Here is a 57,671-nt window from a genome sequence, read left to right as displayed (position 1 = left end):
AGAGTCTGTAATACTCAATTTGCTGGCATTCACCATTGCACTTCTGATTGTGGTAATTGGCATCAGCCAGTTCAATGGACTTACTAATTCAAAACTAAGCCTCACCTTTCTTGCTGAAGGAAGCTTTTGGGGCATATCTGCACTTTTGATTTTCTCGGGCTCCATTCTTGCTGGCTTGTACCCAGCCTTTGTGCTATCCTCCTACCAGCCTTCGAAGGTGTTGAAAGGAAAAATGACCGGAAACAAGGCTGGTATTTATCTTCGTAAGGTATTGGTTGTATTTCAGTTTGCTTCCTCTGTTTGCCTCATCGCCGGCACGCTCATCGTGTATCAGCAGCTCAAATACATGAACAACCTTGACCTCGGCTTCGATATGACGGAAACCCTGGTAGTGAAAGGGCCCGGTGTGTTTACAGCAGACTCACTCTACAGACCAACTTTGCAGACTTTCAGAAATGAGCTCTTGCAAAACCCGGAGATAAGAGCCTTCGCCTCAGGCACCAATGTGCCTGGTGATGAGATATTCTGGGCGAATGGCATCCGACGAGCCGAAGAGCCAAGGGAGTCGAACAAAGCCATCTACATTGCCGGCGTCGACTATGACTACTTTCCCGCCTACGATATCGAAGTGGTAGCGGGGCGCAACTATGGCCGGACGTTTACGACAGACACCGGTGCAGTCATCCTCAATGAGTCGGGTGCAAAATACCTGGGGTTCCAATCGGCCGAGGAAGCCATCAATAAAAAAGTTTTCTGGGGTAGAGGAGAAAAAACTATTATCGGTGTCGTGGAAGACTACAACCAAATGTCAGCCAAGATTGGTGTGACGCCATTATTGTTCCCGCTGATCACCGGAAGAAGCAGCTTCTTCACTATCAAATTAGACAAAACGGCGGGCAAAGACCTCAAGCAGGTTTTTGAGAAAGTAGAGACCTCCTACGCAAAGCTTTTCCCCGGCAATCCGTTTGACTATTTCTTTCTCGACGACTTCTTTAATCGCCAGTACAATTCCGAGAAGAAATTCAGCAGGGTGTTTACACTGTTTGCAGGCTTTGCTATCATCGTCGCCTGCCTCGGCTTGTTTGGGTTGTCGTCGTTCAACGCTGTCCAAAAAACCAAGGAGATTGGCATCCGGAAAGCCATTGGAGCCGATGTTGCCCACATCGTAATGCTGCTTTCGAAGGAGTTTGTATACCTGGTGCTTTTCGCCAACCTGATTGCCTGGCCTGCAACCTGGTTCGTAATGAATACCTGGCTGGATAACTTCGCCTACCGGATCGCCATCACACCACTTGTGTTTGCGGTTGCAGGCCTGTTGGTTTTGGTCATCGCCGTGCTCACTGTTGGTTACAAAACCATGGCGACGGCCAAGTCCGATCCTGTGAAGGCGTTGAGATATGAATAAATTCGCTTAGGGAACAATCTCGTGAGGGATTGAGTTAATTTGAAGCCTGATTGAGACACGTCAATCAGGCTTTTTTTTATGAACTACATGCGACGTTTCCTTTCAATACTAAAATACACAGGCCTGACACTGGCTGCTATTCTTTTGCTGGTGTTTGTTGGCGGCTTTCTTTTCACCAGCCTTAGCCCCCAGTTTGGCGGCTCTCCAACAGAGGCGCAAGTCGCTTCTTACGAAAAGTCGGGGCATTTTGAAGAGGGTTTGTTCGTTAACAACACCCCCACTTCCATGGAAATGGACTGGGCTACGATCAAAACCCTGCTACGGGACTACCTTGTTGGCGTGCCTAACCTTGCACCGGAAAATTTGCTACCCGTGCTCAAAGTCGATTCACTTAGCATTGTGAACCGGCCCGACACGCTTACCAGGCTCACCTGGTTTGGTCACTCAGCTTTTCTTTTAGAAATAGAAGGCAAAAACATATTGCTGGACCCTATGTTTGGCGACAGCCCTTCTCCTATTTCGTGGCTGGGCTCGCATCGGTTTACCGAGGGGCTACCCATAGAAATCGAACAGCTTCCGGCTATCGATGCTGTCTTCTTTTCCCATGACCATTACGACCACCTCGATTACGAATCGGTGATGCGATTAAAGGGCAAAGTGAAAGACTTTTACGTGCCGTTGGGTGTGGGCGCTCACCTGGCAGCCTGGGGTGTAGCCGAAGACAAAATACATGAGATGAATTGGTGGGAGGAAACTACACATGAGAATCTCCAAATTGTCTGCACACCGGCAAGGCATTTCTCCGGCAGGGGCATTACCAATCGTTTTTCAACGCTTTGGAGCTCCTGGGTAATCAAAGGACAGCACGCCAACATCTATTTCAGTGGCGATAGCGGCTACGGCCCACATTTTAAAGAAATTGGTCAAAAGTACGGCCCGTTTGATGCGGCCCTTATGGAGTGCGGGCAGTACGACCTGCGCTGGCACAATATTCACATGCTGCCAGAAGAAACTGCCCAGGGTGCCATTGACTTAAATGCAAAAGTTGTGATGCCCATCCACTGGGGGGCATTTGTGCTGGCGCTTCATGCATGGAAAGATCCTATTGACCGGGTGACAAAAGAGGCTGCTGCATTGGGGATGCCTATCGCTACACCAAAAATTGGCGAAAGACTGATGGTGGGCCAGCCAGACTTCCCGATGGAAAGATGGTGGGACTCGCTAAAATGATTTTGCCTTATTTTTTGAACACGCCATCATACCCGCTGCCCATATAGGCACCCCATTTAATTTCCTTGTTAACAGGCAGGGTGGTAGTCAGTCGGACTACTTCCATCCCATCGAAGGTGTAAGTGTGTTCTGTGTTTGTAGCATGGCAGTAAACGATGTCGATATTGCCATCGCCATCCAGGTCTCCCACCCAGGGGGTTGACGAAAGATTATGTCCGTCGGTATGAACATCGAGATCAATGACTTCACCCGTGGTGAAATCGATCACCGCCAGCATATTGTAGAAGTACTTCTTCATCAGACCATTTTCCAGGCTCTCGGCCTGATAGTTCACAATCACCAGTGCATCATCAACACCATCGAGGGTAAAGTCGGCAATCACAGGCGTGGTGGTTTGATAAAGCCCAAGGGAATCCAAAAACTCAACCGCTCCATTGGCGCCATTCACCATGAATTGCTTGGTCCAGTCGAGGTTGGGCCAGGAACCCTGAGCAAACGACAAGAAAAAGTCGGCGGTCTTATCGGTGTTGAAGTACCCGACTGAAATCGAGCTATAAGCTTCAGTATTATCCATTTGCACCTGCCAAATCTTCTGATGCGTTTTTCCGTCAAAAGCCAGAAATCTTCCATCCACCGCATTGGCAACAATATCCGGCCTGCCGTCGTCGTTCACATCTACCCAGGCAGCCGGAGCTATAAACCCCTTATTGGCACTGCTATCGAGCTTAATGGCGGCCGTTAAATCGCCTTTCATTACCTGAGAGAGGGTACCCAACCACAGGTTTCCCCCAATGGTTTCGCCCCCTGTTCCAAAAATGATTTCTCTGTCATTGCTTCCTGCCATCGGCAAAGTAGCCACCGACATGTATATTTCCTTTCTATCAGGCATCGGCGCCTTGCCCAGAACTTCCCCAGTGAGCGTGTTGAGCACTACCAAATGCCCTGCTGGTCTGTTTGGGTCGTAAGGCTCTGCCATCACATCCCCGCCATTGGAAATCAAGATATCCTCCACACCATCTCCATTTTGGTCTGGCACAAACTGTGGATTGTAAAAATTGAACCACTGCTTTTGCTTCCGCTCTTTGGCCAGATCCGGGTCGTTGAAATGCCAGATCACTTCACCGGTTTTGCCATCTACAGCCTGTAACTCCGCTGACCTCCCATTGATGAACACATCCATCACACCATCGCCGGTGATGTCTTTCAGGCTGGCTGAGCCAAACACCTGATCAATAGCCGACACATTCCAAAGCATGTCGCCGGTTCGCCCGTCCAGTGCAAAAACGGCCGAATCGCAGGCTTTGAATTCCTCCCTGCCCGCCCCGAGAATAATATCTTTGATGCCATCTCCATTGAGGTCAGCTACTCTGGGCGACGAAAAAGTCCCGATTCCGGGTAGACGTTTTGTCCATGAGTCTTGCGCCAGCAACTGACCGGCTATGCTAATGCATACCAGCATAAAAAGTGTAAACCGAAAAGCCATCCGATGCTATTGATTTTAATCCTTTGAAAGATAGATCAAAAGCGCATGAAGTTCAAAAAGGGTTACCCTACCGGGGAGTCACCGGTTGCGTCCAGGCCGTTTCAAAATCACCCTCTTTGAAAGGATTTTCTTTATACTTGTCGGATACTACTTTGGCCCTGACGAACACTATGTCTTCAGTCAGTTCAAATTCAGCAGCCATTCCTTTTTTCTCCATCAGCACTGAAGACATCTCTTCCCCGTTCTTCACACCAATGAACTGTATCGTATAGGCAACACCTTCCTCTGCAGCCACGTCCACTTTAAGCTTATTTGCTTCCCGGACAATTCCGTTCAAAGTCACGCCGGTCGATCCATAAAAGTCGCCTGCTTCCATGGCTTCAATCAAAGATGCAGGTCGGAGTGAGTCGGCCTGCACCATCACCCAGCCCCGGCCGCTGTTGCTATAGGCATCGCCTAACATATGATAATTATGGCTATCGTCGGTTGCCACACCATACATGAGGGGCTTACCGGCGGTCAGGTAGGCAATATTGATGCGGTCCCACATCTCCTCCATACCAATATGGGTGGAATCGCCGTAGTTGCTCACCATGGGATGCCCATTGAACACCTCGAAGAATCGCTCACCGTTGAGTGAGATCATGTCGTCTAGCGTAATAGCAAAATAGAAATTGGGATGGTTGACGTGAATGATCATTGGCTGGCCGGTGGTCTGTCGTTGTGCCGCTACTGCGTCGATGCTTTTTTGCAGCACATCCGATACACTACTCCCTTCCTGTGCCCCAATTAACTCTTTGACGTTGGTAACGTTCAGGTGTAGAGGTTTTCCCTCGAAACTGTTCGTAATTTCCTCTGAATGTATGATGAGGAATTTGTCCTTTTCGGCAAAAAGTGGCACGTATTCCTGAAAAGTTTTCAGCTTCACACTTACCCGGCCTGTGTCCTCCTTATACTCCACCCAGTCCTCTCCATATTTTTCAAGATAAGTGTAAAAAGCGTCTTTATACACCCCGCCCCTCGGCACCAGCTTCCACTTTTCACCAGCCGCCAATGTGTTGTGGTCAGAAAGGCCAACAAAGTCATAGCCGTGGTCCTTGTACCAACCCATGATCATTTCAGGAAATTCGTCACCATCACTCCAATAGCTATGGGTGTGTAAATTTCCCTTGTACCATTGCCTTTCAACCTTAGCTGTTTTCGGCGTGCCACACGACCAGAGAAGCAGCAAAAAGACCGATAGAATACCTAATCTTTTCATTTTCTAAAATTTTGATTTTATCAATTCACCAAACGAGTGTTTCAAAAAGAAAGCAAATATGACAATAACTCATCCAATAGATGCGTCTTTCGGTAGCTTTTATCAGTCATTTCGTGCTCAGGTCACACGCCAAACTTGCCAAAGAATCAAACAACTAATTCTTTGAAAAATATAATTTAAATAACTGAGCCGATTCCGTCATTTAGTTGCATCACCTATACAATTTGGCCTCAAAAGTTGAAATATGAAAAGAAATTGCATAATATACGTTAGCATTCAATAACCTTATAAGTAGAACCACTATTAACCTAACCTGTTTATGTCCAATTTATTGGACATATTTTACCTTAGAGCATGTCACTTAAATCCACCCTACCAGCAGAAATCTACAATCGGATTGAAGAAATCCAGTCCATGATATTCGAAATTGCCAACGGCAATTACAACTTCCGACTTCAGCGCTCAGCCGAAAACAACGAGCTTGATGGCCTTATAGGGGGCATCAATATGCTGGGAGAAGAAATTAAGGCATCCACAGTATCCAGAAACTACCTCCAAAACATCTACAGGGGGGTTATCGATCTGTTGATCATTTTAAAGAAAGACTTCACTATTGAGACGGTCAATCACCAGGTGTTAAGCTCTCTTGGATACACCAAAGACCAGCTTGTTGACCAGCCATTCAGCAAGCTACTCGGCCCCAACTATCAGGACAGCCTGGATCGGATTGAGAAAGATTTGAAGGAAAATAACATCTCGGTGAATTTGGAACTTAATTTCCTCACATCGGGCAACGTTGCAGTTACACATGCCGTTTCATTTTCGCTCCTTTCAGGGAGCGATGACCTCGACACCAGCATTTTGGTCACTGCCAAGGACGTTACCGCATTTAAGGAAACTGAGGAACGGCTTAAGCGCCAAAATGAAGCGTTGAAAGAAATTGCCTGGATACAATCGCACAAGGTGCGGGGGCCGGTTGCGTCTATTAAAGGGCTCATGATGCTGATTGATTTGGATCAAAACTCGCTTGAAGAAAACCGACAAGTTTTTAAGAACATGCAGCTAACCATCGAACAGCTTGATGCCATTATTCATGAAATCGTCAGCAAAACGGGGAACCTCTTCGAGGAGGAGGACTCTCCGCAGTAACATAAGTGACTCCAAAAACTGATTAGTGCGCTGGGTTCGCCTCCAAAACTTCCACGCAGCGTTATTCCAAAGGATTGCTTTGCTGCTGCCGAATGCGTCTGCCAGACCCACAATCTTGATCGCTAATTATCAACAGGCAGGCAGTGCACATTAATACAAGCCGACTATCTTGAACTCCTCTGCCTAAATTCATACCTTGATAAAAGCTCCTGCCACCAAACCAAACAGCCGTTGAGTTGTTAAATGCTTGAGTTTCACAGGTACTTGCAAAAACGACCTGATATGAAGGCTTTGATAGTTACATCGCTATTTTTTCTTTTTCAAGGAAAGATCGTGGGCCAGTCGAATTGGCCTTACCGTGTCCCCGCAGGTGTCAAAGTGGAAAGCATAGTACCATTCGACGAACTCTATCTGTTTCCAGCTTTCCGAAAGTGCTCCATTTTCTATGTGGATGGCAACACCTCATTGGCCATGGCCAACTATAGTCTGCTATATCAAAAAATGGTATTGATCAGCGTGAAAAAAGATACCACTTTCTTGAAAAACGACTATCTGGTTCAAAAATATGACTTTGGAGGCACGGTCATTCTTAACGACTATAAATATGGCCTTGTAGAAGCACAGAACGACTCGTTGTTCCCAAAGCTTGCCAGAAAAGACTTTGTCCATTTAATTCCTGTAGATGAAGGCACCTTTGATGGATACTCCAATTTTGTCGATCCCTCCACAACCAACATCGTACTAAGGAGAGTAGGAAACGACACCGACAGAGTGCTGGAAGACCAGTTTGCCCGGAGCAACATCATCGTGGAAAAGAAGGTGGCATTCTTCTTAATAGACCGTAACCAAAGAGTATTCCCAGCCAGCGGAAAGTACATCTACCGGATACTGCCCCGCCACAAGAACACCATCCGTGATTTTATTAAAGCGGAGTCTATTGACTTCAAAAGTGAAGCCGGTCTTCACAAGCTATTGGATTTTTGTCGAAAACTGTAGCGGTTTTTTCTCTCAGACTCAAAAAAAACTAGTCCTACTAAACTCAATCCACTATCACTACAACGACCACACCTTTGTTCCTTTTTCATAAGGCTGGCAGGCTACGTATTTGCCGGGAATCGGCTGGTACCTCAATATCCGTTCACCCAGCTCCTCAGTGTTAAGGTAACTGGAAACAGTCATAGCTTTGACCTTCTTGAAAACAGCATTGACCTCCTTCTTAGCCATGTCGGTGCCCCACACCGATATGCCATAAGACTCTGGTGTATCGTACTTGGCAAGAAACGCATTTCTCTCTTCCTGACTACATTTCACAAAGGTCTTGCCCTGCATGGTTTCGCATTCTTTCAGGAACCCGTCAAGGTCTGACTTGAATTGTTCCTGATCGGTGGGTGAGAATACCGCCGAGATAAAGGCGTCCATGGTCTGAGCCACCTTCATGTCCCTGGCACCCGGCGTACTGGTCTTTGGCAAAATAGTCTCTGTTAGCTCGTCTAATGCTGCTGCTTGCTCAGGGGTGAGCGCCAGAGGCTGCCAGCCCAGCTCAGGGGCGGACTCGCAGCTATTTAAAATCGATAAAATGGCAGGGGCCGAAAGGGTGTACCCCATACTCAGGGCCATTCTTCTGATTACTTCTCTTCTTTCCATGGCTTAGAGATTTTTCTTTTTTAGTTGTTCAGCAGCATAGTTAGCGGCTCTGGCTGTAAGAGCCATATATGTGAGTGAAGGGTTCTGGCAAGCTGAAGAAGTCATGGCGGATCCATCAGTCACGAAAACATTCGGAGCGCCATGCACCTGATTCCATTTATTGAGTACCGACGTTTTCGGATCATTTCCCATTCTTGCGGTGCCCATTTCGTGAATCCCCAGTCCCATAGCTGCCGGTGAGTCGTACGTTTCTACTTTCTTGAAGCCGCTCGCTTCCAGCATTTCGGCAGCCGAATCAGCCATGTCTTTTCTCATGGCCATTTCATTTTCCCTGAACTCAGCGTCGACTGTAAGGGTCGGTAAACCGTACGGATCCTTTTTGTCAAAATTGAGCCACATGCGGTTGTCCTGATGAGGCAGGCATTCACCGAAGCCCACCAACGCCATTTGCCATGGCCCGGGCTCCATCAAACCGTCTTTGAATTCGGCACCGAAACCAGGCACGCTGCCGCCTCTGCCTGCCCCCGCCCGTTCTGCTCCACCCTGATACCCAAAGCCCCTTACGTAATCATTCCTTTTGGTTTCTTCATTAATATTCCTGAATCGTGGGATGTAAATACCATTAGGGCGGCGGCCTTCGTAATACTTATCAGCAAAGCCTTCGAAATCACCTATGGCACCCACCCTATAGTGATGATCCATAAGGTTGCGCCCGAGCTGATCACTTTCGTTGCCAAGCCCCGTTGGATAGCTGTCAGAAGTAGAGTTTAGAAGAATAAACGTGGAGGCCATGGTGGAGGCATTCAGGAAGATCACTTTCGCAAAATACTCGGTGGTGGCTTTTGACTCAGCATCAATCACCCGCACGCCGGTAGCTTTTCCCGTCTTATCATCGTAAATAATAGAATGCACAACTGCATTCGATATCATGGTCAGGTTGCCTGTCTTTTCTGCATCAGGCAGTGTGGATGATACACTACTGAAGTATCCCGAAAAAGGACAGCCTCTGGAGCAACGATTGCGGTATTGGCACGGCCCACGGCCATTATGCTCCTGGGTAAGGTTGGTAACACGACCAATGGTCAGGTACCTGTTTTTGAAATTACTTTCTATTTGTTGTTTGGTATGCTGCTCCACGCAGTTGAGCTCCATTGGTGGCAGAAACTGCCCGTCTGGCAAGTGAGGAAGCCCCATAGCCTCGCCGCTGATCCCCACATATTTTTCTACATAGTCGTACCAGGGTGCAATGTCTTTATAGCGAATTGGCCAGTCGACGCCGATGCCCTCTTTGGCGTTAGCTTCAAAATCCAGGTCGCTCCACCGGTAAGTCTGGCGACCCCAGGTGAGGGAGCGGCCTCCGGTTTGGTAGCCCCTGATCCAGTCGAAACGCTTGACCTCATCGTATGGGTTCTCTTTATCGTTTACAAAGAAATGTTTGGTGTCCTGCCCTATCCACCCTGTGCGACTTTGTACTTTTCTTTCCTGAGCTTCCTCATAACTTAGCACACCATTATTGGGCATATCCCAGGAGTCCTGATGAGCCGTGGGATATTCTCCGTGTTTTACTGACCTTCCCCGCTCCAGCACAAGGGTTTTTAGTCCCTTTTCGCAAAGCTCTTTGGCGGCCCAACCACCGCTTATTCCTGACCCTACAACAATGGCATCGTATTGATGGGTGCTATTCTGATCCTGCATGGTATCAATGTAGTTTAAGTAACAGTATTTCCCTTTCGGGGAAAAGGTTCAATATAGCCATTCTGCAATAAAGAGAACAAGAAAGCGCCCAACAATCTGTCAAGTTTTGAACTAGTCTGAATTGCCTCTTTGATGCGTTATCAGGCGATTTGCGGAGCAACTTGATCCGGTCTGCGATTAGCAACCGGCTGCCTCAAAACAAGCCTTTTACAACTATTCACCATCAATCATGCTCTTCAATTAAGCCAGCGCCTCTGACGGCACATAAGCACTTTCATGCATTAATAACTTCAAATACAGGATATGCGGTTCCTCCTTCTCTGTATCATAGCCCTCTCCATCGGCGGTTGTACACCAAATCAACCTGAAAAAGTAGTGACGGATGATGGTGTCACTATCGACTACCAAATCCATGGACAAGGAGATACTACCCTTTTGTTTCTGCACGGCTGGAGCATTAACAAAAGCTACTGGGCCAATCAAGTAAGCGCCTTTTCCCCTGCCTATAAGGTAGTGGTGATAGACCATGCAGGCCATGGGGGCTCAAGCGGCCAGCACAAAGAATGGACGCCACAGCGACTGGGGAAAGATGTAGCCCAAACCATTGAGCAGCTAAGTCTTGACCATGTAATTATCATAGGCCATTCTATGAGTGGCGACATTATGCTCGAAACGCAAGCCCTCGTGCCTGATAATGTGATTGGGCTGATTGGCGTTGATAACTTTAAAGAAGTGGGGCAAGCAATGACTGAGGAGCAGGTCTCGCAAATGAAGGAGTTTCTTGACTACTTTTCACTCCACTATTCCGAGGTAGCTGATCAATATGTAAGAAATGGTCTGTTTGTAGAAAACTCCCCTCCTGAAGCCGTAGAGCGAGTTGTTAAAGATGTACTGCAAATGGACTCGGTCGTGTCGGTGGACATCATCGAACAACTGGTTTGGTACCAGGCCAGGGAAGCTGATCTGTTAAGAAACCTACGTTGTAAGCTGTATTTACTCAACAGTAGTTTCAGCCCAACCGACACAACCGGGCTTGCAAGGACTTGCCTGTCGGGTTTCCAAATTATCGACATTGGCCCAACCGGACATTACCCAATGATTGAAGACACTGAAAGGTTTAACCACGGGCTAAGGGAAGCACTATATCAAATCGCCATGCACTAGGCATCAGTAGAACACGCTGCCAGTTTTCGCCATCTGCTCTCATCTTTTTTATTAATCTCAACTATTGACTATATTAAGGGAGATTGCCGTTGCCGGCATATCAAATCGCTCTCAACGGCCTCCTTTTATTGGAAAGACAATCACAATCTGGACTCTTTTCTAATAAATTTTGATATTCATTAGATTTAATTCAAATGAAGTCATAATTTATTGCGAGATATTTAACACACACCCTGATTGACTATATAAAGCTCATTTGCGAGCACCCGAAACGGGCTGACCTGCAGACTCAGGCAAGCCTTCCTTCGTGCCCTCTGGCGGGGAAGTATTGTTGCCGGATGATTCATTGCAAAGTCAATAGAAAGGATTGACCCGAACAATGGCTGCTTCACAAATGTTTTAAAGAAAGGTATCGACTAAAATTAAGCACAGGCTTCATGCAACACACCAACATTTTCGAGTCTTACCACATCGGCGAGGGTACTTTTGATGAAATGTACCAGGGCAAGGAGGTAAGATCAGCCTATCAGGGAATTTTTAATTTTCTTAAGAGTAACAGTCCCGAAGACCTCACCATGAAGGAGGAGCTATCCAAGCGTCTCTTTATGAGCCAGGGCATCACTTTTACGGTGTATTCCAGCGGCGAGGGCATAGAAAAAATCTTTCCTTTCGATATTATCCCAAGAATCATCACGGCTGACGAGTGGGATTTTGTTGAGAGGGGCATCAGGCAGCGGCTCAAAGCGCTCAACCTGTTCCTGAAAGACATCTATTCTCATCAGTTCATCCTGAAGGACGGCATAGTGCCCACCGACATTATTTATTCCTGTCCTCATTTTATTCGTGAAATGCATGGACTGAAAGTACCTCACGATATCTATGTGCATATATCAGGCATTGACATTATCCGTGGCGGCGACGGTACTTTCTATGTGCTGGAAGATAATTTGCGCACACCGTCCGGCGTGTCGTACATGATCGAAAACAGGGAAATTACCAAGCGGATCTTTCCTGACGTGCTACGCCGCAACTCGGTAAGGTCAGTGACGCAGTATCCCACATTGCTACATAAAAACCTCAAGTCACTCTCACCCCGGCAGGTGGCTAACCCCACAGTTGTATTGCTTACGCCCGGCATGTTCAACTCTGCTTACTTTGAGCATACGACTCTGGCCCGCCTCATGGGCATTGAGTTGGTGGAGGGGCGTGACCTTGTGGTAGAAAACCATAAGGTTTTCATGAAAACAACCTATGGCCTGCAGCAGGTTGATGTTATTTACCGCAGGGTGGACGATGATTTTCTTGACCCACTTGTTTTCAACAAAGAAAGTGTGCTTGGCGTGGCAGGCATTATGTCGGCATACAGAAAAGGCAATGTGGCCATTGTGAACGCAGTAGGCAACGGCGTAGCCGACGACAAAGCCATTTACACCTTTGTGCCTGACATGATCAAGTACTACCTCAACGAGGAACCCATTCTCAGCAACGTGCCGACCTATCACTGCGCAGATCCTGAACAACTGGAGCATGTTTTCAACAACATCACCTCTATGGTAATCAAAAAGACCAATGGCTCAGGTGGCTATGATATGCTGATGGGTAACTCCGCTACAGAAAAGGAAATTGAGGACTATAAAAAAGCGGTTCTGAAAGACCCAAGACAGTTTATCTCCCAGCCTATTATTAGTCTGTCCACATCTCCGTGCTACATCAATGGCAAGTTAACGCCCAGGCGGGTAGATTTACGCCCGTTTGCATTGTACGGCCCTGATGGCATCGAAATTGTGCCCGGAGGCCTCACCAGAGTAGCTTTGAAAGAGGGTTCCATGGTGGTAAACTCCTCGCAGGGTGGTGGCAGCAAGGACACCTGGGTATTGGCTTAATAGTGAAATTGACAACAGACTTTAGAAGATAAATATATGCTTAGCAGAGTAGCAGACTCACTTTTCTGGATGGCACGTTATATGGAGCGCTCCGACGGCATCCTTCGCATGCTTAAGGTGAATTACAACTCGTCGCAGGACAACCTGAGCGATTTTAGCTGGCAGCCTGTGCTGAAGGTGTTCACCTATCTGGAGGGGCCCGCCATTATTGAGCTGGCCAACGAAAGCAGCGAGGTGTTGCGTTACATGATTCTTGACAAGGAAAATGATAACTCGGTACAAAACATAGTGATCCACGCCCGGGAGAATGCCCGCTCGGTCCAGGACAATGTCACTATAGAAGTGTGGCAATGCCTGAACGACTTCTACCACCTCATCAGGGACGAACGCCACATCAACAGCCTGGCGCAAGGCGATGCTATTTCGGTGATTGACCTGATGGTGAAGCAATGCCTGGTATATTATGGCACTGTGGACATTACCATGTCGAGAGGCAGTGGCTACTGTTTCATGTCGCTGGGTAAGTTTTTGGAAAGAGCGTTGCAATCAATTGATATACTCGATGTGAAGCTTGGCAGCATGTCGGCGGAAGACATGCAAGCATACGACACTCTCTACTGGAAGTACCTGCTGATGTCGGTGTCGGGGTATAAGCTTTACCTAAAAAACTATCAGTCAGGCTTCGAAGCCCGCAATGTGGTTCATCAAATTGTTCTGAATACACATTTTCCAAGATCTGTCATCTACTCGCTGGATCACCTGCATCGCAACTTCGAGCAACTCAGTGCCTACCTTGACAAAGCAAGCTTTGATGAGCTCAATTTCGAAATAGGTAAACTGCGCAGCAAGGTTCGCTACTCTACGCTCAACGACATTGAGGCCATGGGACTGCATACATACCTGGCAGATATCAAAAAGGACTTGTCGGACATCAGCAGCAAGTTGAACCAGTATTGTTTTGCTTATAGTTAGAGGGAGATGGAGATGGAAGACCGAAGATGGAAGAGCGAAGATAGAAGACAGTAGAAAGCCTGCGGGATCGAAGCGGAGTCAAATATCAAATCTGAAATCTCAAATCACCAACCTCCTGTCCTTTCATCTCAAATTTGTAACTTCCAATCTGTAATTGTCAAATCCGAATTTCAAATTAGCAATTCCTTTATGCCCAAGTTCAACATCCGCCACCTGACCAAATACACCTACACCACCTCGGCGACGAACAGTGCCAACGAGATCATGCTCTATCCCATCCAGGACGATCATCAGGAAGTTCTCCAGCATCAGGTGATCATTACCGGTAACCCGGACGTGTATGTGCACAAAGATTATTATGGCAACAACGTGGGCTCTTTTGCATTTGCCGACCCTCACCTTCAGCTTCTGATCGACTCTATTCTGGAGGTTGAGACAAAGAAAGCACCGGAAGTTGCCGACGAAAGCCCCGCCGATGAGCAGTGGAAGCACCTTTACAACATATCGAACCATGTGCCTTACATTGATTTTCTCAGGCAGGAAAACTTTCAGGCGATTCCTGAAGTAATGACACTGATTGAATCTATCAAGAAACAAAATGCCACTCCTCTCCAGGCCGCACTTAACCTTAGCGAGTATGTGTTTAACCACTTCGCCTATATCAAAGGAGTAACCACTGTGGAAACTACACTCGATGAGATTTGGAAGCTGAAGTCAGGTGTTTGCCAGGATTTTGCGCACATGCTGCTTGTGATGTTGCGCCAGCTCTTTATTCCGGCCCGCTATGTGAGTGGCTATGTGTGTCCCAATAAAAATGGCATGCGGGGCGAGGGCGCTACCCATGCCTGGGTGGAAGCCTACATCCCCGACCATGGCTGGGTGGGCATAGACCCGACCAATAACTGCCTCGTCAACGACCTGCACGTGCGCCTGGCCATAGGCCGCAGCTTTGTTGATTGCTCACCAGTGAAAGGCACCTACAAAGGTGCAGCCGACCATACCCTTGAAGTAGCCGTGTCGGTAGAATATGAGGGAGGGCCAAAAGTAAACCAGGACCTGGCCCTTGAAGAAATAGCCAAAGCCACCGCTACGCCCGACGTGAATTCTTTCCAAAGGTACCAACAGATACAGCAGCAGCAGTAGCCCTCTTGCGCCAGAGGCGTAGAAGTGGGAAGATGGAAGACGGGAGACAGAAGCCGGAAGACAGGAGCCTGCCCGACTACTGGCGGGACCGAAGCAGGCGTCGGTACGGCAGCACTGGCAGCCGTCAGACGCCCAGAAGGCTTAAAAGGAGGCAGAAGTCGGAAACAGAAGACCGGAGCAGGCGTCGGCAGGATAGCATTAACCTGATGCATAGGGCTTTACCCAATGCACAGGTATTGCGCCATTTCAGGGGTTGGGTAGCTGCGAGCCTTGAAAGGGCGCAATTCGAGGATGATGGCGGTGAAGCCCCATCCTAAAAGAAAGACAGGAGACCGCAGCAGGCATCCGCACTCCAACCCCCTCATCCTTTCACTCATTTTTCGTAAATTACAAGGGTAACAAGGTAATCCGATCCAATACGCTTATGGTACTCCGTCGTCATTTTCTCAAAAAAACAGCCGCCGGGTTGGTAGCCATCCCGGCCATACTTCCAATGCTCAGCTGCGAAACCAAAGCTGAAAGCGCCGTCGCTGAAGCAGACTACAATTGCGTACTCACGCCACAGCAAACCTCAGGCCCCTTCTATTTCGATACAAAACTAAAACGGAGCGATATCACAGAAGCCAGACCAGGCCTTCCTCTTGCCTTCAAAGTGCGGGTGGTAAATGTGCAGAACTGCTCTCCAATAGCCAACGCCATCGTCGACATCTGGCATTCTGATAAAGACGGCCTATACTCAGGCTACCCCCGCCAGGGGGAAAAGCGAATCGACACCAGTGGTGAAACCTTCTGCCGTGGCCACCAGCAGACAAATGCCGACGGAGTGGCCTCCTTTCTTACGATGTTTCCCGGGTGGTACCCGGGTCGGGCGCCTCATATTCACTTTAAAGTATACATGCCAGGCAATAGCTTTGTCACCTCACAAATGTATCCGCCCTGGGAAATCGCTAAAGAGGTCTACAACTCACCTCTCTACGCCGCCCGGGGACAAAGCCCCACGACCTACACCAGCGACGGCGTACTCCGCTCCTCCGATCTGAGCAAGCTTACCCTTTCATTGGAAAAAGAAGGAGAAGGATTCAAAGGGACGTTTGTGGTCGGGGTAAAAGTGTAGAGACGGAAGTTGGAGGACAGGAGACCGAAGTCCGGAGTAGGCGTCGCTGCTATAGCGCTGGCCTTCTGCGATGGCAGTCGTCAGACGCCCGAAAGGCTTAAAGGGATTTCTAATCAGAAATTTCAAATACCTTCAATCCGTAACCTCCAAATCCGTACTTTCGCATCCTCAATTCTTCAAATACTCAGATCTGCAACCCTTCGCCCATGTCCTCCAATAACAACATCTTCGCTTTCTGGTCCTGGTTTGAAGACAACCTTGGCCGAATCCGCACTGTGCTGCTCGACCCCTCCCACCCCGATCGGGAATATGTCGTCAGCTCTCTTGACCAACACATCCTGGCCATTGGCACCTTCACATGGGACATCGAGAAAGGCATGCACCGTCCCTGGAGCCTGACCATTTCGCCCAATGGCGACCCCGAGCTACTGGAGCAAACCAAAGCCATTGTGGAGCAGGCACCCGAGCTCGCCGACTGGGAGTTTTACCCAGCACACCAACCAAAGAAGCAAGACTTTGCCTTCACAGTGTATGACGAGGAAATGAACCAGCAGGCTGTGGATGCCAATCCCTGGCACTATGTGCTGATACCGGCGAGTGGCAGGCAGCACACCCTGCTCATAGAGGCAGGCAACTGCCCACATCTCGACGACAATACCCTTTATGCTGCTGTCAACCACCTGGTGACCTGCCTGCTGGGTGAGGAAACCAAAATCCACCGAATTGCCGACATTGAAATTGTAGACGAGCTCGACGAAGAACACCACAAAGCAGCGAAACCTATTGTGCAGCTGGGTTTGGGGATTGGCTAGAATATTTCAATACACCTTGAGAGCCCACTCCAGAAATGCCTGATTGAGACCCCGGCTGGTAGCCAGGCATCACGCCCCTGCTGAGTTTGGTACGACAAAAAACGTCGCTGCCCTTTTCACAGCCTCACCACAAATACTACAGGATAAATAACCATTGATGCTAGCACTTCGGTCGGATACACCGTCATACCTGCGCAGGCAGGTATCTCTGACTAAAGCCGCAACCTTCTTCCCGGTAGCATTAACAGTTTCCCCAAAAGTACCTAATCAAGTCCCTGGCTGATAACCAGGCTGCTATCTCCGACCATCACATGGCTTGGCTTGCAATAAAAAATACCTGTCAATTTTTCGGTTGCCAGGCTACGGTGAGCGCATGTTCTTTGTACAAAAAACAACAGAAACATGAAAACCATCTTCTTTTCAAGCCTCCTGATCTTCCTCGCCCATACTGGTAGCGCCCAGCGGCTGACCGCCAACTTTTTTGCCCGCACCCCCCAGCTCGTTAACTACAATTTCAAGTCCACTCAATGGTCGTACACCCCACTAGTTTCGGCTGGCATGGGCCTCAGCAAAGGGCCGGTATTTTTGGAACTAGCCTCTTTCATCAACAGTAGCAACGTAGTCGGCTACTATACCTTTTTTGGTGGTATTGTAAGCAAACGCCAGCTTGACAACGCCACAGCTATCACCACAAGCTGTTTTGGCGAAGTCACTCACATTCCAGCCGCATCGGCCGAGAGTGTACCCCTCTGGATCGAAACGAGTGGAGTATGTTTCACAGCCAGCCAGCAGATAGGCAACATCAATATTGGTTTTCCGGTATGCGTTGGCATGGCCTACTCCGGTCAGGCGTTCAGCTTGAATACCAGAATCATGCTGAATGTATCAATGCAATTGCCCCATAAAAACAGACAAAAGACTGGTTCTATAAACTAAGCTTGGCAAGCGATTGCGAATTTGTACATTACTCCCATAATCTTCTTTTTTGTTCGCTGCCCTGGATAAATTCAAACAATGAAGCTCAGTAGAAAAATCATGTACCAGGCCATTCTGGATAAAGACACCTCTTTTGAGGGTATCTTCTTTACGGCAGTAAAAACCACCGGCATCTTTTGCCGTCCCTCCTGCACGGCACGAAAACCCAAATCGGACAATGTAGAATTCTTTAGCACGTCAAAAGAATGTTTGCACCGGGGCTACCGTCCATGCAAAGTATGCAAGCCTCTGCACCACCTCAACGAAATGCCCATTGAAATGAACGCCCTGATAGAAGAGCTGGAAGCCAACCCGGGCAGACGGCTCAAAGATGGCGACTTGCTAGAGCGTGGGCTGGAGCCCCATACTGTCAGGCGCTGGTTCTTGAAAAACCATGGCATCACTTTTCATGCATATCAGCGAATGTTTCGAATTAATACGGCTTTTAAAAAAATACAGCAGGGAGATGGTATTACCGGGGCAGCTTTTGATGCCGGCTTTGAGTCGCTAAGCGGATTTGGAGAGTCATTCAAAAATATCTTCGGTGTGGCCCCAAAAAATAGCAAAGCGAAACGGGTAATTGACCTGAAAAGAGTAGAAACCCGACTAGGCACCATGATCGTATGCGCTGTCACTGAGGGCATTTGCCTACTGGAATTCAGCGACCGGAAAATGCTGGAAACCGAACTTATAGCCCTTGCCCGACATTTCAACGCTACCATTGTACAGGGAAGCAACCCTCACTTCGAGCTGCTTGAGCGTGAGATCGCCGACTATTTCGACGGAAAACTACAGGATTTTACCATTCCGCTATCATTTCCTGGGTCGGCCTTTCAAAAAAGTGTGTGGAAGCATCTGATGAGCATTCCCTATGGCACCACAGCCACCTACGGAGAGCAGGCAGCAAAGCTGGGCAGGCCAGAAGCTGTACGGGCCGTAGGCAGGACCAATGGCATGAACAGAATATCGATCATCATCCCCTGCCACCGGGTGGTGGCCAAAGACGGTGCCCTCACTGGCTACGGCGGCGGCATATGGCGAAAGAAGTTCCTACTTGATTTGGAAAAGAGTAATAAGTAGGAGCAAGCCAGCCAAGTCATTATGCCTTCACTTTAAGGCCGACCAACCTGGAAGGGAAGGCAGGTGTCCCCAACATTGCCTCTGGTTAACCCCGACAGTGCGCCCACGAATACCTGATTTCCCGAACTCGAAGGACTGGCATGACGCCCCTGCAGAGGTCGGTGCCAGAGGATTGTGCTGCTGTTTCATAACCAACCTACGAGCCCACAGGATACAGGTGGCATGCAACATACTACAGCAGGCCGGCGTGCCCAACAGCCTCACCTCTTTAGTCAAACTTTTTCCCTTCCAGCACGCCCACACCTTTAGGCAATGGATTGCCGGACGAACGCCTGAAAGTAACCACTTGACCTACGTGCCACAGGGCATCGGCAATAGGGCCGTTGATCACGTTCCAAAACGGATACGCCTGCGCTTTGTCGCCACTGCCGAATATCATCCGAAAGCTCTCCAGATCGGCAGCGCTGGCGGTGAGTAGCTTTTGGCTGGCCTCTTGTATGTTGAGCAGCGTAGCCTTGCGCAAGGCATCAAAGGTTTCCGGCGCAGGATCTCCGCCCACATTGGGTTGCTTGCGGGTGGCATTCACAATCACCTGACTGAGGCCATGAATATGCTTGACAGTAGCCATACTGCTGCGGGCTTCGTCGCCGGGGCTCCAGGCCAGGTCTTCAGGACGCAGCCCTTCGGTAGCCCAGTAGTAGCGAAAGCCCAGGCCGTCCACCATACGAGCGGCCACGGTGCCGGGCCCATAGGACGCCGGGTAGGCTGGTATTTGATAGTACGGGAGATCGGTGGTTTGGGCGTTTAGCGTCAGCGAAACAGCAGCAAGGCCGCAAAAGAGTAAGCTTTTTAACATGGTATTGAGTTTTTGATGAAGCTAAAATAAGAATTCGAATCTTGTTTACTCGCTGGTCATCTCAGAAATTACCCTGACAGATGGAAGAGCACACCAAGTCAAACACACCATGACTGAAAGGAGGACAGAGGCGAAGCGTATTGTCGTCTCTGGCAGTCCGCTCGAAATGAGCAGAATAGCCGCAGACAAAGGGCCACAAAAAAGCCACCGAATCTCTCCGGTGGCTCTCACATCATCTATTAACAATCAATATTACTCGATTACATCCACCTTCATCATGTTGGTGCGGTTTTCCCAGTGGTGCGGCTGTGAGCCAGTGTATACCACGGTATCTCCTTTGTGCAGGAATCCCTTGTCTATCAGGATGTCTTCCAGGTGCTTCAACGTCTCTTCAGAGCCTACCCTTTGGTTGTAGTAAAAGCCACGGATACCCCACACGAGGTTCATGGTGTTCAAGATCTTGCGGTCATCTGTGAATATAAAGATGTTCGCTTTTGGCCTGTGTGACGATAGTCTGAAACCAGTATACCCCGATTTCGTCATTCCCAAAATAGCTTTGGCGTCGATGTTGGCGCTCAGGCGGGCAGCAGCTCTCACGAGCTTGTCGTTCACAAGTGTGGCAGAGTCGTCGTTGCTTTCAGAGAACTTATTGAACATTACGTCGGTGCCCTGCTCAATGGAGGTAATTATCCTTACCATGCTTTTCACAGACTGAATAGGGAATTTGCCTGAAGCAGACTCTGCACTTAGCATCACCGTGTCAGCACCATCCATTACTGCATTGGCCACGTCGTTCGCCTCGGCCCTGGTAGGCCTTGGGTTTTCAATCATGCTTTCCATCATTTGCGTGGCAATAATCACGGGCTTTGCCGCCTTGTTGCACTTGCTCACCATCATCTTCTGGGCTAACGGTACGTCTTCCATAGGAATCTCCACGCCGAGGTCGCCACGAGCCACCATCAGGCCATCGGCCGCTTCGATAATGGCGTCAATATTTTTGAGTGCTTCGGGCTTTTCAATCTTGGCGATGATCCTCGAGGTGCCTCCCTTTCTTCTGATCTTCTCCTTCAGGTCAAGTACATCCTCGGCTTTCCGAACGAAAGAAAGCGCTATCCAATCGACCTCATGCTCCAAACCAAAATACAAATCCTCCTCATCCTTTTCAGTCAGCGACGGGGCAGACACTGGCGTATTCGGGAGGTTGATCCCTTTTTTCGACTTTAAGATTCCACCGTATACTACCCGACACTTTACCTCATCGGCTGAAGTGGCCAACACTTTCAGTTCAAGGTTGCCGTCGTCGATGAGAATGGCATCTCCAATGCTCACATCGTTGCAAATACCTGCATAGGTCGTACTGATAATCTGAGCGTTGCCTACCAGCTTTCTTGTGGTGATAATGATTTCCTGACCTGGCACAATTTCCACTCCCCCATTTTCCATGTCACGGGTACGAATCTTCGGCCCCTGAAGGTCCTGTAGCAACGCCACGTGCGTACCCATTTCCTCGTTGAGCTCTCTTACCAGCTTAATAACCTTAAGGTGGTCTTCATGAGAACCGTGGGAAAAGTTGAGGCGGAAAACATCTACCCCCGTTTGTATAAGGCTCTTCAGCATTTCCTTACTGTTAGAGGCAGGCCCTACGGTGGCTATGATTTTCGTCTTATTAAAAATTGGTGAGCTTTCCATGAGTGTTATTCAAATATAAGATTTTCCTTTTCTTTCAGTTTATTGATATTAATTGAGGCCAGGTACTCTACCACGGGAATGCTTTTCAGAGCCGTAAGGGTACCATCAGGATCAAAAAATCCGCCGTCGTCATTAATCATTATGAGATAATCGAAGTGAGCCAACTCAGCTAGTAAAAAGCCGGATTTTCCGGCACCTGCCAGGCTCTTATTCTTAAGGAGCCGAAAAGTACTGTATTCCGTTTTAAATAAAAAGTGGGAAATGGTGATTTCACGATCATTGAGAAATTCCACACTGAGTTCCTGCTGTTTTACCAGCCTCACACCGAGCGCACTATTGATATGCCAGGCAAGCTTGTACTCCCTGGCTGAAGTGGCCAGGCCAAGCAGCGTGAAGTCATAATTGTACTCAATATGTAACTTTTTGCTCTTCACCTGTGGCTCCCGGGATCTTTGATTAGTTTTTTTACGGCATTACCTCTTCTGTCAAGCCTGTGGGCATAGCACACATTTAACTACTATGTGACAGGCGGCGGAGCGTTTACCAGCACAAAGTTAGCGTTATTGTGGTAGCTGTAAAGGCAAAAAGGGCAAATTCAACGTCGAAAAAACACCGGTTGTCAAATCTTTTCTATTCCCTGAAGGCAATCAACGACACACTTCCCAGCTCGAAACTACCTGCAGGCATGCCAGACAAAGGAAGCAACAACAGACCACAACCTGTAGCCTTTAACAATTGCCCCATTCGGTAAAGTGTTGCTTTAAGGCACCTTCAGGCTATTAAAGTGATGTTTCTCTTCGGCTTGCACTCTCGCTTTTAAGTCCAGATAACCCATTCATTATCAGCCCAAAAAAGCCCTTCCCAAACCGTTTTTTGCTATCTTTAGCTAAAATTAAGATTGAACGAATTTGTTTGACATTATTGGGGAATATCTATTTCTTTGCAGTGTTTTTTACTAACTAAACATTAAAAAAATGTCTGAAATTGCACAAAAAGTTAAGGCTATCATCGTGGATAAGCTTGGGGTAGAAGAGTCTGAAGTTACTCCTGAGGCAAGCTTCACCAACGACTTAGGTGCTGATTCTCTTGACACAGTAGAACTTATCATGGAGTTCGAAAAGGAGTTCAATATTTCTATTCCTGATGATCAAGCCGAAAATATCACCACTGTAGGACAAGCAATTACATATCTCGAAGAAAACGCAAAATAAATCTCAACCCGGCGGACACCCTTTTATGAATGGCAGAAGAGTAGTAGTTACAGGTCTTGGAGCGCTTACCCCCATCGGCAATAACCTCGAAGAATATTGGAAAGGTCTTTCCAATGGAGTGAGTGGTGCGGCCCCTATTACCCGCTTTGATGCTGAAAAATTCAGAACTAAGTTCGCCTGTGAGGTAAAAAACTATGATCCTCTCAATCATTTTGATAGAAAGGATGCAAGAAAGATGGACCCCTTCACTCAGTATGCACTTATAGTGAGTGAAGAGGCCATCAAACATTCAGGTCTTGACCTGGAAAAAGTAGACAAAGACAGGGTTGGAGTGATTTGGGGTGCCGGCATAGGCGGTCTCAAAACCTTTCAGGACGAAGTCACTGATTTTTCACGTGGCGATGGAACACCCAGATTCAATCCATTCTTTATCCCCAAAATGATCGCCGACATAGCTGCCGGCTACATTTCCATCACTTACGGTTTCAGAGGGCCCAATTTCGTTACGGTTTCTGCTTGCGCCTCTGCTACCAACGCCCTCATCGACTCGCTCAATTATATTAAACTAGGCCATGCCGACGTGATTGTTTCCGGCGGCTCAGAGGCTACGGTGTGTGAAGCGGGCGTGGGCGGATTCAACGCCCTTAAGGCACTTTCTGAGCGCAACGACGACCCTTCCACAGCTTCCCGACCTTTCGACAAGGACAGAGATGGCTTTGTGTTGGGCGAGGGGGGAGCATGCATCATTCTTGAAGAGCTTGAGCATGCCAAAGCCCGTGGTGCCAAAATCTATGCGGAATTCATTGGCGGGGGCATGTCGTCCGACGCTTACCACATCACTGCTCCGCATCCTGAAGGTTTGGGAGCAAAAAATGTGATGATCAATGCCCTAAAAGATGCCGGTATCAAAACTACTGACGTAGATTATATCAACGTTCATGGCACCTCAACACCTCTCGGCGACAAAGGCGAAACGCTGGCGATAAGAGAAGTGTTTGGGCCCCACGCCTACAACATCAATATCAGCTCTACCAAATCCATGACAGGGCACTTGCTGGGAGCCGCAGGAGCAATTGAAGCAGTGGCTTCAATCATGGCCATTCAAAATCAGCTCGTTCCTCCTACCATTAACCACTTCACTGACGACGAAGAGCTGGACAGCAAGCTGAATTTCACATTCAACAAAGCACAGGCACGCAAAATCGACATCGCACTAAGCAATACTTTTGGTTTTGGCGGCCACAACACCTCCATCATCTTCCGTAAATACGAGGGATAGTGCTGAATCTGGTCAGGCGTCTCAAGTCATTCTTCACCATTTACACAGAAAAGGAGCGCTCATTAAGCAGGGCCGTTAAAACCATTGTAGGACATGCTCCTATCAACATCCACGTGTATCGGCTGTCAGTCATCCACAGCTCTGCTGCCAAAGAAAATAACAACGGCTTTAAAGAATCGAACGAAAGGCTGGAATACCTGGGGGATGCGGTGCTCGGCATGATCGTGGCAGAGTATCTCTTTAATAAATATCCTTTTAAAGACGAGGGCTTCCTCACAGAGATCAGGTCACGTATTGTAAACCGGGAGAGCCTCAATGACCTTGCAAGAAAACTGGGCATTGGCGAGATCATAGAGTACGAAGGGGGAGGTCGTAACGGTGTGGGTCATAAATCCATATATGGCGACACCCTGGAGGCACTCATTGGCGCTGTGTACCTCGACAGAGGCTACCGGTTCTGCCGCAAGTTTGTGATGAACAAGCTGATGAAAAACCACTTCGACATCCAACACATCGTTCGGAACAACCCCAACTATAAAAGCAAGGTCATAGAATGGGCCCAAAAGGAAAACAGGGACATTCGGTTCGAAATTACCGAACTCAATCAGGACAGTTTTCCCCGCAAGTTTGAAGCACTTGTAATGGTGGATGAAGAACCCTTCGGCAAAGGGTTTGGGCTGAGCAAGAAAAAAGCAGAACAAGATGCCGCCCAAAAAACTTGTGAAATGCTAAACCTGCCATAACTTCGGCTTGTTTTTAAGGATGTGTTTGATGGATGCGGGAGGGCAGCGATCAAGTGAAAACAAATGTCAGTCTGAGCCTGTCGAAGATCGTTTAAATCACTGAAGCTATGTTTCGACAAGCTCAACATGACATTTTCGTAGAGTGATGGCCGTCCCGCATCAAACATACCTTATCTGGTTTTGAATGAACGAATGAAAACACTCAAGCTGGGTGGCGCTACCGTCAACCAAATCCCTTTAGACTGGAAAAACAACAAAGCCAATATCCTGGCCTGTATCGCTCAAGCGAAAAGTGAAGGTGTAGAATTACTTTGCCTGCCTGAGTTGTGTATCACCGGCTATGGCTGCGAAGATCTATTTCTGAGCGAATGGCTCCCGGCCAGGGCTATGGAGATCTTGCTCGAAATAGCCCCCGAGTGTGGCGGATTAGCGGTAGCACTTGGCTTGCCTGTGCGACATCAGAACAAAGTTTACAATTGCACCAGCTATGTAGTCGACGGTCAAATACAGGGCTTCTACGCCAAGCAAACCTTGGCTAACGAAGGCGTGCACTATGAGCCCCGGTGGTTCACACCGTGGCCACCTTCTACCACCGATGCCATTGAAGCCGGAGGAAAGACCTACCCCATCGGCGAACTGACTTTCCACCTCAAAGACGTGCACCTGGGCTTTGAGATCTGTGAAGACGCCTGGCATGACGTGCGCCCCGCCTGCCATCATATGGAAAAAGGCGTAGAGCTCATTCTCAACCCCAGCGCCAGTCACTTTGCCTTTGGCAAAGCCAGTTTCAGGCAAAATCTAGTCATTGAAAGCTCCAGGAAATTCAACGTGGCATACCTCTACTGCAACCTGCTGGGTAATGAAGCTGGACGCATGGTTTATGACGGCGATGTGATTCTGGCTCAAAATGGAGACCTGCTCTCGTACGGGCAGCGGCTTTCATTTGTCAGCTGGAAGCTGCAAACCTGTGAGGTCAACTTCAGCAACCCTGAGCAGTCGGAACGCCAGGCAATCAAGCCGATAGCCAACCAAAATGAAGAGTTCCCCAAGGCAGCGGCACTGGCTCTGTTCGACTATATGAGAAAGAGCCACAGCAAGGGCTTTGTGCTTTCACTTTCCGGAGGCGCCGACTCTTCTACCTGTGCAGTGCTGGTGGCCGAAATGGTAAGAAGGGGCACAGAAGAGCTGGGGTTTGATGCCTTCAAAACCAAGCTGGGGTTGGCATCCTCATTGCCAAATGACAACAAGGCGATTGTGCACAGCATTTTGCAAACCGCTTACCAGGGCACGGTGAATAGTTCTGACGATACTTTCGACTCCGCCAAAGAGCTGGCCGAAAGCATAGGAGCCACATTCTTCCAATGGCAGATTGACGACGAAGTAAGAGGCTACAGAGAAAAGGTGGAAAAAGCCCTGCGCAGACCCCTCACCTGGGAAACGGATGATATTGCTTTGCAGAACATCCAAGCGAGAGCACGCTCGCCCATTATTTGGATGCTAGCCAATATTGCCAATGCACTGCTACTCACCACCAGCAACCGCAGTGAAGGCGATGTGGGCTATGCCACCATGGACGGCGACACCAGCGGTAGCCTGGCGCCAATTGCCGCTGTCGACAAGGAGTTTGTAAAACAATGGCTCAAATGGGCGCAAAAAGAACTCGGCTACGAAGGCTTGGCGAGAGTGAACAGCCTTGCGCCAACTGCCGAACTGCGGCCTAAAGAGCAGCACCAGAGCGACGAAACGGACCTGATGCCTTACCATGTGATGGTCGCCATTGAACGGGAAGGAATCCGCAACCGGAAGTCGCCACTGGAGGTTTTCGAAATTGTGAAAACGCTGAAGCTGGAATCAGACGAGTTGCTGAAACAGCATATCAAGCGTTTCTTCAGGCTGTGGAGCCGCAACCAGTGGAAAAGAGAGCGCATCGCCCCTGCCTTCCACCTCGACGATTTCAATGTAGACCCCCGCACCTGGTGCCGGTTTCCTATTTTATCAGGAGGGTTTGAGGAGGAACTGGAGGCGCTTGGTTAGCTTCTACACAACTAGTGACAGCGAGACAGAGGGCAATTGATGAACTGCGGTTGAGGAGTGCTGATATACCTGGGATTATTTCAGTAAGTACCTGGAATTTTACTACCGCATTTTCCCCACCACAGAGATAGCAGAGTAGCGCAGAGATTTTAGCTGCTGTGCAGCCAAAACAGAACCTGAGGCCAGAGGCCTCTCTGTGTATCTCCCATTTCTCTGTGGTGGTTCCTCTTTATTTTTATTTCTACCGCAGGTAAAAGAGTTGCACAGAGATTTTGTTACTGGCAGTCAACGCAGAACCTGAGGCCGGAGGCTCTCCTCTGTGTCCCTCCCCTTTCTCTGCGGTGGTTCCTCTTTATTTTTATTTCTACCGTAGAGTTAAAAAGAGTTGCACAGAGATTTTACCTGCTGTGCAGCCAAAACCAAACCTGAAGCAGACGACTTCTCCCTGTGTCCATCCTTTTTCTCTGTGGTGGTCTTTTTCTCGCCTTCACAATAAAGATAAGTGAGTTATAAAGAGTCTTCGCAGCTTTAAAGTGGCGTTCATTTTGAGTAAAAATGCAAATACAAACTTTATAATGTTAAATTATCGTGTAAAATAATCACTACTTATTCACAAAACTATGACTGACAACCAACTAACTGAAAAGATCATCGGCTGCGCCATAAAAGTGCATAAAGCGCTGGGCCCGGGCCTGCTTGAATCTTCCTATCAAGAATGTCTTTACTACGAATTAGTCAAATCTGGGCTTTATGTTGAGAAGGAAAAGTCGATGCCATTGATTTATGATGGTGTCGTTCTGGAATGTGGGTATAGAATTGACCTTTTTGTGGAGAAGCAAATCATAGTAGAAATAAAAGCGGTAACAGAATTACCTCCTATTGCCCTTGCGCAGGTTTTAACCTATCTGAAGCTAGCGAAAAAAAGTGTTGGTTTGATCATCAATTTCAACGTTTCGCTCCTTACAGATGGCTTGAAAAGGGTGGTAAATAAATACGCTTAAATCCAAGGCTGACCTGTTGTGTCCCGATGATCCATCGGACAAATATGTACCCAGTTTTTAGCAAATTGCGCCTTTAACCTCTACAGACAAAATTGTCCTACACCCAAGCAATCTTCTACGAGATTTTTGTTCAATCCTTTGCTGACTCCAATGGTGATGGCATTGGCGACATCAACGGGATGACTGCCAAACTGGACTACTTGCAAGAGCTTGGCATCACTGCCGTCTGGCTCATGCCCATTTGCCCTTCGCCGAGCTACCATAAATATGATGTAACCGACTACTATTCGATCCATCCCGATTACGGCACACTCGACGACTTTAAAAACTTCGTCCACCAAGCCCACGCTCGTGGCATAAAGGTGATCATTGATTTTGTCATCAACCACACCTCTTCTCAGCACCCATGGTTCCTGAATGCCCGCACAGGCATACACGCAAAATACCGTGATTACTACATCTGGGCAGACAAGGAGCACGTGGCAGAGCAAATAGAGAAGAAGGAAACCTCAGCAGATTCCGACAACATCCGGCAATGGCACCCAATCAGCACGAAAGAGTCAACAGCGCAATATTACTATGGGTTTTTCAATAGCGACATGCCCGACCTGAACCACGACAACCCGGCCGTGAGGAACGAGGTGTATGCCATCGGCAAATTCTGGCTATCGGAAGTTGGCGTTGACGGCTTCCGAATGGACGCAGCCAAGCACATCTTCCCATACGACAGATCGGCCGATACACATGCGTTTTGGGAAGAGTTCAGAGCACAAATGCAGACGGTGAAGCCCGACGTCTATCTTATTGGGGAGGTATGGTCCGATGCCAGAAGTGCCTCACCCTACGCAGCGGGGTTTTCATCACTGTTCAACTTTGACCTGGCACAAAGCATCCTCGAATCGGTAGACAAGCGGCAACAAAAAGCAGCAGCGGTAGTCGGTAACTCCTACAAAATAAGTGAAGGCCAGCGACTGGTGGACATCATAAATGAATCTGCGCCGTGGTTCAAAGCTCACAACGAACACTTTGCGGAAGCTAGCTTTCTCAGCAACCATGACCAGAACAGAACCGCTTCTGCCCTGGGTGGAAAGGCAGACAAGATCAAGCTGGCAGCCTGCATCCTTTTCACGCTTCCCGGCATTCCATTCATATACTACGGCGAGGAGCTGGGCATGCTGGGCATGAAGCCGGATGAGCACATCAGAGAGCCAATGCTGTGGGATGAAATAGAAAGAGATACCTGCCGAACCCACTGGATAACACCCCGATACTCTACTGACGAAACAGTTGTTCCTGCGACACAACAGATGACTGACAGCAACTCCATGTACAGTCTTTACAAAAAGCTTATTGCACTCAAGAAAACAGCCCTTTTTTCATTGGGGGCCATTGAAAGTCTGCCGCTTGCCGGAGGCAATTTACTGGCGTTTAGCAGAAGGCTGGGGGAAACGCATGCGTTGGTTTATCACAACTTGTCTGCGAAAAAAATATCGATCACAATACCTGTTGGATATAGAGAAGCATTCGTCAGGGGTAAAGTGAAAATATCGGACGAAGTTCTGACGTTAGGCGCCAGGGCTAGTTTGGTTCTCACAAATCCTTAGCCACAAAGTTCGCCTATGGCACCGGGTCGTAGCCACTTCCTCCCCAGGGGTGGCACCTTCCGATTCGCCTGGCGGCCAGCCAACCACCTTTGAAGGGGCCATGTTTGGTAATGGCCTCCTTGGCATACTCACTGCAAGTAGGCGCATAGCGACAGGCCGATGGAAACAGTGGCGAAATGCTATACTGATAAAACTTGATAGGCAAAACAGCCAACCAAATACCCAGCTTTCGAAAAAACGTCCTGCCTCCCATGTCTTAAATTTCCTTTACAACAATCAGTCCGGCTAAAATATTCCCAAGGCTTAAACACTTCCTTTTCACCTTAAATATCAGCATTAATGAGGACTTGTTTGGCAGAGTAACTAAGTTTGAGGTTTCTTTATTTAATTTTCCCAACTAAAGAACCTGAAGTACAACAAATAAAGGAAAATTTGGGTCTGTCCGTGAAATGAAGCTGCCACAGAAAAGGAATATAGGAAAGGATGAACCGGTAATGCAGCTGAAAATCAATGCATTTGCAATTGCCTGCTTTTTTGCGCTGACACTTTTCAGTTGCCTGCCTTCGGCTGCCCAGGATTCAGGCAAAAAAAATAAGACGTTGGCTGCGGACACAGTGCGACAACGGTTTATCAAGGTTGAGAAAATATATATTATCGGCCACAAAAGAACCCGCAAGTCGATCATTACCCGGGAGCTGAGCATCGAGGAGAATGGCATCTACGATTCAACCACCCTGGCCATCACCCTGGAGCTCGACAAACAAAAAATTTTTAACACCCGGCTGTTTAACACCGTGGATGTGACCCTGCTTGAAACCGCCCCCGGAATAGGGAGTGTGCTGGTGAAAGTGGAAGAACGCTGGTACTTCTTCCCTGCCCCTATCTTTCAGCTAGCCGACCGTAATTTTAACGACTGGTGGACAAACCGGGAGCGGGACCTTAGCCGGGTCAACTATGGCGTAAGGGTTGACCAGTACAACCTGCGGGGCATGAATGACCGGCTGCGGCTAATAGCTCAGTTCGGATTTACGAGGCAATTTGACATCACCTACAGCATCCCTTATTTCGACAAACGGCAGCGTCATGGTTTTACAACCGGCGCCTCCTACAACGAGTCCAAGAACGTAGCCTACCAAACGGATAACCACATTCCCACTTTTATCCGGTCGGAAGACTTGATACAAAACCGGTTCAATACCTACCTCCAGTACAGTTACAGAAATGCCTTCTACAACTTTCACTACTTCACTGTTGGATATCAAAAATTGGAAGCAGCCGACACTATACGGCAACTAAACCCAAATTACTTCGGCATCAATAAGGGGCAACAACAGTTCGTTCATCTAAAATATCAATTTCTAAGAGACAGGAGAGACTTCCGAAATTATCCGTTAAAGGGCTACTATGTATCTTTCATAGGCGAAAAGGATGGTCTCAGCAATAAGTCAGATATTAATCTTTGGAGCGGAAAATTACTCTATGCTAAATTCTGGGATATGGGCAAGGGGTTCTACTTTGCCACAGGCCTTACCGGCTTAGTTTCTGGGCCGTCAAGCCAGCCCTACTCAGTAAACCAAAGTCTGGGCTTCGGCAGAAACTATGTGCGGGGCTTTGAGCTCAACGTGGTAGAAGGGCCGAGATACGTGCTGAGTAAGAACACTTTCAAGAAAGAGATTTTCAAAACTACGAAAGACATCAGCAGAATCATGCTGATTCCTCAGTTTCAAAAGCTACCGCTTGCCCTATATGCAAAGGTGTTTTTTGACCTGGGCTACGTGCAAAACTACCCCAACTATGAACTCAACACCCGCTTGAGCAACAAGCTGCTTTATGGCGTCGGCACAGGCCTCGACCTGGTTTCTTTCTACGACTTTGTAGTACGAACGGAATACTCCTATAACAGCCAGGGAGACTTTCACTTCTTCCTCAACTTCAAGGCAGAATTGTAAGAAGCATTCGCAGCCAAATCCTCAATTACCCTCCTCAAAAACCACAAGCTTTCTCTTCCCTCTTTTATTGACCAAAAACCACTCCCCTACACGTGCTCCATTTTCATAATGGCCCTCATACTCTAAAGAACCATCTTTTCTATAAAACCTCCATAAGCCGCTTTCCAGCCCATCAACATAAGCTCCTTCCCACCAAATAGTGCCGTCATCGTAATAAGACGTCCAAACGTGGTTCGGTAGCCCATTTTCATAAGTGCCTTTACGAATCAAAACACCCCGGTCGTTCATAAAAACCCATTGGCCTTTGTACAAACCCTCCTCATAGACTCCCTTCTTCTCAAGCTCCCCATTTTCATGATAATAGAAGGCTGAATCAGTGAGCAATCCGCCTTCCCATGTTTCTTTGGCCATGATAGTTTCATCGGGATAATAGTACATCGCCAGGCCGTCGAGCTGGCCAAGGCTGTAATCAACAGTGGCGCTCTTCGTTCCGGAAGGATAGTAAAACACCCACTCCCCCTGCTTACGATTCTCGTCTAATATCCCCTCACTTTTAATGCTTCCAGTGGGGTATTTCTCTACTACAGGCTGCGCAAACAGTGAGAAATTAAAGATAGAGAACGCTATTAGAACATTTAACTTCAATGATTTGGGCACGCCAATCTTGTTTTAACCTCCACATAATTTTGCAAAAGAGAGAGCTTTGGCTAGATTAATACAATGGTTCAAAAGCTTTTACTCTCTGTATGTATCGTTTTTCTCGCACTTAGGGCAGTTGGTCAGGCCGGCGATTACTCTCTGGGCGCCCGAAGCGCCGCCGTGGGAACCACCTCTTCTACACTCACCGATCAGTTCAGTCTTTTCAACAACCCTGCCGGGCTGGCTCAGGCAAACTCGCCAGGCGTTTTTGCAAGTTATGAAAATCGCTATCGAATAGAAGATTTTCAAGTGATGGGCGCAGGCGCTTCCATTCCTTTCGGAAAGTTCACCACCGGCGTGGGTTTCTATCGGTTTGGTGGCAAACTCTACACAGAACAGCTGGTAAGTTTAAAACTGGCCAATAAAATTGGGTTTGTGAGTCTCGGTGGAGGCGTGAGCTATGTGCAGTACAATATCCCCACAATTGGCACAAGGGGTGTGCTGGTGGTTGACCTGGGTGGCATAGCGACGATTAACAAGCAGTGGCACCTGGGGGCACATATTTACAACCTCACCCAATCAAAACTGGTACCGGGAACTGGTGAAAGGGTGCCGACTGTGATGAAGCTTGGGGTTTCGTACCGACCCATTACGGCATTCATGGTCAATATGGAGGTATCCAAAGACATTAACTACAAGCCGATAGCGAGAGCAGGAATGGAATATTTCATCATTCCCCAGCTTGCACTTAGAACCGGTTTCAGCACCGGCCCGTTTATTTCCTGCTTCGGCCTTGGGTTTAAGCCCGGCAAATTTCAAATAGACTATGCCTTCAGGAATGATGCAAGACTGGGAGAACTGCACCAAATGTCAGTGATTTATGCTTTCGCTGATAAAAAATAGCCTCGCTGGCATTGCCCTTTGTCTGTTGTGCTGCTTACAGCTACATGGACAGCAGCAGCCACCTGAACCACCTGCTGAGGACATCGATCTATATGCTTTTGTGCAAGAGCTCTTTGCTATACAAGACGAAGACGTGAACTACGACGACTTGTACGAGTCTTTGTTCCAACTCTACACCAGCCCGATAGACATCAATCTTGCCACTTTCGAAGAGCTCTCCTCTTTTTACATACTAAGTCCTATTCAAATAGAAAGTCTGCTCAATTACCGGAAGCTCAACGGGACCCTTCTCTCCCTTTACGAGCTACAGGCCGTACCCAATTTTGACCTGGCTACCATAAGAAATATCAGGCCCTTCGTCACCGTTTCAGGAACAGGAAGCAAACAAGGAAGCCCACTTTTACAACGTGTGGTAAACGAAAAGAACAACTACCTGCTACTGCGTACTGAAAGAACCCTCGAAATAGCCAGGGGCTACACCCAGGCCGATACAGCTGCCAATGGCGACCTGAGTAGCAGGTACGCCGGAAGTCCCTACAAACACTACGCCCGCTTTCGGGTAAGCCACCCCAACGATTTTAGCTTTGGTTTCACGGCGGAGAAAGACGCAGGTGAGGAGTTGGCATGGAACCAGTCGAGACATGCCTACGGTGCCGATTTCTATTCATTTCATGGGCAATTGAAAAACCTGGGCAATTTCAAAGCCGTCAATATTGGTGACTACCAGCTTCAAATGGGGCAAGGACTGGTGTTCGGAGCAGGGTTTGCCGCTGGCAAAGGTGGCGAAACCCTACTGACAGTCAAAAGAAACTCTACAGGCTTGCTCCCTTACACCTCCGTGCTGGAAACGGGCTTTTTCCGAGGGGCTGCCGCTACCTATTCGTTCGGTAAATGGGAACTCACCGCCATTGCCTCCCGACTCCGGCAAGACGGCACCGTGCGAACAGACACCATCACCGACGGCCCTGAAGCCTACATCTCTTCCATTCTCAACACAGGCTTCCATCGAACCGAATCGGAAATAAATGGCAAAGGTCAGGTGGTGGAGCATGACGTGGGAGGCAACCTGCAATACAAAAGCGGCACTTTTCAATTTGGTCTCAACACTTTGTACACCCAATTCAGTACACCCATTCAAAAAACCCCGGCACTGTACAACCAGTTTGAGTTTTCCGGCCAAGCTAACCATATCAGCAGCTTGTATCTCTCCAAGCTCTGGCAAAACACACAATTTTTCGGCGAAGCGGCCAGATCCAGTTCAGGAGGCTGGGGGGCTATTGGCGGACTTATGGTGAGCATCACCAATAGTCTTGGTGCCAGCATGGTGGCGAGAAACTACCAGCGGGACTTCCACAGCTTTTATGCAAGATCCTTTGGAGAGGCCTCGAGAAATGTCAATGAAAAAGGCATCTATTGGGGCATCAAATGGCGAGCTGCATCAAAGCTATTGTTCACTGCCTATTACGACAAGTTTAGCTTTCCCTGGCTACGCTACAATACCGACGCTCCTTCGGATGGGAACGAATACCTTGCCATGGTCACTTACAGTTTCAGCAAATTGACGAAATTTTATGTGCAACTAAGGCAACAGACCAAGGCCGAAAATGGCGAAGTACTAGCGAATAATTTACAGGTGCCGGTTGAAACCAAAAAAGGAAACATAATCCTCAATCTGGATCATGACACAGGCCACCTGCTAAGCTTCAAATCCCGGTTGCAGCTAAGCAGGTACGAAAAGGAAGAAGTGGTGAGCACAGGATTTGCGATCATTCAGGATTTGAACCTTACGCTACCAAAATGGAGGTTCAGCTCACGCATAGCCTTGTTCGACACCGACGACTACAGCAATCGGCAATATGTGTATGAAAAAGATGTACTCTATGCCTTTTCTATTCCTGCATACACGGGCAAAGGCATCAGAACTTACCTGCTCGTTCAGTACAAAATCGGTGATAAGGTTACCATATGGGGGCGCTGGGCAAAATTTTCCTATATGAATACCAAAAGTACGGGGTCCGGTTTGCAAGAGATAAATGGCTCTTTAAAAAATGATTTTAAGGTACAAATAAAGGTGGCCCTCTGGTGAATTCTTGTTGAAAGTTATTTTTTACAGTTATTTATCGAGTTTACAGTTGAATTTGATGGCCTATTTTTTTATAATCCATCAATAAAGCTGTGTTATGATTTCATACAATGTTTTACTTAATGTTATTTTTTTTATATTTACTGAAAGTAAAACAGCATTACTTCTATGATAATGGAGTTTACGGATATGAAGGAGCTAATAGTTATTGATGATGACCCGATCAATAATTTCATTTGTAAAAAAATGATTGAGGAGATTTCTGGCGATTTCAAAATCAGAAGTTTTGAAAGTGCCGTTGAAGGGTTAGCCTACCTATCTTCTTTGGATCAGCAAGCGCAGAGCTATCCAACGCATATCATGCTGGACTTGAATATGCCACAGTATAACGGTTGGCAATTTCTTTCTGACTACCAACGATTAAACCTTCATCAAACTCACCATACCTGCCTATATGTGGTAAGCTCCACGATTCTGAGAGATGAAATTGAGAAGATTAAAGAACTGTCATTTGTAACTGACTTTATATCTAAGCCATTGACTGTCTATAAGTTAAAAAAGCTTGTAGAAACCGAAGACTTGCCGTAAACCTAGTGACTGTAAGTGCAATGGCAACCTCGCAGAAGGTTGTGATTGCAGAGATTCCTCACCCTACCGGCTATTTTTGAGCATTGTGGAACTTTCATGGAGACTATCGTATTTATATGTATATACATTAAATATTGATACCTCCATGACATCCACATTAATACAAAAGGAAACCCCCACCGACTTCGATATACATCCGCTCATTAAAGAAAGGTGGAGCCCAAGATCCTTCTCACAAAAAAAGGTGAGCCGTGATGCCGTCAACCAACTTCTTGAAGCCATGCGCTGGGCCCCCTCTGCCATGAACGAACAACCCTGGGAGGTACTGGCTGCACAAAAAGGCACAAAAAGCCATGACACACTAGCGAAGACACTTGCTCCGGGTAATCAGCCCTGGGCACCGGATGCCCCCGTGTTGCTGCTGGTGATGGCACGCACTACGTACAGCAATGGTGCCCCAAATCATTCTGCGCTGTATGACCTGGGTTTGGCAGTCGGCAACTTAAGCGTTGAAGCTACTCATCTCGGGCTTTCGCTCCATCAAATAGGCGGATTTGACAGAACGATGGCCAGAGAATCATTCAACCTTCGTGAAAATCTGCAACCAGTAGTAATGATTGCCGTTGGCTATCGGGACAGCCATGAGAGCCTGCCTGAAGCGCTGCAGCAGAGAGAGCTGGCGCCGAGGAAGAGGAAAAAAATTGAAGAATTTGCGGTGGTTGATTTCTAATTGCCTGCGACATCATAAATCAACAATGATGGTTTAATAAAGCTGCCACTCGGTTATATTTAAAACCAGGCAGCTTTATTGATTCATGATATACGAGAAGCGAGATCCGGCGCCCCATTTGCGGCATGTAATTAAGGGCTATTGGCGGGTAGACAGCGAGGGTGACAAAACCATTGCTACCCAAAAAATCATCCCCGATGGGTACCCGGAGATTATCTTCCACTATGGCTCTCTCTTCGAAATCTGCCTATATGAAACATGGCAACCGCAAACATCGCATCTTCTCGCCGGACAAATAAAAAAACACTTCTTTCTCAGAAACACCGGCGCTTATGGCATGATTGGAGTCAAGCTGATGCCCACCACTTTGGCTAAATTGTTTGGCCTTTCAATGCATGCTCTTACAGACAAAGTGGTGAATTTCCACAAAGTGGCGAATGGCAAATTTTTGGAGCTTGAATCAATCGTTTCTCAGAGTCCTGAAAGCTCACAGGTTTTCGAAAGAATAGATAGTTGGTTCAGTTCAGTGAGAACGGAGTATAAAAACGATACTTCCAGGGTCGAACAGGCATTGCAAGTCGTCTTCGAAAGCGGGGGAACCAGGCAGGTCGGCGAGCTGGCAGTGGGAGTTGGCATTAGCGAAAGGCAGTTAGAAAGGCTTTTTCAGCAACATGTAGGGTTATCACCTAAGTACTACTCCCGAATCATCAGGTTCAATAAAATATTTGACCTGATGCAAAACCAAGATCCGGCATGGGTGCAATTGGCGCTAGATTCCGGCCATTTCGACCAGTCTCATTTTATCAGGAATTTCAAAGCATTTACGGGGGAAGAACCCACAGGCTACCTTTTCAACGAAGAAAACATGGCCAATTTCTTCCTTCACAAATAGATGTCGGCTTTTTACAATACAAAATGCTTTCGCTTAGCTAATGTTGAATAAAAAACTATGAAGTCAATCCTGACCATTACTCTGCTCCTATCGACAGCCTCGTTGTCATATGCACAATCAGCAAACGCCGCTTCTGCCAAAAATTTTAAAAAGCTCTCATGGCTGGAAGGCACCTGGGATCGCACAAATGTAAAGCCGGGAAAAAGTGCTCATGAAAGGTGGGAAAAGGACAGCAAAACAAAGTGGATAGGGTTCGGGGTTTCTCTGCAGGGAGAAGACACTACCTTTTTGGAAAAACTGAGCATTTTAGTTAAAAATGGAAGTATCTACTACATAGCCGACGTGCCAGAGAATAAAACGCCTGTGCCATTTCAATTCACCCAGGTTAGCAAGCAAGGCTTTGTTTGCGAAAATCCAACACACGATTTCCCAAAGAAGATCGCCTACACGCTTGAAGGAGACAGGCTTGAGGTTCAAATATCCGGGGATGGCCAAGCCATGGACTTTGAATTTGTAAAGAGAAAATAAAAAAGAGGCTTTCGCCTCTTTTTTATTTTTCATCAATAACACCATCAATTGGAAAGTTCCGATGGCCAGGTTTTGCTGTCTGTTCTTGTTAAAACTGTAGTACCAGCATCCCCATAATCGTTGGACCAGTCAATCGTTAGGTTTGTGCCATCGTTGTTTTTAATAACGAAGGTGTAAATAAGGCCATACTGATCGGAGCCAGTAAGGCTAATCTTGTTGCACACATCCACCAAACGTACACCAACCGCCGGTGTATCATCCCAGGCGCAGTCGTACTGACCAAATGTAGCATCGGAGACGGCATACCTACCACCGCCAAGCGCTGTTAGGGTACCTGTGCCGGTAACCGGGTTGCTGCAATTGCCAGCTGCCCCACCAGGACCAGCTGCGATCACAGTGGTAGAAAAGTCATACGTTCCACCAAGATCGGAAGCACATGCAATCGACCAGCGCACGTTGCAGCCCCCGAAGGAAGGTTGCGCAGGCTGCTGGCACAAATCGCTGTTAAGCGCCACTGTAAAGGTTCTTCCGTCGGTAGAGTGGATTGGAAAAGTGAGGTTAAATCCATCACCTACCTTAAAAAAGTCAATGTCAACGCCCAGCGACTCCGCTGCAGCAGCAGCACTCAGGCTGAATGTAGATGGAAAGGAAGTAACCTCACCGACCTTCACTGCATCGTATACCTTATCCACGTACACATCCTCCAGCTCATTGTAGGTGCCATCCTTTTCGGTAAAGGTCAGCATGATATCCACACTTGACACCTCTGTTACGTCAAATCCGTCCACATCAATGGTAAATTCCACCTCTTCTGACGCCAAAGGATTCAGGGCATTGAAGAAGTTTTTACTTGGGTTCACCGAAATTTTCGTCACTGCCCCAATATTATCATTGATATCCGGTGCTGGATTCCAGTCCTCGTCCTGACAGCCGTTCAATAGAATGAGCCAGGCAAATACTACAGTTAATATGCTTATTTTCTTCATGTTCTTTCTCTTTAATGGTTAGTTAGCATCCCAGAAAATTGGCTCACTTACCAAAGGCACCGGATTGGGGGCATTTGGATTAGAAGAAAGCTCTCCCGGAGGATAGGGAAGCCTCAATGGGAATGGGCCGCTAGGAGCAAGCGCCGATGGCTGATCGTTTGGCATTCCTGTGCGACGGTAGTCAGTATACGACTCAAACCCATTGCCATAGCTGGCATAGAATTTTTCAGTCATCACAATGTTCAGTCTTTGGCTGTTGTTTCCTGCCGCTGCGTAACTATCTGAAATGGCATCAAGATAGTCATCAACATCAGCCTGATCCATTGCTACCGCATTGTTAGGATCAATTGCCAGGCCAAAAGCCTCCACTTTGCTGAAGGAGTCCTCGATGCCTTTTAGTGTAAGTGCCAAAGGATCGCCTGGTGTACCCAGGGTAATAGCCGCTTCTGCCAGCATAAATGATACATGGAAATTAGTTAGCCAGGGCATAATACCTGCACCTGTACCGTGCCCCCTGTCGAACCTGCGCTCTCCACCACCGGGACCTACATCATAGGAGCCGCCTATCGGATACACGCCAAAAGTTGCTCTGATAGTGTTGTCACCAGGAATACCTGACGGATCTCCATGGTCTCTGCCAATATAACCGTCGGCCGCAGCACCCAATGCAGGGAGGCCATTTGAAGGATCTTGTCCTCCAAGCCATCCATACACACAATCGCTCCTTTGAGAGCATGGCTGGGTCTGGAAATCCAGGTCAGCGTCTTCTCCCTGTCTGAAGATGTAGAATGGCAAACGGGGGTCATTCTTGGCAATCAGATGGTACATAAAGTAATTGTTCATGTACTGCGTTTTGCTGCCAGGGATGTACTCTTGCTGATAAATAGGGTGCTGGTTCATGGGAGACACAGACGACCCAAACGTAAACTGAAAATCGTCAGCATTGGTCGATATAAAATTGTTCTCCGTTATCAGCGTTTCAATGCCTGCTTTGGATCTGGCGGCATCGACCAACCGAATATTAAGCAGCAAACGGAGTTTAAGCGTATTGGCCGCTTTCACCCACTTGCTGTAGTTGCCGCCGTAAATCAAATCACTTGAAACTGGCGACTCGTTGTTCTCAATGGCCTCCTTCAGGTCAGCCTTTGCAACATCTACCAAATCAATGATGTGGTCGTAGACCGCAGCGTCGTCTTCGTAATGCGGAAACAATATCTCCTCACCCTGCAGTGCCTCAGTGTAAGGTACATCGCCCCAGGTATCCACCAACACCATGTACAGGTAAGCCTTCATTACTTTAGCTATACCAGAGTAGCCTTTAAACCCTGCTTCTTCTCCTTGCTTAACAATTGTCTGCAAGTCTTTAAGCGCCTGGTCAAACATTGAATTATAATCGTTGGAGAAGTTCGCACCGGTAATATTGTAGGTGCTAGGATTCAGCCTTGTGTAATGCTGGACAAATATAGATGCATTTTCCTGCAAGTCTCTAGTCGTCCAAAAACCAGCTGACACCTGTGCCGCCGGCAAAAGCAGGTTCAATGAGGCTTCAGACGGGTTATTTGGGTCAGTGTTTATATCAAGGAAGTCTGAGCCACACGACATACTAAATATCGCCAGCATCACTATCACTACCTTTGAAAGTTTATTATTTATAATCTTCATATTCTCTTCAATTAAAAGGTGAATCTTAGGTTAACACCATATCTCCTTGTGGTTGGGATAATTCCCAGGTCAATGCCCTGGGCATTACCGCTCTGGAATGCACTCAAGCCCTCCACATTGCCCGTTCCCAGGGAGTTTGTCTCTGGGTCAAAATTGAGGTCATCAGGGAAATTGAGCGCTTTGAACCATAAATTCCTGCCTGACAATGAGATGTTAGCAGAACCAAAAGGTGTCTTGCTCAGGAGGTTTTTTGGCAACGAATAGCCAAGAGAAATCTCTCTCAAGCGGATGGTGCTTGCGTCAAACACAGAGAACTCCTCCGGTCCTGAACTTCCGAATGTGTTGATAAAGTACCAGTCGTTGACAGTAAGTGAAGTTGTGTTAGGAATGGTATTTCCATTGTCATCCAGTTTTGCACTTTGTGTGCTTGGATCACCAACCACACCAGGAATGACAACCGTTACTTCACGGCCTCTTGGCCCCTCTGGCACGGTACCTGTAGTCAAACCACGGCCATATACCTGATTGTAGGTTCCTGACCACATATCGCCACCATCACGATAATCAAAAAGCACATTCAGTGTTATCCCTTTATAGGTGAAGCTGTTGGTAACACCCAGAATGTAATTAGGGTTAGGGTCTCCGATGATTTGCTCCTCAGACGACTGAATAAGCTTTCCGGTGGCAGGGTCAACCAAGAGCTGGCCGTCTTCGGATCTGGCAGCCACGGAGCCTTTGATCTGACCGTATGGCAAGCCTACAGCATGAACAACCCTTACGCTATTGCCGAAGCCATTGATAAACACTTCATCCAGACCTTCTGTCAACTCTTCAACCACATTGCGATTGCGGGTAAACGAAGCAAAAATATTCCAGTTGAAGCCATTGGGCAGCGATACTGGTGTGAGATCCAGGCCAACTTCGATTCCCTTGTTACTCACTTTACCGATATTAGACACGGCACTGTTAAAGCCAGAAGTAGACGGCACAGTAATGGCCACAATCTGGTCAGTAGTGTTTCGGTTATAATAAGTAAAGTCTATTCCGACCTTGTTCTTGAACAACCTCAGATCGGTACCGATTTCATATTCAGTAGTAAATTCAGGCGTTAACAGCCCATTACCCAAACCACCCGAAACAGTTTGTCCGTTGGTTCCAATGAAAGGGAAATCAACAAAGGCAATATTGTTACCAAAGCCTGGCCCGGACGGGTTGGTATTGAACAACACTGACTGTGTGAGGTATGGCGATGGGTCACTACCCACCTTGGCAACGCCTACCCTAATTTTTCCGCTGTTCAGGATGTCGTTAGAAATATTCAGGGCATCAGTGAAAATGAAAGATGAGCTTGCTCCTCCGTAGAAATAGCTTCTCTTGTCTTTAGGCAATGCCGAGGTTAAATCATTCCGACCAGTTAGGTTAAGGAAAAGGTAGTCTTTGTACGAGAAAGAAAGGTCAGCAAGGAAGGCCTGGTAGGCTCTTTCAGATTTGTTTCCTCCAAAAGGCGTTACGCTCTGCGTGTTGTCCAAGTCGTTGATACCATCAACGATGATACCCACTCCCTGAAACGCCTGGCGATCCACGGTGCGAAGGTTAGCGTTGTGACCAACGATGGCCTTTAGCCCTATGTGTTCAGACAAATCTCTTGAAACAGTTACAAGCAAGTTACCATCCAGTTCCATCCTTCTCAGGTCATCTTTGATGATCCTGCCTGTGGGAAATGCTGTATTGCTTCTTGGAAGCACCTCTAGTTTGCGATCAGTAAAGCCATTAAATCCAACTTTGTACGTCACGTTCAACCATTCGAAAACGTCGTATCCGATGTTGAAATTTCCGAAGTACCTGTCCACATCGCTGGTATGTGGCGCATGGTAGGCCAAAAAGTAAGGGTTGTCGTTGTCAGGACGATAGAAAGCCTGATTGCCATTGGCATCCTGATAAGGCAGCCCTTTTACATTGACGTTTGGTGGAGTGAAAAGCAAACGCTGTGTTACAGATGGCCCTCCCGAGAACAAACCTGTTGACGGAGGGGAGGTAAGATCAGTATTCACATAGGTCATACTACCACCAATAAAAATGCCATTGTCCAGCGTGGTGTTGCCACCAAAGTTCATGCTGGTTCTGGTCACTTCGTTGTTAATTACAATTCCCTGATTGTTCATTCTGGAAAGGCCGGCTACGAAATTGGCCTTGTCATTGCCTCCTGAAATATTCACGGCAGTTTCAAGAACTCCACCTGTCTGGAAAAAGTCCTTAGGAGTATTGTAAGTACCCAGAAGCACTGAATCGCTACCAAATTCAGGGAAGTAAGGCGTATTGTTTGGGTTGTTGTACCGGTCATATGGGTGAGCTACCCAGGGACGCCCAGTAGCGGGATCTATGCTTTTGATCAAATTGGCATTCTCTCTCACTTGCCATGCAGGGGAATTCAAATCGAAAGGAGCACCCCACGTGCCGAAGTTGCCATCAACGTAAAGGAAATTGTTTCCCTGCGTATACTGGGTCTGATAATCAGGCAAGTTGGATACTTTCTCAGTGGAATAGGAAGTGTTTACACTGATTTCCATTCCCTTACGGGTTCCTTTCTTACCAGCTTTAGTTGTTACCACAATCACACCATTCGCAGCCCTTGAGCCGTAGAGAGCCGCAGCTGCAGCACCCTTCAACACTGTCATCGACTCGATGGTGTTGGGGTCAAGATCAAAGGAACGGTTGGACGTAGTGGTTTGGCTGGTAAATGAGCCAGTGGCATAGGTGGTGTTGTCAAAAGGCACACCATCCACGACCCAAAGCGGCTGGTTGTTTCCCAGCAGAGAAGAGGCTCCTCTGATGGTGATGTTTGAACCCTGGCCTGCAGCACCACCAGCGCCAATGATGTTGACGCCGGGTATTTTACCCTGCAAGGCCCTCAAAGCATCAGGCTCAGATTTTTGAGCTATCTGGTCACTCTTCAGCTCCGTTACAGCATAGCCAAGTGCTTTCTTCTCCCGCTCAATACCAACTGCTGTCACAACCACCTCTGAGAGTTGTTTCACGTCGGACTCCATGGTTGCGTCGATGACGGAACGGGAGCCGATTTCAGTTTCCTGGGACAAAAGACCAATAAATGAAAAAACCAATGTCCCTCCCGATGAAGGAACGGTGATTTTATAATTACCGTCAATATCAGTGACGGTACCAGTTGCGGTGCCTTTCAGCACCACGTTCACACCGGGTAGCTCTGTGCCGTCTTCGGCTGAGACTACCTTACCGGATACGGTTCGGTCCTGCGCCCAAACATGGGTTAATGCTGTCGCAGTAAACAAAAATGTAATCAGTAGAATTTTTCTCATAAGAAAATAATTGGATTGTAGTTAAAAATGATTGTGGCTATCAAGCCATTCGATACACACAGGTTATGCATGTCGCCTCGCTGTCCTTGGTTTTCGCTGCCGGAAAGAGTCCGCTACCTTAGCGGAAGTATCCAATCTCAAATGTCAGCGAAGTGTTGCGGGATTAATTCCCCCTATTTGTGGGATTTTAAAATGTGGGGCGTTCAATAATTCCAACAGAAAGCATGTTTCATTGAAAATACTATAATGAAAGGCCGCTTGAGAAAGCATGTGTACAAGGGAAAATTCCTTTGCAGGGTGAATTGAGTAAGCGGGAAATGAAAAAAGCCTCTAAAGAGGCTTTTTTCCAATTGTATATTCAGGTTGAAACTTAGATGTACTTGTTGTGCCGGCCTATCTCTATGGCGTTGGCTTTCGATTTTACGCCCAGCTTTATGTAGATATTTTTGATGTGCGTCTTGATGGTTTCTCTGTGAACAAATAATTCATCAGCGATCTGGGAATAGCTCTTTCCCTCTGCCAGTTTCTCCAGCACCTCTGTTTCTCTTCTGGAAAGCGGCGAGTCTGTGTTGCGTTGAAAAGATTCGATAACCATGCGTGATATTTCTTTGGAAAGAGGGGCGCCTCCCTGTAGCACTTCGTCAATACCGTCGAGGAGATCGCTGTAGCTAACAGCCTTTGCCATGAAGCCAGCTGCACCTGCATTGAACGACTGGAAAACTGATTCTTTGTCCGTATGCAGCGAAACCACTATTATATTGGCCTTCGGAAGCTTCTTCTTGATGCGCCCAATGCCTTCAATGCCGCTCATGCCCGGCAGTTCCAGATCCATCAATACTACATCTGGTGCGTCGCTTTCGATATTATCCAGGGCCTCTTCACAAGAAGCATACGTATTCACAACATGGTATTTAGAAATACTGTCGATCAGAATCTTGTAGCCTTCTTTGATAACAAAGTTATCTTCAACGATACAAATCTTGGTAGGAATGGTTGTCATAGTGTTTGACCACATACAATAAAAATTAGGCTAACTGGAAAGCAGCTATATCAAGCAAATCGATCACGGCCACAAAATACGGTTGGAGTATGACCTTACTTACGCTTGGTAACAGCTTAGAGTTGCCTGACCCTCTACCGTAAACAGGGGGATTTTTTTGAAAACTTATTGGCCTTTAAAACTGAAATCTTAGCGTATCCCAAAAAACAGCGTCCAGATCATAAACGATTTGCTGATAGGCTTCTGCATGAGGATTGAGCGTTAGTTCGCTGGAAGGATACGGAAGCCGGAGGGCAAACTGTCGGGGCAATTGTATTGGTGGCTGTAGTTCAGTGGGATAGCCAGTGCGTCTGAAAAGATTATACCCATGGTAAGCGTTGCCCCAGCTGCAAAACCACCGTTGCTTTGCAACTATATCAAGTTTCCTTTCAGCCGATGAAGCAACGTTGAGCTTACTCATCCACAATGTCACATACTTGTCGATAGCATCTGCTGAAGGCGACTCCACCTCGATGTTGCTACCTCCAAATTCAACCACCTGAGTGATATGTGTTCTGATGGCCTGCTCAAATATCTCAGCATCATCAAGTTGGATATATCCCAGTAATGAAGCTTCCAGTAAATAGAATCTAACGTCCACTGATGTCAGTATCGGAAAAACACCATTATCCCCATCTGTATTATCCTTAGGAAATATGAGACGTTCGGTATCAAATAATCCTCCAGCAGGATATAACCCTGGCAAAAGTCTCTGGTCTCCATCATCAGGAATTCCCCTAGGGTTGGCCCTGTCTCTTCCCAAAAAACCGCCCAGATACTTCAACTCTTCTTCCGTTGGGTCGTCACCATACAGCGCCTCTATAACCTGTTTATTGTCTGCAAGGTATTTGAAGCAGGTTCCGGCTCCATACGGGCCGCAGAAGTAATACTCCTCCATTGGGGACGAAAAATACTCAGTAATGACTGCCCTGTAATCATCAGTCTGCCTCTTGAAATAAAAATTGAGCCTTGGGTCCTTGTCCCAGAGCATTTCGAACATCACCTGGTAGTCGATATATTGAAACTGGTTATCCCCTGAATAAGCTAATTCAAACCAGGGGTGGTTTTGCCCAGGTGCCTTACTAAAGACGAAGGAAAAATCATCGCCGGGAACACTGATCAATTCATCATCAACAATAGCTTTAATGTCAGCTGCAATATTGCTATTGACCAGCCGGGTCGTCATCAGCAGCTGAAGCTTAAGTGATCTGGCTACCTTTTGCCAGGCAGAAGATTTTCCTTGAAAAATCAAATCGCCTGTCACCACTACCGGCGACAGGCGTTCAAGCATTTGGATAGCGAGGTCCAAATCTGCCAATGCGTTCTGGTAAATCACCATGCCTGGCTGAAATGGAGTTGGATCGTCTGGCGTGCCAGCACTAACATCTACGGGAACATCACCCCACAAGTCCACCAAAATGGTATTGAAATAGGCCTTGTATATCAGGCCGATGCTGTAGTAATGTGGATTGGACTCGCCAGTCATCGCAATCATTTTTTCCACGTCAGCCAACGGGCCAGAGTATAGAGCTTCCCAAGCATCGTTCCACGTACCATTCGACATATTAAAATCATCCAGATAAGACGTGAGGCCAAGAAAGCCATGCTGCGCTCGATTGAGATCGCCTGCTAAAATTCTAGCACTGCTCGACTGAATTTGTGGTAGGAGCAGTTGCGGACTGACTGATACCGGCTGGTTGGGATCGATATTGACATCAGAGTTAATGAAATCACAGCCAGCCACTGCAAATAAAATAGATATAATAAGAAGCCTGGTAAGCATACAGCACCTTATGATTGAAGTATTCTCTAGTAAATATAAAACAAAAGAGCCCTGGTTTCCCCCATGACTCTTTTGTTTTATATCAAATACCCTATTCGTTCCTCAACGTCTCCGCCGGGTTCGTCCGGGCAGCCCTCACAGTTTGAGAACCCACGGCCAGTGCTGCAATGGCAAAAACTACCAGAACACCTCCAAACAGCTCCAGAAAGCCGAAGGTCGCCTTGTAGGCCAGGTCGTTAAACACTATTTGATTGAAAAAATACCAGGTAGCAGGCACAGCAATTGCAGCAGAAATAAGCAAAAGGAAGATAAATCCTCTGCCAAGCAGGAACACCAGCGCCTGTTCAGATGCACCAAGCACTTTTCTTATGCTAATCTCTTTTAACCTTGTCTCCGTAGTGAACACTACCATTCCCAGCAAACCTAACGAGGCGATGGAGATTGCAAGGAAAGCCAAAAAGCCAATGATCTTTACCATTACAAGGTACTCCTCATACGATTTCTGAATCCTGTCGTCGTAAAACTCGGCCTCGAAAGGGTGGATGGCGTCCAGCTCATCCCATTTACTTTCAATTTTCTCCATTGTGCCAGGAATGTCGGCCGATGAAATCAAAGCATTAATGACGTAGTACTGGTCTGCATGATAACGAAAAGCAAATTCCTTTATAGGGGAATCTATTTTACCGTAGTGAAAATCCTTTACCACACCCACTATCTTCACATCCTTGTCATCCACCTTCAGCGTCTCCCCAATGGCATCCAATGGTTCTCCAATATTGAACCGTTTAAGAAGCTTTTCATTCACGATGATCTGGCTCTCTGCCGAGCTATCCGACTGCGGAATGAAATTTCGGCCTGCAATGATCTCTAACCCGTGAATAGGAATGTAGTTTTCATCAATACCATTATAATGTATATTGGTGGAGTCCAGCGGATCTTTGTATTTGGCCTTGGTGCCCCAATAGCTGCCAACGCTCGTTACAAGTGTTGATGCCGACATGTCGGTGATTTCTGGAATTTCAGACAAAGCGGTTCTTATTTTTTCGACATCATTGCCCAGCAAATTGATATTAAGAATGTTTTCCGTCTCATAACCAAGGTCGAAGTTGACGGCGAAATCATATTGTTTATAGGCCATGGTGGCACCGATGATAAAAGCAAGAGACAGCGTGTACTGAAAAACGATCAGCACCTTGCGAAAAGCGATGTTGCCGAATAGTTTCAGGGACGAAACATCCTTTAGCACCTTGTGAACGCTGATCCGGGAAAAAAACAACGCTGGGAAGAATCCTGCCAAAACTCCCGTTACAACTGCCAGCAGCAGAAAGTAAAGGAAAGTCAGTGGGGAAGGGATAAGAGTGATCATTTCACTTATCTCTTCACTAAGGCCTAAAAAGCGGGGCCGAATAGCTGTGTAGTACAGAATAAAAGCAAAGACCAGCGACAGTCCGGAAATAACGACTGCCTCCAGGATGAACTGCCCAAAGACATTCCCGCCGGAAGCACCTATCACTTTGCGAATACCCACTTCTTTGGATCTCCTTAAAGAGCGGGCAATGGACAAGTTGGTATAATTAAAACAAGCCGAAACGAGTACCACAAAAGCTAAAACAGTGATAATCCAAACCATCTTCAATTCAAAAGACGGCCCTATTTGATTGCTCAAGTCCTCGCCAGGCACGATTGCCGACATGGGTTGCAACCACATATTAATAGTAGTATGCTCATCTACTTCATTTTCTTCTGCACTTATCTGATTGAGGCTTGCCTGAAGTGCTTCGATATCCTGGTCTGGCCGTACCACGAGGTAGATGTAATTAGACCACATGTTGTTCCAGCGGGTGAGCCTGGTGGACTCTTCATTTTCCTTTTCTTTAATTTCGTAGGTGGAGTAAGACGCCACTACCCGGGCCCTCAAATGTGAATTTCCAGGCATATCCTCCATCACCCCGGTAACAGTGTAGCTATCCTTGTCGTTGAGCTTGATCAGCTCTCCAACAGGGTCTTTGTCATCGAAAAGCTTTTTTGCCGTGGTCTCATCCAGTACTACGGAATACGGTTCTTTAAGCACGGTGGCTGCATCACCTTGTTTCAGCTTAAAGGAAAACACAGAAAAGAAAGATTCCTGCGCATAAAGCCCCTCTATCGCAATGACTTTACTGTTGTAAGCTGCGTCTCCACGGAAGTTTTTGGTTATCAGCACCATTTCTTCAATACCCGGAATATCACTTTTGATCCGGCTGGCTGCCTGGATAGAGGTAGAGGCGAATTTGCTTTCGTCCTCCTCCAACCGCTGGTAAGTGTTACCCACCCGGTAGATGCGATCATACTTCTCGTGGAACGTGTCGAATGAGTAAATGTCGGTGAGGAAGGCAATCATGAGCAGCCCGACTGTCATGCTGATGGCCAACCCCACCACATTGATGGTGCTGAAAAGCTTATTCCTGGCCATGCTGCGGACCGAGGTCTTGAAGTAATTGGATAGTAAGATAAACTGATTCATTCCTTTAAATATTTGAGGTTTTTGAGCTGTGTATAGTCTGAAGAATTTGAGGACGTCGATGATGTAAATGAGCTTGGCATAGCCTACTCCTCTTGCCTTCACATTTCTTTCAAAGTACTCCAGCAGGTCGCCTTGCAAATCTTCGTAGAGGGAAGGCTTGCAGTACCACTCGAGGAAACGGGTGGCCCAGCGGGGCGGTCTGTCGGTACGGAATGATGCTGACTGTTTTGATTTCATTAAATTCCTTTAAATACTACGTCTGGGATCATGCTCCAAAGCTGGTCACGTTGCTCCTTGGCTTTGAGCAGCGTAGCTTTCCCGCCATTGGTAACTGTGTAAAAGCGCTTTCTTCTGCCGCCACGAACGTTGGTAGCTTCGCCCAAGCCGCTCTTTACATAGCCCTTTTCTTCCAACCTGTTGAGCACGGCGTGCACCACGCCAAGTTTCACTTCTCTACCAGTATGCTTTGTGAGCTCATCGCACACTGCCACACTATAAGCTTCCTCCATTAGGGCAGCTATTGTGAGCAGTACGAGCTCTTCAAATTCTCCTAAGTTGGTACCCTTCATCAGTTCAAGTATTTCATTTGTTCATTAAATGTATGTAAAATGATTTTAATATATTCAGTGTTTGTATGTAAAATATTATCGGCCGACAAAAAAGAACTAAACGAGGAGTAACCAGCCAAGAAGAGCAACGCCCAGTACACCGGGTTTATAACCCGGAAAAAAACCAATTCTTCTATGCAGGCACAGGTTGAAAACCTGCGCTACCGGGCAGCATAGTTATCAGGGTACAAAATGCATCGATTTTTCCCATTGAACTTTAAAGGAGCAGATTTCAGATCACATAAACTCATTGTAATCCGGCTTGATGTAATTCCACTTCCAATCCTTAGGAGACTGCCAAAACCCAGCCTTAACTGGATTGTTAATAATGTAAAGAATTGTCTTCGAAAGTTCCTTTCGATCTCTAACTAAACGATCAAAACTTTCTTCTTGCCAAAAACGGCCAACCTTATTAAGAAGCTTGTTACACTGATTAGCACTATAACGCTTAATGGAGTGCATAATGTTATTGAGTGCTACCTTCATACCGCCTTCAACTTCGTCAGGTCTCATTGTCCTTAGGACTGCATGTATATGATTTGGCATGACACAGAAACAGATGACTTCTATCTTTCTATTATCCCAAAAAAACAAGCTCTCAACTGCTACCTGCGCTAACTTATCGTCTTTAAAATAAAATGGCCCATCCTTTCTGTTGTCCAGGTACTTCTCCTGCTTTAACCAGAACTTCCGATCTACAATGTTTTTTAACTCAGCGAAAGAATCCTTTGTTTCTTGCGCCATGAGTTGTATTAACTCCTCTTCACGTTCTCTTCGCCACTGTTCATTTACTTGCCTGGGTATTGCTCCGTGCAGCACATAGGTGACAAAGAACAACCCTCCCATCGGTTGCAAATGAGGAAGATTGCGGCGGTAAAAAACTTTGTTATTGTCTGGCACCAAAATGTCCGTTTCTCCACCTCTAAAATAAAAACTTCCCAGGTGTTTGAAAGCGCCTGGGAAGTCCAAATTATCAAAATGATGTTTTCACGGGTTAGAAACCCGAGGTACAGTTTGCAAACCGTTTTACATACCGGAAGAACTTTTGGGCTTCTTAAATATCCCTGCATTCAGACTGTAGCCGGTAGACTCAGGAGTAAGGTGCAGATAGTTGGTGGGATAAGCTGGCTCTTTCCTGATCACAAGCTCCGCCTTGCCCTTTTTCACCACATTGGTTTCCACGAAATTTTTATTGTTGGTTGTTTCTACCAGCCCATTGCTGCCGTAGTAGCCCATATAGTGTTGGTTATCTACCATGACACAACCGGTGAACTTATAAGCTGGGCTGGAGTCACCGGGCCGAACCCACACATAATTGCTCCCCGCCACCACATTGTTTTTGAACGTAAAACGTTCCACAGGGCCCATCCAGATTGCACTTTCGTTGGCACCGTAAATGATGCAATTAGTCACGGAAAAGTCTTCGACCGATTTAAAAAGAAGGATGGCATTGCGGCAGTTGTAGAAAATGCAATGGTCTATCTGTGTTTGATGTCCCTGGGCCCAAATGGCTCCCTGTATTTGAGAGCTATGCACTTCAGATACGAAATAGCACTGTGACACTTCCATGTCACCAAGTCTTTCATCCTCTTTAGAAATGGGATAATAGTAAGTCACATCGGGGTGGGCGCTTCCCAGAAACTTCAAGCCACGAATGGTAACATGGCTTGTTGCCACCAGCAAACCTGTGGAATGTACAAACTGAGTGCTGGAGTTATTCCTGGAAATGGATTGAATCACCGGCATTTTTGCTGGCGTCCAGTCTGGGTCGTCGGGCATGGTTACTGCCTCCAATGTAAGACGAACAGTGTCGCTCAATATTCGCAAGGGATGGAGAGCAACTTTATCCGTTAGCGAGTACAAACCAGGATGTAGTTTGATGGTGATCGCCCCGCTTCCGGTAAGTTCGTTGGCTATATGTACGGCTTTTTCCAATGTAGCGTAAGGAGAGCTTTCGGAGCCATCTGCCATATCATTTCCGGTACCGGGATTCACATAGATGGTCTGGGCCAGGGCAATTCCGGATTTTAATAACACTGCCAAATAAAGAGTAAGAATCGTTTTTTTCATCGCTTTAAAGTTTTGTTCCTTTTTGCGATGCAAATAGGCAGTGGCATAACGGTCTCGCCATTCAACCACTGTTCAAGTTCCTGCAAGCGTGTCACAATGCTGTTCAAACCTGCTCAAACCAGACTTTCCTCATCGGCAAAGAAAAGCCTTGAGTAAATTCAAGGCCTGTATTCAATCAAAAGCTGCTGGTAACTACGAAATTGTGATCAGGAAATTTCCTTTACTTTTCTCTCCAGGGCTGAGAGCCGTTCCTCCAAATCGTAGTAGTTAGACTCGACGAATTCGTAAAACTCGTAGTTGCGCTTATTCAAATCTTCAAAGCCCTGTTGCAAAAACTTAATGCTGGCATCTATTTGATTTTTGTGCCGTTCGAGTTCTCTTTTAAATTCACTACGATCCATAATGACTTTATTTATACGTAAAGTACGTTAATTATCACTTACTCAAAAACAAACTGCTTATTGGGCAAAAAATATCATCGCTTCCGATTAACCAACCCGGGGCATTTTTGCATAAAAAAAGCTCCAAATCCCGGAGCTTTTTACTTACCTATATTAGCTTATCATTCAATCTATTCTGACCTCAGACTCTTGATAGGATTCATTCTTGATGCCTTGATCGACTCAAAGCTGATAGTTAGCACAGCAATACCCAATGCCATCAACCCGGAAATGGCGAAGACTTCCCAGGTAATGTCGGTGCGGTAGGTGTAGTCGTCCAGCCAGCTTTTCATCAGGTACCAGCCCAGCGGCATAGCCAGCAAAAGAGAGATGAGGACTAGCTTGATGAAGTTGAATGTCAGCAGGCTGAAGATAACCCTGCCGGAGGCTCCCAACACGATCCTGATGCTGATTTCCTTCCCCCGTTGTTCCACCATGTAGGCGGACAGGGCAAAGAGCCCTAAGCAAGCCACAATAATGGCGAGCACAGCAAAAGTGGTGAACACCCGGCCCATTGTCTGCACGTCTTCGTACATCCTGGAATAGCTTTCGTCGAGAAACGAATACCTCATGGGTTGGTTGGGAGCAAAGTCGTCCCAAACTTCTTTGATCGAAGCAAGGACTTCCTTCATTTCTGGCGAGCTGACTTTCACCGAAACAACATCGCCCCATTCTCCATACACCATTGTAAGGGGTTCGATTTTCCCCTTTAGTGATTCAAAGTGAAAATCTTCCACCACACCAATGATAGTGTAGGGCTTCCAGTTTTGTATTCTCTCCCCTACTGGGTTTTCAAAGCCAAACTCTTTCACAAAAGCCTGGTTGACAATAATTGAAGAGGAGTCGGAGGCCATGCCCTGCACAAAGTTTCTACCATCCACCAGGTGCATTCCCAGAGTGCCTATATAGTCACTGTCTACATACCATCGCTGTGCACCAACGGCTTTGTCTTCTTTGGACTTGCCTTCTCTCCAAAAAGGGTTACCATCACGTTTGGTACCAGAAATAGGAAGGTAGCCGCTTATTGCTGCATTTTGAACGCCCGAAAGGTTGGCCAATTCGGCCTTCAGTGTTTTTATCTTATCGCCAAGTGTGTTTGCACCCTGAATCAACACAACCTGCTCTTTGTCGAAACCAATCTTTTTGTTGAGGATATACTGCATTTGGCGGTAAATAATGAAGGTGCCTATGATCAACACAACGGATGTTGTGAACTGAAATATCACCATCACACTTCTCATTCTTGAGCTTTTGCTTCCTCTGCTTAGGCTGCCCTTCAAAACGTCTATCGGTTTGAACCCTGACAGGTAAAAGGCAGGATAAAGGCCGGCAAGTACACCAACAAGCGTTGCCGCCCCTCCAAGGGTTGGGATAAACCACCATTCAAGCCAGGGCATTTTCAGTGATTTATCAGCCAGCTCATTAAAGAATGGCATACTTATCCAGGCCAACACAATGCCTACCACAAACGACACTACACTATAGAGAACTGACTCAGTAAGAAACTGCCTAACAAGGTGAGATCTCACTGATCCTACTACCTTTCTCATTCCCACTTCCTTGGCACGGTTTGCCGATTTGGCGGTGGAAAGATTGATGAAGTTGATACACGCCAGCAGAAGAACAAAAAATGCGACACCTCCAAAAAGCCAAACAAACCGAATATCGCCTTGCTCCACCATGGCATGTATACCGTCGGAGTAGAGATAAATATCGGCCACTGGTTGTAGCTTGAAGAAGTGATTTTTACGCACCTCGTCCACCGATTGATCCCCTTCCTTTTCGAGGTGACCCACATAGTGTGTGTCCCGAACAGACAGCAGCTTGGCTTCCAGCTCTTTTGGATCAGTGCCAGGCTGCAGTTCAAAGTAAATATTGTAGTTCCAGCAACACCAGCTTGTTTGTTCTCCACCCCAAAATTCGACGCCAGTTAACGTAATGAGAAAATCAAACTGAAGGTGGGTGTTGTCAGGAAAGTCCTGCATAACCCCACCAATCTTGTACGGCTTGTTTTGGTCATCGTTCAAGAAAACTACTTTTCCCACCGGGTCGTCGTTAGGGAAGTATTTATCAGCAACCGTTTTGGAGATCACTATCGAATACGGGTCGGCCAACGCATTTTCTGTTTGGCCATACACCATCGGTACTTGAAGAATGTCAAGCAGAGCCTGATCGGCGTATACGAAACCTTCCTCGTAGGTATTTTGTCGCTGGTCTTCAGTCCGAAACAAGTTGCTGCCCGCATTGAACCAACCAGCGTATGGAATCAACCTCCCTGATTTTTTAACTTCCGGAAATTCTGCTTTGAAGATACCGGCGGTTGGTGCGGGAAAGGAGGTCCACTTGTTGGCTCCGCTTTCTCTCCCGAATTCATTGTAAACCCTATAAATATTCTCGCCGTCTTTGTAGAACTTGTCATAGCTAAGCTCCTGCTTTATAAACAGCTTGATGAGAATGCAAGCTGCAATACCGAGCGCAAAGCCTCCGATTTTAATCGAAGTGTACATTTTTTGCCTGGCCATACTTCTCCAGGCGACTTTCAGGTAACTTTTGAACATGGCTACGTTATTTGAGTTTTGTGACTTCTTTGTTTTTTTCAAGGCAAATGGCTGGAGAAACTGAACGACATTCCAAACGAACAGCCAATCGGCTTTCCGCTTGCCAACTTTGACGAAGCGCCGGTCGTAGAGCTCCAGCATATCGCCCAATACCGCATCACACAGGTGGTCGTTGCAGAACCTGCGAAAGAAACTGATGGCCCAGTTTGGTGGCCCCGCATGTTTTGGTGCAGGGGTCTTCATAGGAAATTCCCTTCCCAAACCACTTTTGGCACCTGATTCCACATAGCGTTGCGCAACTCTTTGGATTGCTCCAGCACTTTAGCACCGGCATGGGTCAGCTCGTAAAGCCGCTTTTCTCTTCCACCTCTTTGCTCAGTAGCTCCCCCCATTTTCGACTTCAGGTAGCCTTTGTCTTCCAGCCTCACCAAAGCCTTATGCGCCGAGCTGATCATTACATTGCGACCTGTTTGCTTTTCCAGCTCATCCACAATGGCCAGTCCGTACGCATCGTCGTACAGAATACCGACGGTTAGCAATACAAGCTCTTCGAATTCACCAAGATATGTTCCTTTCATGCTTTTATTTGTTTCACCTTTGTCTATGGTACCTGAGAAAAAACGAAAGGTTGCAGAAAAGGAGAAAAAAGTTGTTTGGAGTAGTTTCAATAATATTTCAAAAAATGAAATATTATTTGCATTATTGAAATTAATTGATCAAAGTGGTTGTTATAGCGAAAATGATACTACAGGAATTTGGGAAAAGCCACGCCGACGCCATTGAGCCCTTGAACGATTGGTGGGCTAAAACCAGAAAAGCTGATTGGGCTACGCTACAGGACATAAGGAACACATTTAATTCGGTCGATTATGTGGGCAATGACAGGTATGTGTTCAATATTAAGGGAAACAAATACAGACTGGTTGCCATGATATTCTTTGATATAAGAACTATTTATATCCGTTATGTTGGCACGCACACCAATTACGACAAAATTGATTGTACTAAAATTTAGCGGCTTCAAAATGATAACCAAAATAAGAACTGAGAAAGAATACCAGGTGGTGATGAAAACCATTGAGGAGCTCTTAAAAGAGGTCACAGAGAAAGGAGGATTTCATAAACTATCAAAAGAAGAGAGCGATTTATTAAATACCCTTTCAAAACTGGCTGAAACTTATGAAGACAGGGTGATGGAAATAATGCCTATCCGGCCAGGTAATTTGCGGGAAGCAGTAGAATTAAAGATGGTTGAATACAAATTAACGCAAGCCAAACTGGCGAAAGCATTGGGAATTGGTGCTCCTAAACTTTCTCAAATTCTTTCTGGTAAACGTGAGCCTGATGTGGCTTTTTTAAAGGCTATTCACGACAAATTAAAAATTGACGCAGAGTTTATCTTGTCGCATGCCTAGCGACTGTGAAAATCCTGAAGCAAACTAATTTGCCACAAAACTGGATCTTAAAGTGCCTTTTCGCATGAAACATTTAGCCCCTTTAAGCGTGTTTGACGGAAAGAAAGTGCGCATTAGCGCTTCTTTGAAAAAATTGAAGTGCTTTGGCTCACGTCCTTCCGAAAAACAAATAGAACAGCATCTGAGAAATCGAAGAAGCAGGTCCACTGCCCAAAGACAATGAAACCTGTGCCGTATTGTTTTTGAGGCTCATCACTCCAACAACCACCCAAGCACTGCACCCATAAATTCGCTGCACTGGTAGTCGGTGACGCCATTCCAGCTAGTCATGTAAAGGGGAGTCATGCCGTCACCCATCGCTATCACTTTTCCACCGTTGTTAAGTGTTGTGAAAACTCCAAAAGGCGCTTTGGTCTGGCTGTTGAAGCAAAACGGCGTGCCTCCTGTGACGACCCGACCTCCGTGATAGGTGATCTTCAAAGGGTTCTTAATAACAGGTGTGGGTTTGGTCAAGCCACCAGACAATGAATCTGTACTATTTTCACCGAACTGAATGCCAAATGGTCGTATCAAATCATTGGTATTGGTTTGCTTCAGTGTTGACCAGTAATCCTCTTCCATCACGAGGAATAACGAACCTCCTTTGGCAACGTACTCGGTAATGGCTTTCACTTCGTTGGCGCTGTAAGTGCTGGATGGAATATGAATGAACAGCAAATCACATTTTGCCAATTGCGCAGGCGTGATGGCTTCGTTTAGAAATCCAACCTGAGCACCAAGACTACTGGCATTTTTGCTTAGTTCCCCGATAAGGTACTCCACTCTGGGCGCATCGCCACCGGCCGAGGCGTTCATTTTATTGGGATTGTTGTAGAACTTCTGGCCGTGGGCAACGTCGACGAGGATGGTGTATTTGGCCGACTGGCCGATTAAGTAAGCGGACGACGTGATTAACACCAACATCGTGAAAGCAATTTTCCAGCACCAGTGCCTAGCTTCGGTGTTGTTACTTTGATTCTTCATTTTCATTTGAGTTTTATTTTGAACCTATTTTCCTCAATTAATGAAAATGAAGGTCATCTTTCCGTTCAAACGCTGTTCAAGTTTGTGCAAGATGGGCTAAGCACATACAAGAGTCGCTAACAAAAAAGCCGTGAAAACACGGCTTTGAAAACTTAGGTTTACTTACAGCTTATTCATCCCGAAGACATTTTGTGGGATTTACTGACGCCACTTTGAATGTTTGCCAGCCCACGATGGCCCAGGCAATAGCCAGCGCCAATAATCCCGACACGCCAAAATACCACCACTCCAGGTCAATCCGATAAGCGAAACCCTCCAGCCAGCTGCTGGCTATGTAGTAGCTGAAAGGAATGGCGATAACGATCGCCACCAAAATCATCTTACTAAAGCTGGCAGAGAGCATGTAGACAATCTGTCCAATACTGGAGCCCAATATTCTCCTGATCCCGATCTCCTTCAGCCTTCGCTCGGCCGCAAACGCTGCAAGCCCAAACAACCCCATGCATGAAATGA

51 protein-coding genes (2 of these 51 running past the window's edge) are annotated in these 57,671 nt (G+C 47.0%); 28 read left to right on the top strand and 23 right to left on the bottom strand.

Translation table 11 applies throughout. From position 1 onward, the window contains the following. Positions 1-1,405, top strand: the 3' portion of a protein-coding gene (locus ACMVP2_RS18005) for an ABC transporter permease (protein ID WP_416864488.1). 1,265 nt of this gene lie to the left of the window's left edge; 1,405 of the gene's 2,670 nt are visible here — the last part of the coding sequence; its start codon lies off the left edge, out of view; it ends in the stop codon at positions 1,403-1,405. 78 nt (positions 1,406-1,483) lie between these two features. After that, positions 1,484-2,635, top strand: coding sequence for an MBL fold metallo-hydrolase (locus ACMVP2_RS18000; RefSeq protein WP_416864487.1), 1,152 nt, complete (start codon positions 1,484-1,486; stop codon positions 2,633-2,635). 7 nt (positions 2,636-2,642) lie between these two features. On the opposite strand, the gene ACMVP2_RS17995 is transcribed toward ACMVP2_RS18000, so the two are convergent. Continuing rightward, a complete protein-coding gene (locus ACMVP2_RS17995) occupies positions 2,643-4,118 on the bottom strand; it encodes a PQQ-binding-like beta-propeller repeat protein (RefSeq protein WP_416864486.1) in 1,476 nt (491 codons plus the stop codon). Between the two features lie 67 nt (positions 4,119-4,185). Continuing rightward, positions 4,186-5,379: a histidinol-phosphatase gene (locus tag ACMVP2_RS17990; protein WP_416864485.1), complete on the bottom strand. Its 1,194-nt coding sequence runs from the start codon at positions 5,377-5,379 to the stop codon at positions 4,186-4,188. Between the two features lie 354 nt (positions 5,380-5,733). Here ACMVP2_RS17990 and ACMVP2_RS17985 point away from each other — a divergent pair, with 354 nt between their 5' ends. Then, the gene (locus tag ACMVP2_RS17985; RefSeq protein WP_416864484.1) at positions 5,734-6,528 is read left to right on the top strand and encodes a PAS domain S-box protein; all 795 of its coding nucleotides are present in this window, start codon (positions 5,734-5,736) and stop codon (positions 6,526-6,528) included. A 282-nt stretch (positions 6,529-6,810) separates the two neighbouring features. Next, positions 6,811-7,524, top strand: a complete 714-nt coding sequence (locus ACMVP2_RS17980; RefSeq protein WP_416864483.1) for a hypothetical protein — start codon at positions 6,811-6,813, stop codon at positions 7,522-7,524. Positions 7,525-7,581: 57 nt separating this feature from the next. Here the strand turns inward: ACMVP2_RS17980 and ACMVP2_RS17975 are convergent, their stop codons facing one another. Beyond that, positions 7,582-8,172, bottom strand: coding sequence for a gluconate 2-dehydrogenase subunit 3 family protein (locus ACMVP2_RS17975; protein WP_416864482.1), 591 nt, complete (start codon positions 8,170-8,172; stop codon positions 7,582-7,584). Positions 8,173-8,175: 3 nt separating this feature from the next. After that, on the bottom strand, positions 8,176-9,867 hold the full coding sequence (locus ACMVP2_RS17970; RefSeq protein WP_416864481.1) for a GMC oxidoreductase: 1,692 nt from the start codon (positions 9,865-9,867) through the stop codon (positions 8,176-8,178). A gap of 303 nt (positions 9,868-10,170) precedes the next feature. Between ACMVP2_RS17970 and ACMVP2_RS17965 the strand changes: the two genes are divergently transcribed. The 9 genes from ACMVP2_RS17965 to ACMVP2_RS17925 all read left to right on the top strand — a co-directional run bounded on the left by ACMVP2_RS17965 (position 10,171) and on the right by ACMVP2_RS17925 (position 19,010). Beyond that, positions 10,171-11,031 carry an alpha/beta fold hydrolase gene (locus ACMVP2_RS17965; RefSeq protein WP_416864480.1) on the top strand — a complete coding sequence of 287 codons (861 nt, stop codon included), beginning with the start codon at positions 10,171-10,173 and terminating at the stop codon, positions 11,029-11,031. Positions 11,032-11,468: 437 nt separating this feature from the next. Further along, entirely contained in the window at positions 11,469-12,914 is a 1,446-nt protein-coding gene (locus tag ACMVP2_RS17960; RefSeq protein WP_416864479.1) for a circularly permuted type 2 ATP-grasp protein, read from the top strand. A 36-nt stretch (positions 12,915-12,950) separates the two neighbouring features. Then, entirely contained in the window at positions 12,951-13,886 is a 936-nt protein-coding gene (locus ACMVP2_RS17955) for an alpha-E domain-containing protein (RefSeq protein ID WP_416864478.1), read from the top strand. Positions 13,887-14,075: 189 nt separating this feature from the next. Continuing rightward, positions 14,076-15,029: a transglutaminase family protein gene (locus ACMVP2_RS17950; RefSeq protein WP_416864477.1), complete on the top strand. Its 954-nt coding sequence runs from the start codon at positions 14,076-14,078 to the stop codon at positions 15,027-15,029. A 32-nt stretch (positions 15,030-15,061) separates the two neighbouring features. Beyond that, on the top strand, positions 15,062-15,346 hold the full coding sequence (locus tag ACMVP2_RS17945) for a hypothetical protein (protein ID WP_416864476.1): 285 nt from the start codon (positions 15,062-15,064) through the stop codon (positions 15,344-15,346). Between the two features lie 107 nt (positions 15,347-15,453). Then, positions 15,454-16,143: an intradiol ring-cleavage dioxygenase gene (locus ACMVP2_RS17940; protein ID WP_416864475.1), complete on the top strand. Its 690-nt coding sequence runs from the start codon at positions 15,454-15,456 to the stop codon at positions 16,141-16,143. 206 nt (positions 16,144-16,349) lie between these two features. Further along, complete coding sequence (locus ACMVP2_RS17935; protein ID WP_416864474.1) at positions 16,350-16,955, top strand: hypothetical protein; 606 nt, start codon at positions 16,350-16,352, stop codon at positions 16,953-16,955. Between the two features lie 402 nt (positions 16,956-17,357). Further along, a complete protein-coding gene (locus tag ACMVP2_RS17930) occupies positions 17,358-17,891 on the top strand; it encodes a hypothetical protein (protein WP_416864473.1) in 534 nt (177 codons plus the stop codon). 78 nt (positions 17,892-17,969) lie between these two features. Beyond that, positions 17,970-19,010, top strand: coding sequence for a bifunctional transcriptional activator/DNA repair enzyme AdaA (locus tag ACMVP2_RS17925; protein ID WP_416864472.1), 1,041 nt, complete (start codon positions 17,970-17,972; stop codon positions 19,008-19,010). Positions 19,011-19,278: 268 nt separating this feature from the next. Here ACMVP2_RS17925 and ACMVP2_RS17920 read toward each other — a convergent pair whose 3' ends face one another. The 3 genes from ACMVP2_RS17920 to ACMVP2_RS17910 form a co-directional block, all read right to left on the bottom strand. Continuing rightward, on the bottom strand, positions 19,279-19,866 hold the full coding sequence (locus ACMVP2_RS17920; protein WP_416864471.1) for a DinB family protein: 588 nt from the start codon (positions 19,864-19,866) through the stop codon (positions 19,279-19,281). A gap of 252 nt (positions 19,867-20,118) precedes the next feature. Next, positions 20,119-21,555: a pyruvate kinase gene (pyk, locus tag ACMVP2_RS17915; RefSeq protein WP_416864470.1), complete on the bottom strand. Its 1,437-nt coding sequence runs from the start codon at positions 21,553-21,555 to the stop codon at positions 20,119-20,121. Positions 21,556-21,560: 5 nt separating this feature from the next. Next, positions 21,561-21,989, bottom strand: coding sequence for an IPExxxVDY family protein (locus ACMVP2_RS17910; RefSeq protein ID WP_151998839.1), 429 nt, complete (start codon positions 21,987-21,989; stop codon positions 21,561-21,563). A gap of 540 nt (positions 21,990-22,529) precedes the next feature. On the opposite strand from ACMVP2_RS17910, the gene ACMVP2_RS17905 reads away from it, so the two are divergent. The 6 genes from ACMVP2_RS17905 (at position 22,530) to ACMVP2_RS17880 (ending at position 29,427) form a co-directional block, all read left to right on the top strand. Next, positions 22,530-22,766 (top strand): acyl carrier protein, encoded by a 237-nt coding sequence (locus tag ACMVP2_RS17905; RefSeq protein WP_151998840.1) that lies wholly within the window; start codon positions 22,530-22,532, stop codon positions 22,764-22,766. A gap of 25 nt (positions 22,767-22,791) precedes the next feature. Next, a complete protein-coding gene (fabF, locus tag ACMVP2_RS17900) occupies positions 22,792-24,045 on the top strand; it encodes a beta-ketoacyl-ACP synthase II (RefSeq protein WP_339791976.1) in 1,254 nt (417 codons plus the stop codon). Beyond that, positions 24,045-24,788 carry a ribonuclease III gene (rnc, locus tag ACMVP2_RS17895; RefSeq protein ID WP_317490250.1) on the top strand — a complete coding sequence of 248 codons (744 nt, stop codon included), beginning with the start codon at positions 24,045-24,047 and terminating at the stop codon, positions 24,786-24,788. The genes fabF and rnc overlap by 1 nt, the downstream gene beginning before the upstream one ends. Positions 24,789-24,980: 192 nt before the next feature. Further along, entirely contained in the window at positions 24,981-26,822 is a 1,842-nt protein-coding gene (nadE, locus tag ACMVP2_RS17890) for an NAD(+) synthase (protein ID WP_416864469.1), read from the top strand. Positions 26,823-27,442: 620 nt separating this feature from the next. Beyond that, positions 27,443-27,823 carry a GxxExxY protein gene (locus ACMVP2_RS17885; protein ID WP_416864468.1) on the top strand — a complete coding sequence of 127 codons (381 nt, stop codon included), beginning with the start codon at positions 27,443-27,445 and terminating at the stop codon, positions 27,821-27,823. A 92-nt stretch (positions 27,824-27,915) separates the two neighbouring features. Beyond that, complete coding sequence (locus tag ACMVP2_RS17880) at positions 27,916-29,427, top strand: alpha-amylase family glycosyl hydrolase (RefSeq protein WP_416864467.1); 1,512 nt, start codon at positions 27,916-27,918, stop codon at positions 29,425-29,427. A 13-nt stretch (positions 29,428-29,440) separates the two neighbouring features. Here ACMVP2_RS17880 and yidD read toward each other — a convergent pair whose 3' ends face one another. Continuing rightward, positions 29,441-29,680, bottom strand: coding sequence for a membrane protein insertion efficiency factor YidD (gene yidD, locus ACMVP2_RS17875; RefSeq protein ID WP_317490246.1), 240 nt, complete (start codon positions 29,678-29,680; stop codon positions 29,441-29,443). A gap of 241 nt (positions 29,681-29,921) precedes the next feature. Here yidD and ACMVP2_RS17870 point away from each other — a divergent pair, with 241 nt between their 5' ends. Next, entirely contained in the window at positions 29,922-31,376 is a 1,455-nt protein-coding gene (locus tag ACMVP2_RS17870) for a POTRA domain-containing protein (RefSeq protein WP_416864466.1), read from the top strand. Positions 31,377-31,397: 21 nt separating this feature from the next. Here ACMVP2_RS17870 and ACMVP2_RS17865 read toward each other — a convergent pair whose 3' ends face one another. Then, positions 31,398-32,033, bottom strand: coding sequence for a toxin-antitoxin system YwqK family antitoxin (locus ACMVP2_RS17865; protein WP_416864465.1), 636 nt, complete (start codon positions 32,031-32,033; stop codon positions 31,398-31,400). Positions 32,034-32,096: 63 nt separating this feature from the next. Here ACMVP2_RS17865 and ACMVP2_RS17860 point away from each other — a divergent pair, with 63 nt between their 5' ends. The 6 genes from ACMVP2_RS17860 to ACMVP2_RS17835 all read left to right on the top strand — a co-directional run bounded on the left by ACMVP2_RS17860 (position 32,097) and on the right by ACMVP2_RS17835 (position 37,739). Then, positions 32,097-32,918, top strand: coding sequence for a hypothetical protein (locus ACMVP2_RS17860; RefSeq protein WP_416864464.1), 822 nt, complete (start codon positions 32,097-32,099; stop codon positions 32,916-32,918). Beyond that, positions 32,896-35,004, top strand: coding sequence for a ComEA family DNA-binding protein (locus tag ACMVP2_RS17855; protein ID WP_416864463.1), 2,109 nt, complete (start codon positions 32,896-32,898; stop codon positions 35,002-35,004). The genes ACMVP2_RS17860 and ACMVP2_RS17855 overlap by 23 nt, the downstream gene beginning before the upstream one ends. Positions 35,005-35,190: 186 nt before the next feature. Then, positions 35,191-35,589, top strand: a complete 399-nt coding sequence (locus ACMVP2_RS17850; protein WP_339791990.1) for a response regulator — start codon at positions 35,191-35,193, stop codon at positions 35,587-35,589. 145 nt (positions 35,590-35,734) lie between these two features. Next, positions 35,735-36,319, top strand: coding sequence for a nitroreductase family protein (locus tag ACMVP2_RS17845; protein ID WP_416864462.1), 585 nt, complete (start codon positions 35,735-35,737; stop codon positions 36,317-36,319). Between the two features lie 85 nt (positions 36,320-36,404). After that, positions 36,405-37,211, top strand: a complete 807-nt coding sequence (locus ACMVP2_RS17840; protein WP_416864461.1) for an AraC family transcriptional regulator — start codon at positions 36,405-36,407, stop codon at positions 37,209-37,211. 57 nt (positions 37,212-37,268) lie between these two features. Beyond that, positions 37,269-37,739 (top strand): DUF6265 family protein, encoded by a 471-nt coding sequence (locus ACMVP2_RS17835; RefSeq protein WP_416864460.1) that lies wholly within the window; start codon positions 37,269-37,271, stop codon positions 37,737-37,739. Between the two features lie 44 nt (positions 37,740-37,783). On the opposite strand, the gene ACMVP2_RS17830 is transcribed toward ACMVP2_RS17835, so the two are convergent. From ACMVP2_RS17830 to ACMVP2_RS17775, 12 genes are all read right to left on the bottom strand, one after another. Beyond that, positions 37,784-38,725 carry a hypothetical protein gene (locus ACMVP2_RS17830; protein WP_416864459.1) on the bottom strand — a complete coding sequence of 314 codons (942 nt, stop codon included), beginning with the start codon at positions 38,723-38,725 and terminating at the stop codon, positions 37,784-37,786. A gap of 18 nt (positions 38,726-38,743) precedes the next feature. Further along, entirely contained in the window at positions 38,744-40,387 is a 1,644-nt protein-coding gene (locus ACMVP2_RS17825; RefSeq protein ID WP_416864458.1) for a SusD/RagB family nutrient-binding outer membrane lipoprotein, read from the bottom strand. An 11-nt stretch (positions 40,388-40,398) separates the two neighbouring features. Continuing rightward, positions 40,399-43,719 (bottom strand): SusC/RagA family TonB-linked outer membrane protein, encoded by a 3,321-nt coding sequence (locus tag ACMVP2_RS17820; protein ID WP_416864457.1) that lies wholly within the window; start codon positions 43,717-43,719, stop codon positions 40,399-40,401. A gap of 370 nt (positions 43,720-44,089) precedes the next feature. Further along, the gene (locus ACMVP2_RS17815) at positions 44,090-44,734 is read right to left on the bottom strand and encodes a response regulator (protein WP_416864456.1); all 645 of its coding nucleotides are present in this window, start codon (positions 44,732-44,734) and stop codon (positions 44,090-44,092) included. A 160-nt stretch (positions 44,735-44,894) separates the two neighbouring features. Then, positions 44,895-46,541: a SusD/RagB family nutrient-binding outer membrane lipoprotein gene (locus ACMVP2_RS17810; protein ID WP_416864455.1), complete on the bottom strand. Its 1,647-nt coding sequence runs from the start codon at positions 46,539-46,541 to the stop codon at positions 44,895-44,897. A gap of 91 nt (positions 46,542-46,632) precedes the next feature. Beyond that, positions 46,633-49,281 carry an ABC transporter permease gene (locus tag ACMVP2_RS17805; RefSeq protein ID WP_416864454.1) on the bottom strand — a complete coding sequence of 883 codons (2,649 nt, stop codon included), beginning with the start codon at positions 49,279-49,281 and terminating at the stop codon, positions 46,633-46,635. After that, complete coding sequence (locus tag ACMVP2_RS17800; protein WP_416864453.1) at positions 49,281-49,613, bottom strand: PadR family transcriptional regulator; 333 nt, start codon at positions 49,611-49,613, stop codon at positions 49,281-49,283. Before ACMVP2_RS17800 ends, ACMVP2_RS17805 begins: the two co-directional genes overlap by 1 nt. A 276-nt stretch (positions 49,614-49,889) precedes the next feature. Then, positions 49,890-50,621: a transposase gene (locus ACMVP2_RS17795; protein WP_416864452.1), complete on the bottom strand. Its 732-nt coding sequence runs from the start codon at positions 50,619-50,621 to the stop codon at positions 49,890-49,892. A gap of 57 nt (positions 50,622-50,678) precedes the next feature. Then, a complete protein-coding gene (locus ACMVP2_RS17790; RefSeq protein WP_416864451.1) occupies positions 50,679-51,722 on the bottom strand; it encodes a right-handed parallel beta-helix repeat-containing protein in 1,044 nt (347 codons plus the stop codon). A 206-nt stretch (positions 51,723-51,928) separates the two neighbouring features. Beyond that, on the bottom strand, positions 51,929-52,123 hold the full coding sequence (locus tag ACMVP2_RS17785) for a hypothetical protein (RefSeq protein ID WP_416864450.1): 195 nt from the start codon (positions 52,121-52,123) through the stop codon (positions 51,929-51,931). Between the two features lie 170 nt (positions 52,124-52,293). Then, entirely contained in the window at positions 52,294-54,963 is a 2,670-nt protein-coding gene (locus tag ACMVP2_RS17780; RefSeq protein WP_416864449.1) for an ABC transporter permease, read from the bottom strand. Further along, positions 54,960-55,298 (bottom strand): PadR family transcriptional regulator, encoded by a 339-nt coding sequence (locus ACMVP2_RS17775; protein WP_416864448.1) that lies wholly within the window; start codon positions 55,296-55,298, stop codon positions 54,960-54,962. The genes ACMVP2_RS17780 and ACMVP2_RS17775 overlap by 4 nt, the downstream gene beginning before the upstream one ends. 161 nt (positions 55,299-55,459) lie before the next feature. Here ACMVP2_RS17775 and ACMVP2_RS17770 point away from each other — a divergent pair, with 161 nt between their 5' ends. Both ACMVP2_RS17770 and ACMVP2_RS17765 read left to right on the top strand, forming a co-directional pair. Continuing rightward, complete coding sequence (locus ACMVP2_RS17770; RefSeq protein WP_416864447.1) at positions 55,460-55,735, top strand: type II toxin-antitoxin system HigB family toxin; 276 nt, start codon at positions 55,460-55,462, stop codon at positions 55,733-55,735. A 10-nt stretch (positions 55,736-55,745) separates the two neighbouring features. Next, entirely contained in the window at positions 55,746-56,135 is a 390-nt protein-coding gene (locus ACMVP2_RS17765) for a helix-turn-helix domain-containing protein (RefSeq protein WP_339793141.1), read from the top strand. 252 nt (positions 56,136-56,387) lie between these two features. Here ACMVP2_RS17765 and ACMVP2_RS17760 read toward each other — a convergent pair whose 3' ends face one another. Further along, positions 56,388-57,158 (bottom strand): hypothetical protein, encoded by a 771-nt coding sequence (locus tag ACMVP2_RS17760; RefSeq protein ID WP_416864446.1) that lies wholly within the window; start codon positions 57,156-57,158, stop codon positions 56,388-56,390. A gap of 169 nt (positions 57,159-57,327) precedes the next feature. After that, positions 57,328-57,671 carry the 3' portion of an ABC transporter permease gene (locus ACMVP2_RS17755; protein ID WP_416864445.1) on the bottom strand. The gene runs 2,248 nt beyond the window's last position, so only the last 344 of its 2,592 coding nucleotides appear in the window; its start codon lies beyond the right edge, outside the window; its stop codon occupies positions 57,328-57,330.

Source organism: Imperialibacter sp. (assembly GCF_048007035.1).
Lineage (GTDB): Bacteria > Bacteroidota > Bacteroidia > Cytophagales > Cyclobacteriaceae > Imperialibacter.
Note: the sequence above shows the minus strand (reverse complement) of the source record. Positions and strands in the feature narration are given on the sequence as shown.

Coding starts and splice junctions, on each gene's coding strand:
- ACMVP2_RS18000 (WP_416864487.1), top strand. CDS start 1,484: ATGAACTACATGCGACGTTTCCTTTCAATACTAAAATACACAGGCCTG.
- ACMVP2_RS17995 (WP_416864486.1), bottom strand. CDS start 4,118: ATGGCTTTTCGGTTTACACTTTTTATGCTGGTATGCATTAGCATAGCC.
- ACMVP2_RS17990 (WP_416864485.1), bottom strand. CDS start 5,379: ATGAAAAGATTAGGTATTCTATCGGTCTTTTTGCTGCTTCTCTGGTCG.
- ACMVP2_RS17985 (WP_416864484.1), top strand. CDS start 5,734: ATGTCACTTAAATCCACCCTACCAGCAGAAATCTACAATCGGATTGAA.
- ACMVP2_RS17980 (WP_416864483.1), top strand. CDS start 6,811: ATGAAGGCTTTGATAGTTACATCGCTATTTTTTCTTTTTCAAGGAAAG.
- ACMVP2_RS17975 (WP_416864482.1), bottom strand. CDS start 8,172: ATGGAAAGAAGAGAAGTAATCAGAAGAATGGCCCTGAGTATGGGGTAC.
- ACMVP2_RS17970 (WP_416864481.1), bottom strand. CDS start 9,867: ATGCAGGATCAGAATAGCACCCATCAATACGATGCCATTGTTGTAGGG.
- ACMVP2_RS17965 (WP_416864480.1), top strand. CDS start 10,171: ATGCGGTTCCTCCTTCTCTGTATCATAGCCCTCTCCATCGGCGGTTGT.
- ACMVP2_RS17960 (WP_416864479.1), top strand. CDS start 11,469: ATGCAACACACCAACATTTTCGAGTCTTACCACATCGGCGAGGGTACT.
- ACMVP2_RS17955 (WP_416864478.1), top strand. CDS start 12,951: ATGCTTAGCAGAGTAGCAGACTCACTTTTCTGGATGGCACGTTATATG.
- ACMVP2_RS17950 (WP_416864477.1), top strand. CDS start 14,076: ATGCCCAAGTTCAACATCCGCCACCTGACCAAATACACCTACACCACC.
- ACMVP2_RS17945 (WP_416864476.1), top strand. CDS start 15,062: ATGGAAGACGGGAGACAGAAGCCGGAAGACAGGAGCCTGCCCGACTAC.
- ACMVP2_RS17940 (WP_416864475.1), top strand. CDS start 15,454: ATGGTACTCCGTCGTCATTTTCTCAAAAAAACAGCCGCCGGGTTGGTA.
- ACMVP2_RS17935 (WP_416864474.1), top strand. CDS start 16,350: ATGTCCTCCAATAACAACATCTTCGCTTTCTGGTCCTGGTTTGAAGAC.
- ACMVP2_RS17930 (WP_416864473.1), top strand. CDS start 17,358: ATGAAAACCATCTTCTTTTCAAGCCTCCTGATCTTCCTCGCCCATACT.
- ACMVP2_RS17925 (WP_416864472.1), top strand. CDS start 17,970: ATGAAGCTCAGTAGAAAAATCATGTACCAGGCCATTCTGGATAAAGAC.
- ACMVP2_RS17920 (WP_416864471.1), bottom strand. CDS start 19,866: ATGTTAAAAAGCTTACTCTTTTGCGGCCTTGCTGCTGTTTCGCTGACG.
- pyk (WP_416864470.1), bottom strand. CDS start 21,555: ATGGAAAGCTCACCAATTTTTAATAAGACGAAAATCATAGCCACCGTA.
- ACMVP2_RS17905 (WP_151998840.1), top strand. CDS start 22,530: ATGTCTGAAATTGCACAAAAAGTTAAGGCTATCATCGTGGATAAGCTT.
- fabF (WP_339791976.1), top strand. CDS start 22,792: ATGAATGGCAGAAGAGTAGTAGTTACAGGTCTTGGAGCGCTTACCCCC.
- nadE (WP_416864469.1), top strand. CDS start 24,981: ATGAAAACACTCAAGCTGGGTGGCGCTACCGTCAACCAAATCCCTTTA.
- ACMVP2_RS17885 (WP_416864468.1), top strand. CDS start 27,443: ATGACTGACAACCAACTAACTGAAAAGATCATCGGCTGCGCCATAAAA.
- yidD (WP_317490246.1), bottom strand. CDS start 29,680: ATGGGAGGCAGGACGTTTTTTCGAAAGCTGGGTATTTGGTTGGCTGTT.
- ACMVP2_RS17870 (WP_416864466.1), top strand. CDS start 29,922: ATGCAGCTGAAAATCAATGCATTTGCAATTGCCTGCTTTTTTGCGCTG.
- ACMVP2_RS17860 (WP_416864464.1), top strand. CDS start 32,097: ATGGTTCAAAAGCTTTTACTCTCTGTATGTATCGTTTTTCTCGCACTT.
- ACMVP2_RS17855 (WP_416864463.1), top strand. CDS start 32,896: ATGCTTTCGCTGATAAAAAATAGCCTCGCTGGCATTGCCCTTTGTCTG.
- ACMVP2_RS17850 (WP_339791990.1), top strand. CDS start 35,191: ATGAAGGAGCTAATAGTTATTGATGATGACCCGATCAATAATTTCATT.
- ACMVP2_RS17845 (WP_416864462.1), top strand. CDS start 35,735: ATGACATCCACATTAATACAAAAGGAAACCCCCACCGACTTCGATATA.
- ACMVP2_RS17840 (WP_416864461.1), top strand. CDS start 36,405: ATGATATACGAGAAGCGAGATCCGGCGCCCCATTTGCGGCATGTAATT.
- ACMVP2_RS17835 (WP_416864460.1), top strand. CDS start 37,269: ATGAAGTCAATCCTGACCATTACTCTGCTCCTATCGACAGCCTCGTTG.
- ACMVP2_RS17830 (WP_416864459.1), bottom strand. CDS start 38,725: ATGAAGAAAATAAGCATATTAACTGTAGTATTTGCCTGGCTCATTCTA.
- ACMVP2_RS17825 (WP_416864458.1), bottom strand. CDS start 40,387: ATGAAGATTATAAATAATAAACTTTCAAAGGTAGTGATAGTGATGCTG.
- ACMVP2_RS17820 (WP_416864457.1), bottom strand. CDS start 43,719: ATGAGAAAAATTCTACTGATTACATTTTTGTTTACTGCGACAGCATTA.
- ACMVP2_RS17815 (WP_416864456.1), bottom strand. CDS start 44,734: ATGTGGTCAAACACTATGACAACCATTCCTACCAAGATTTGTATCGTT.
- ACMVP2_RS17810 (WP_416864455.1), bottom strand. CDS start 46,541: ATGCTTACCAGGCTTCTTATTATATCTATTTTATTTGCAGTGGCTGGC.
- ACMVP2_RS17805 (WP_416864454.1), bottom strand. CDS start 49,281: ATGAAATCAAAACAGTCAGCATCATTCCGTACCGACAGACCGCCCCGC.
- ACMVP2_RS17800 (WP_416864453.1), bottom strand. CDS start 49,613: ATGAAGGGTACCAACTTAGGAGAATTTGAAGAGCTCGTACTGCTCACA.
- ACMVP2_RS17790 (WP_416864451.1), bottom strand. CDS start 51,722: ATGAAAAAAACGATTCTTACTCTTTATTTGGCAGTGTTATTAAAATCC.
- ACMVP2_RS17785 (WP_416864450.1), bottom strand. CDS start 52,123: ATGGATCGTAGTGAATTTAAAAGAGAACTCGAACGGCACAAAAATCAA.
- ACMVP2_RS17780 (WP_416864449.1), bottom strand. CDS start 54,963: ATGAAGACCCCTGCACCAAAACATGCGGGGCCACCAAACTGGGCCATC.
- ACMVP2_RS17775 (WP_416864448.1), bottom strand. CDS start 55,298: ATGAAAGGAACATATCTTGGTGAATTCGAAGAGCTTGTATTGCTAACC.
- ACMVP2_RS17770 (WP_416864447.1), top strand. CDS start 55,460: ATGATACTACAGGAATTTGGGAAAAGCCACGCCGACGCCATTGAGCCC.
- ACMVP2_RS17765 (WP_339793141.1), top strand. CDS start 55,746: ATGATAACCAAAATAAGAACTGAGAAAGAATACCAGGTGGTGATGAAA.
- ACMVP2_RS17760 (WP_416864446.1), bottom strand. CDS start 57,158: ATGAAGAATCAAAGTAACAACACCGAAGCTAGGCACTGGTGCTGGAAA.